Raw genomic sequence first — 41,126 nt, 5'->3', positions numbered from 1 at the left:
CCTAAGAAGAAGCAATTTCGAATAACTCAATACCTGTGAATGTCCACACAGATTTCTTGTTTAAGTTGTTAAAGAGCGTTGATGTTAATTTTTCAAACATCGCCGTTAGACGCTAGGTCGTTGGCTTGGGCTGCGTATTCTACGCTTTCCCGTGTCTGCGTCAAGTGTTTTTTCAAACTTTCTTTTCGCTGCTGATTTGAGGTTAAAACCGAAGTCTTTATGTTTCAAATCAACCTGACTTCCTAAGTGATTTACTTCGGATGACGCTTTGCTTTCGCGCTGTGCCGTGTCAGTGGATGCGCATTATAGGGAGCTAAGATTTTTGCGCAACCCCTTTTTTGAAGTTTTTTGTAATTTATGGCTCACTTGTTGGTAAATTGACCTGACTAGCTAGTTTTTAAGCATTATACTGTTAAAAAACGCCATTTCTAAGGATATTTATGACTTCCAACTTACGATCTTACCAAGGTAAGCACCCCGAATTAGCTGATAGTGTATATGTAGATAGCAGTGCTATTTTGGTTGGAGACATCAATTTAGACCATGATGCCAGTATTTGGCCACTTGTTGCAGCCAGGGGAGATGTAAATCACATTCGTATAGGTAAACGCAGTAATGTACAAGATGGAAGTGTTTTGCATGTCACCCGGAAATCACCATCAAACCCTGATGGTCATCCATTGATTATTGGCGATGATGTGACTATTGGCCACAAGGCTATGTTGCATGGTTGTCGGGTGGGTAATCGTGTTCTCATCGGTATGGGTGCCATTTTATTGGATGGTGCCATTATTGAGGATGATGTCATTGTGGGGGCGGGTACCTTGGTTCCACCTAATAAGGTACTTAAAAGTGGCTACCTGTATGTGGGCAGCCCTTGTAAACAAGCCAGAGAATTAACGGATGCTGAAAAAGCGTTCTTACCTCAATCGGCTGATAACTATGTACGCCTGAAGAATGAATACCTTGTTGAGGTTCAACAAGAAGCAAGTTATTAGCTTCTGGTATTACTTATAGATTGTTGAAAGTGTTATTTGTTCAATACTTAGAAACAGATGTTTCCTTGTATTGAACAATATTTCAGCTTTTTAATCGGCAATAATGTTGCCTTTACAATAATATAGAACCATCATCTTCAAATAACTCATCTTTTATTGCTTTTTCAGCTAACTCTTCAATATCAAACCTTATCTGTTCAAATACCGTTACTGCATTGTTCACAGTGACTAGCAATGAAGACAATTTAGTTAGGGAGGAAAAACTTATCAGGCACTGGATAACTTGTCCCTGTTGCTGTGCTGAAAATCTCACAGCGCTTTCCAACGCGGTGACATCATCACCAAAAATGAGATTTTGATTCATATGTTTTCCATCTCTATCACGTTATAAAATAAACAGGATCGGTAAAACATTATGTCATCTGCTGACGAATAGTGGTCATTATTATTTGGGGATCAGGCATGACACCGCGCCAAATACTGAAACTTTTTGCTGCCTGGCCTACGAGCATACCTAATCCATCCGCTGTTTTTATTGCGCCAACGGATTGAGCCCAATGATTAAATAGGGTCAGTTTTTTCCCATAGGTCATGTCGTAGCACATTGTATTTTTACCAATAACAGATTCTGGTAACGGTGCTAATTCTCCAGACAAGCCAGCTGAAGTTGAGTTGATGACAATATCAAATTCATCATTTAATGTATTAATGTTTTCAGCACAAACATTACCGAAGTCGTTAAATAGCAAAGCTAATTGCTTAGCTTTGCTATATGTACGATTGCATATCACCAGCTTGCTAATATTACTTTGCAGTAAAGGCAATATACACCCTCTTGCAGCACCACCAGCACCAACAAGCAATATTCGTTTACCTGCTAGAGAACCAAACTGAATTTGTAGATCATTCACTAAACCTACCCCATCGGTATTATCACCAATGATTTTTCCTGTGACAGTAAAGGAAAGCGTATTCACCGCGCCAGCTAGTTTAGCTAATTCACTGAGTTCATCACACAATGTAAAAGCTTGCTCTTTAAATGGAGCGGTAACATTCGCACCTTTTGCACCTTGCTTTATGAAGGTGCGCAAAGTGGACTCAAATTGATCGACCGGAGGTTGGATTGCTTGATAACTTATATCTTGCAAGGTTTGCTTGGCAAACTCACCATGAATATAAGGTGATTTACTTTGCGCAATAGGGTTACCCAATACGGCATACAACTCGGTCATCAATTATCTCTCTTTCTTAAAGTGCTTTGGCACTACTTAGTGTAACCACGTGGCATATCAGAAGGTGTGGTATAGCGCTCACGTAACTTATCATGACGGCTTTGAGTGCTTTGCTCTTTACCGTCTATGTACATTTTTACCACATGGCTACTGAATTCAAACGGGTCACCATTCCAAATAACAATATCAGCGGGCTTACCGACCATAATACTGCCACTGTCAATATTGAATGTATCTGCAACATTGACAGTTAATGCAGCTATTGCAGCATTGTAATCCATTCCATTGGCAACGGCATTTCCAGCACTATAACGTAAGTTATAGATGTTATGGCTGTCACCCATGTTTGACAAAATCACTTTTACGCCAGCGGCATGTAATTTACCCGCGTTGCTTAAATCATTATGCAGTGAATCAAAGCTTTCTGGTAAGTTTCGCATTGCATCAATAATCACTGGGACATTGGCTTTTGCAATTTGCTCACTAATCAAAACAGCATCTGCGGCACCAACTAGCACAAGATTTACATTAAAGCGTTGCTTCAGTTTTAATATGGCAAGTATGTCGCTGGCCCGATCAACGGAAACGATTAAAGGCTTTTCTCCAGACAATATCGACTTAACAATTTCATCCGCCGCTTCTGGCTCTGGCGCATCCTCTTTTGCTTTTTTATCTTTCGATACTTTAGCTAATGACTTTTGTCCTTTTTCTAATTGGGTTATTAATTGTTGAATGGAGGTAGCACGAGAACCTTCATGATTTGCACCTAAGCTAACAAATACACCTGTACTTGTTGCCTTAACACTATCCCAATCACCTGTTAAATCGACCAAAAACGTTTGACCAGAATGGATATCTTCACCACCACTAGAGGTCACCACATTACGCGTTATGCCACCTTTACGTGTAAATGCAATGCTACTCGCTTTAGGGTTGTAACCAAAACTAGGATCAAAGGTTATATCTGCCTTTTTATCCCATGCATCACTAGAATCTGTCACCGCGTTAACTTCAACCAGTCCGAGTATGTTCATTGAGCCAATAAAGCCTGGTGTAACAATGCCGCCTTGCGCATCGATAATATTGTCAACGTCATATGTTATGCCTGCAGTTGCAGGGACGACAGAGGTAATTACACCATCTTTAACCACAACAACGGCATTTTGTATTACCCCTTGCTCTGTTGCGGTATGCACTGTGGCATTGGTAATAGCAAATGAATCAGCTAATGCTAAACCCGATGTGCCAAGCAAAGTGCTTGCCAAAGAAAGGGCGAGTAAAGATTTGGTCATTTTTTTCATAGTATCCGCCTTATTCCTGTCCAAGTAAAAAATCGCTTTGTGCTTGATAACGAGTGTCTTGATGATCAAACACTTTGGCACCATCGATAAATACTTGTTCTGCTTTGGCGTAAACACTAAACGGATTAACGTTCCAAATAACCACATCAGCATTTTTGCCTACGCTAAGTGATCCAGTTTTATCAGCAATGCCTAAAGACTTAGCTGCGTTAACAGTGATCCAGCTAATTGCCTGCTCTTCTGTATAATTGAAACCGCTGGCATTGGCGTTATGCATAATTTTAGCGCTTTCTTGGTTAAGACGTTGAATTGTCACAGGTGAATCTGAATGCACGACTGCGCATGAGTTTTTCACAGCATCAACTATGGCCACATTTTCCAGTACCATATCGTAAGCCTCTAACTTGAATCCCCACCAGTCTGGCCACATAGCAGCACAATTACCATTTTCAGCTAGTGTATCTGCAATTTTGTAGGCTTCGATGGCATGGTGGAAGGTACCTGAGTGATAATTAAACTCTTTACCTAAATCAATCATCATCACCATTTCTTCGGCTTTATAACAATGATTGTGAATAAGAATTTCACCTTCTAACACCCCTTTTAAGGTATCTAAGGTTAAATCCCGTTTCGGCGCGACGGCATTTTTACCAGCGGCATAATCGGCTTCATATTTATCCCAAGCTCGTTTGTATTCTGTGGCTTCGATAAACGCTTGACGATAACCAGCCATATTACCCATACGCGTCATCGGCAGTTCTGAACGGCTACCATAAAGCGACTTAGGGTTTTCTCCACAAGCCATTTTTAGACCGTAGGGTGCATCAGGAAACTTCATTGCTTGCATGCTTTCAGATGGCACGTTTTTTAGGGTTACACCCCGTCCGCCAATTAAGTTGGCTGAACCTGGTAAAATTTGCATCGTCGTCACCCCGCCTGCACGGGCACGGTTAAACCCAGGGTCTTGCGGCCAAACGCTATGTTCAGCCCATACTTCCGCAGTGATTGGATTGGTCATCTCATTGCCATCATTATGAGATTCAGCATTAGGACTTGGATAAACACCTAAATGGGAGTGGACATCTATAATACCTGGGGTGACCCACTTACCCTGGGCATCAATAATAGTGGCACCATCTGCAGTGAGATTTTCCCCAACAGCATTAATTTTGCCATCAATCATTATTACATCAGCATTTTCTAACTTTTCACCGGTTCCTGTTAGCACTGTGGCATTTTTGATAATTGTTTTTGTGCTAGGTAAAACCTGATAGGTACTAGGGTAAGGATTTTTATTTATGGTTACTTTTGGATCTTGAGTTTCTGATTGGTTACAACCCACAAGGGCCGTAGTGACAGCAATCATCACTAAAGATGGCATCATCTTAGTCATTATTGTTCTCCTTTTAAATTGCCGTCAATTTAACAAGATAGGCTGACAAACAAAACATAAAAGTTAACTAAATCGTTTCAAAACATTAACCAAAACTTCAACACTAGCGTAATTGGAATAACCGAGTTTTATTAAGATATAATATAAATCAAACAAATATTCGGTATGGTTATGAATTGGCTTAAAAAAATTTTCTCAAAACATGATGCTCAACAGGATAGAGATCCTGAGCAATCCAATGCCTACGATTTGATTGGGGGAGATAAAGTGATTCGAGCTATTGCCCATGAATTTTATCAACAAATGCAACAACGACCAGAAACCCAATCTTTGCTGGCAATTCACCGATCACCTATTGCAGAATCTGAAGCTAAGCTTTATGAATTTTTAAGTGGTTGGTTAGGTGGGCCGCAACTTTACCAACAAAAGCATGGTCATCCAGCACTTCGCGCTAGGCATATGCCTTTCAGTATTGATGAGTCGATGCGTGATCAATGGCTAATCTGTATGTGCGCAGCTGTTGATAAGTGCGTAAAAAAGCCTGAACATCGACAGGCGATTATTCAGGCTATTTCAACGTTAGCTGATCATATGCGCAACCAGTAACAAAAGTCGCTTAAATCTAGGTTTATAAATTCAACTTCAACCAGTCTTGTGGTTTAAGGTAATACTCATATAATTCTGCTTCAGGAGTGCCCTCTTCAGGCGTAAACCCATACTCCCAGCGCACAAGTGGCGGCATCGACATTAAAATTGATTCGGTGCGACCACCAGTTTGTAAACCAAACAGGGTGCCACGATCATAAACAAGATTAAATTCAACATAGCGCCCACGGCGGTATAATTGAAATTGACGTTCTTCATCTTGATATTCTAAATCTTTATTGCGTTCAACAATTGGCTCGTAAGCTTCAATGAAGCCATTACCCACTGCTTGCATAAACGCAAAACTATTTTCAAACCCAGGTTCGTTTAGATCATCAAAAAACAATCCACCCACACCACGAGTTTCATTTCGGTGCGGTAAAAAGAAGTATTCATCACACCATTTTTTATACCTAGGATAAACATCTTCACCAAACGGCAGGCATAAATCATGCGCAGTTTGGTGCCAGCTTATAACATCTTCTTCAAACGGATAATAAGGTGTTAAATCGAATCCACCGCCAAACCACCAAACAGGATCTGCGCCCTCTTTGCGTGCAATAAAAAATCTGACATTGGCATGGGTTGTTGGAATGTACGGATTATTGGGGTGGATCACTAATGAAACGCCCATTGCTTCAAAGCTTCTGCCCGCTAGTTCTGGACGATGCGCGGTAGCCGATGCAGGCATTGCTACGCCCATCACATGAGAAAAGTTAACTCCTGCTTGCTCAAACACGTTGCCTTGGGTTAATACCATGCTGGTACCACCGCCGCCTTCTTCACGCTTCCATGACTCTGCACTAAAGGTAGATTTACCATCAAGAGCTTCTAATCGCTGACAAATGTTTTTTTGTAATGATAATAAAAATGTTTTTACTTGTTCTGCATTGGGTAAACCGACGGCATCTGAACCAGTTTGCATATAATTAGTTTCCGTTTCTAATAATTTGACCTGTGCGCGCATCAATAATCGTCGAGGGTTGGCGCTGTTCACCTAAAGACCCCATCACCAATGCATCAATTTTGCCCTCAAAATCACTGAGTATATGTTCGGCCAAAACAACGGGATCTTCACCCGCTAAATTTGCGCTAGTTGATACTAACGGTTTCTGCAACGCGTCGCAAAGTGCGCGAACCACGGGATGAGCTGAAACTCTCACTGCTATCGATGCAAACTCACCACATAACAGCTTCGAAACGGTAGGTTTAATTGGCATAACAAATGTAAATGGCCCTGGCCACTTAGAAAACGCAAATTGAAGTTGGGCGGATGTCAATTGAGACTCATCAATATAAGGCGTTAGTTGATCAAAATTACTTGCCACCAAAATTAAGCCTTTTTGCCATGGGCGTTGTTTTACAGCCAATAGTTTTTGAATAGCGGTATCATTGTCGGGATCACACCCCAAACCAAATACCGCTTCTGTAGGATATGCAATTACCCCACCCTCTAAAACAACGTCAACAACAGCGTCTGGCTGAACTTGCAACATGATTGTTCCTCAACACAATTAGATTATAACGAACGTTTGTATTTACACATTTTTTGCGGACACTCAACTCGATTGCCAGCAGCGCCCTTTCGCTCAACCAAAATGCCAAATCCGCAATCAGGACAGGATTCATTTATTGGTGGGTAATTGACGATATATTTACATTTAGGATAGGCATTACAGGAAAAAAACGTTTTTCCATAACGGCTAGTACGCGATTCTAACAGCCCTTTTAAGCAATGTGGGCAGGTTATCGCTTCAGCTTCATCACTGTGATCATGTTTTTCAATATGATGACACTCAGGATAATGCGTGCAGCCAATAAAGATACCAAACCGCCCTGATTTAACAGCCAATTCATGCCCACATTCAGGGCAACTTGAACCAGCAATCACTTGGGTCTCTATCGACTCGTGTTGCACTAAAGGCCGAGTATATTCACATGTCGGATAATTATTACAACCAATAAAGCTACCGTGCTTACTGTGTTTTAACGATAACTCACAGCCACACTTAGGACAGAGTTCAAACTCTTTTTCTAAAGCATGCTCATGGACAGTAAATAGTTGCTGGTCAATTTTTGACATGGTTATCTCATTGGCTGAATCTTTGTGCATTTTACCAAGCTCGATGCTGCTTGGATATCGAATAAGCATCTAATTATAGCTAGCCTTCGCACAAAACCACCTGTATATTGTATACAAAAAGGAAGTGCTATGTTAACCCGTTCATTTATTGCTTTATCTTTTCTTTATTCGAGCTTAGTTCTGCTCTCTGGTTGCAGCACGGTAAAGCAAATAGAGACAAACCCAGTCATTGCTCAACAGCTACAAACTACCTCTGTTGATCAATTTTTTACCCATGATTATCAACACACCCGAGATTCTTTCAATCAAGCCGTTAAGCTCATTCAAAATGAAAATATCCCAGAGCAACTTGATAGACAGCTCTATTTTCTGCGAGCATTCAGCTATTTCGGCCCTTTAGATACAGTGACACCAGATGATAAACAGCGACTGACTAACGCTTTAATCAAACTATCAACACTACAAGCATTTAATGACAGCCCAAGGTTACAAGAGCACTTCGCTGTAACCCTTTACCTTTATTACAATACTGACGACACAGCGTTATTGCTGAGTGAGCTGCTGCCAATACTCAATACACAATTAACACGACTCGCCAAACAACCTGCCACAGAGGCGAATGACTACGCTTTATGGGAAACCTTAAGAGCTTACGGATTACTGCTCACTGATGCCAGAAAGAATAATGAAAGCGCACTCTCGAAACAGCTTATCGATGCAAATATCAGCCAAGCGTTATTAGCCTTCGCTAGCTCACCTGAAAGCCTGCGTGCGCAACAAGATTGGCCAAGAGCAAATGCGTATTGGGCATTAGGGCAATATCGTCTCGCGCTTCCTAGTGGTGAGGATGGTAATCCAACGTCCGCTGCATTAGCCATAGATACAGCGGTCGCCAAAATAGCCAAAGCCGATGTAGACCTACGTGGCAGTATCGCGAAACACACTTACACACTAGGCTTCCACGTCAATGCTTTTGCTGGGCAGGAAAGTTGCCAACAGCGGAATGAAATTTGTCAAATACCGACACTCTCCGAGATCTTACCGATTAACTATCCTTGCTCTAATTCGTTGTTTATTCTGGCACAAGATCTTAATCAGCAAGAGTTAGCTCTGAGCTGTGAAAAGCTGACCTCGCAAGAATCAAGCTTCCACCAATTACTGCAGACCCAAAATACGCCTACAGCCAACGATGGCAACTACGCCCTTCGCGTAGTTGCATTCAAAAACTGGAGCCAATATAACGCCTACGGTCAACTACTCTTTGATATTCAAACTGATAATGGTGGTATGTACATTGAAGGAACACCATCAAAACCAGGCAACCAAGCAACATTTTTTGCTTATCGCCAGTTTTGGATTGAACCAGAATTTGCCATCTGGAATCTTAACCATGAATATGTGCATTATTTAGATGGCCACTTTGTAAAGTATGGCGGTTTTGGACACTTTCCAAGCAAAATGGTGTGGTGGTCAGAAGGCCTCGCCGAATACGTATCTAAAGGCAATGATAACCCCACAACATTCGAAGTGATTAAACGGGATATAGAGAAAGCGCCGACATTGGCAGAGATATTTGCCACCGAATACAAAGATGGCCAAGATAGAACTTACAAGTGGAGTTACATGGCAATTCGTTTTCTCGCTGAAAATTACCATGATGATTTTGTGCAGCTGAGCCACTACTTAAAAACGGACTACTTCGAAGGTTATGAGCTGTTACTGGATGAACTCAGCAAACATCAACAGCAATTTGCAGTATGGCTTAATGATCAAGCTGCCGCTTTTGAAAATGAAACCGCGCAAGCTCCTGCAAAAATAAACAAACTCGATCGCTATGGCTACCGTGATTATTTAATCCCAAGCCATTTCACTCAAAATAACAAGCATCTGCATTTTTAGATTGATGAAAAACGAAAAAGGAGGCCAAAGCCTCCTTTTTATCTCATTTCTTTATGAGTGCAACCTTCCATCAGGCTGCTCAAAGATTAAATCTTCCATTTGCTCATAGGCTGACTCATTACCGGGCACATTAAATAACACCATCAATATCACCCATTTTAAATCTTCTAATACTAAAGCGGGTTCATCTAAATCCATGACTCTGTCGATAACCATTTCACGTGTTTCGACGCTTAACACCTGAATTTGTTCTAAAAACAATAAAAATCCGCGACATTGCACATCTAGCTTCGCCATTTCTTGTTTAGTATAGATACGGAAAGAATGTTGCGCATGATTGCATAAATACGGCTGCTCGCTTTCTTGCAAGTCGGCTAAATGCTCAAGCCATGCCAAGGCCTTAATAATATCGACCTGATGAAAACCTGCGCGAGTAAGCTCTTTGGTTAATTCATCTTCATCAACCAATAGCTCTATTTCGCTATGAACATAGTTCTCAAATAAATACATGAGGATATCAAACATGGCTAACTCCTCTTTAATCTGACGTAACCACCGGGTACCACGGTAACCCACCCTTGTAACTCAAGTTCAAGCAATTGTACTAACACCAGATCTATTGGTTTTCCACTGTGCTCGACTACCGCATCAATTGTTGTAGTCTCATATCCTACACTTGTTAACAGACTAGCTAATTGCGAAGGAAATGGCAAATTACTCATTTCGTTATCTTGTATATAGTGACGCTGATGTAATTGTTCAAGGTGATATTGAGATAAACACCCTAACTCTTCTATTATATCGGCAGCATTCTCGACAAGCTTTGCACCATTTTTAATTAAATCATGACAGCCTTGATGAAATCCTGCCACGGTTGAACCTGGAACGGCAAACACTTCTCGATTTTGCTCCATGGCCAATCTTGCTGTGATCAATGAGCCACTTTTGCGCGCAGCCTCAACAACGACCGTTCCTAGACTTAATCCACTAACGATGCGATTACGCCGAGGAAAATGTCCTGCTAAAGGGCTTACGTTCGGCCAAAACTCACTTATCACACAGCCATTTTGCTGGATATTATCATATAACGCTTTATGTCGCTTAGGATAAATCACATCAACGCCACAGCCGAGTACCGCTAATGTCATACCATTATTGGCAACCACAGCTTTATGCGCAGCACCATCGATACCTGCGGCCATACCACTAGTAATACTAAACCCTTGATTAGATAACGAGATAGCTAAATTAGCTGCAGTGTCTGCACCATGCAAAGACATACTACGACTCCCCACTATTGCAATAGATGGCGGTAACAATGCATTGAGATTACCTTTGATAAACAAAACGGAAGGGGGATCATAAATTTGTTGAAGTAATGGAGGATAATGAGGATCAGATAAACAGATCAGATGATGGTTATCATCTTTTTCAAGCCAATCAAGCGCGTTATCGACTTTATCAAAATCGATAACGCAAGCTTGCAAGGTATGAGATGAAAGAGGCAAAGCACTGGGTTCAAACTGCAGTCTTTGCCTTAACTCTTCTACATCCATGTAAGCCAGTAATTGTTTAATCCGAGCGGGTCCTAGCCCAGATACAGCAGAAACAACTAGCCAATCGACCAGATTGTCAGTAATTATTCACCTTTAAGGGTTAAGTTTACTGGAGTAACCAGTTTATCTTTTACTCTTACCGGACGATCACTCATCATTATTAACCCTAGGCTAGTTTTATCAAAAACTTTAAACACCATTAAGTTACCATGATAAACATCAGGGACTTTAAACACTTTATCATCTGAAAAGTGAGCCACGACATTATCGTATGATGAACGGTCTACAGTTCGTACTGGTTGGCCGTTGTTATCTAATATAATTTCTTCACCATCACGATAAATAGCAAACACATGACCAGGTTGAACACCCGCATTTAATCCTTTGTCCAAATAAACCACTTCAAGTTTACCGGCTTCACGGTTAGCGCTAGCAGTAGCAATCACACTAGCAGGCACATCTAATGCTGCAGCAGTGGGTACGAAGAAAGCTGACATTAAGGCTTCATCTTCAACCGGAATAACCGCATAACCGACTTTAGTTTCGCGCAGGTTGCTTAATAGTTGTACTTTTGATATTTCACCATCAGTCGTCACACGGCCACTGGCAGTAAGAATAATTTCACGCCCTAGCACATCACCGGTTTCAGTATCTAAAAATTCACGACCCGGCTCATAAATTGCCACTTTCTGCCCTATTGGCATATTGGCATTTACAAACACAATGTCGTTAAGAATATGATGCTTAGACTCACTTTCGCCACTTAACACAAAAGGCTGTGCCGCTAACCACTCTTGTTCTACTACACGATTTTGTAATAAATACGGTTGAATAAGCGCTAAGTCAATTGCAGGTATCGCATCACTTTTAGGCACGATACGCCCTTCAACACCTTTCTTAATATGTTGTTTTTTGACTAAACGCGGTTGACCGTCAATGAACACTAACGTCAGTCGATCACCGGGATAAATTAAATGAGGGTTAGCAATTTGTGGATTAACCCCCCACAATGTCGGCCAGCGCCAGGGATCTTTAAGAAAATAGCCAGAAATATCCCAAAGTGTGTCGCCTTTTTTAACGACATAAGTATCGGGATGTCCCGCTTTTAAAGTTAATGTATCTGCATTTAATCCAAAGATATTCAATGTCATAAAAGCAAGTAGTAATATCCGTTTCATGGTGGTGTCCATGTTATTAAGCTCTATATTTGAGCTTTTTACTATTATTGAAGGCCCGTTAGGATTAAAATTATCCTATTTTTTACAGTCAGTATAGCTAACAAGCTAAATATTGACAGATTTGTTAAGAGTTTATCTATGCCATTATTAAATGTTTTACGTTTTCCAGATGAGCGTTTGCGCACTGTAGCCAAGCCTGTAACAGACTTCGGCCCAGAATTTCAGACACAAATTGATAACATGTTAGAAACAATGTACCACGAAAAAGGCATTGGGCTAGCTGCAACGCAAGTTGATTTTCATCAGCAACTGATTGTAATGGACTTACAAGACGAAATAGAACGCCCAACAATTTTCATTAATCCACAAATTGTCAATTCTAGTGGCGACTTTGCCAATGAGGAAGGCTGCTTATCTGTTCCTGGGGTTTATGCCAAAGTTGACCGCGCAGAAAAAGTCACGCTAAAAGCACTTGATCGCCATGGCGAAGCTTTTACTGTTGAAGCCGATGAGCTATTTGCTATTTGTATTCAACATGAAATGGATCACTTACAAGGCAAGCTTTTTGTGGATTACTTGTCGCCACTGAAACGTCAACGCATTAAAACTAAGCTTGAAAAAGAAGCTCGCTTAGCAGCTAAAGAATAGGGGCTGATTTGAAACCGTTAAATATTATTTTTGCTGGCACGCCCGATTTCGCAGCTCGCCATTTACAGGCGTTGATTGCATCAGAGCACAATGTTTGTGCTGTTTATACCCAACCAGACAGACCTGCAGGGCGTGGTAAAAAATTGACCCCTAGCCCAGTAAAACAATTAGCGGTTGAGCATAACATTGCCGTTTTCCAGCCACCATCGTTACGTAATGAGGATGCTCAAGCCGAGCTTGCTGCGCTAAATGCAGACATTATGGTTGTGGTGGCATATGGACTGATTTTGCCGAAAGTCGTACTCGATACACCTACATTAGGCTGCATAAATGTTCATGGTTCAATCTTGCCGCGTTGGCGAGGTGCTGCGCCAATTCAACGAGCATTATGGGCAGGTGATAATGAAACCGGCGTAACCATTATGCAAATGGACATAGGCTTAGATACCGGTGACATGCTGCTAAAAACTGCGTTAAAAATTGAAGACACAGATACATCTGCCAGTCTTTATGAAAAGTTAGCGCTTCAAGGCCCTGATGCCCTTATCGATGCTTTAGCGCAATTAAGCTTAGGCGCCTTAACCGCCGAAAAACAAGATGAATCCTTAGCTAATTACGCTGAGAAATTATCAAAAGAAGAAGCCAAGCTTGACTGGAATAAACCCGCTAAGCAGCTTTGGCAAGAAGTGCGCGCTTTTAACCCTTGGCCAGTCAGTTATTTCGAACATCAACAAAGCAGCATTAAAGTATGGCAAGTGCGTTACGACACGTCATTAAATACAGCGGCGCCAGGGACCATTACTCAGGCGGATAAAAATGGAATCGTCATCGCCACCGCTTCTGGCAGCTTAATAATCGACACCATGCAGTTACCCAACAAAAAACCATTAGCTGTTGCTGACATTCTTAACTCACGAGCTGACTGGTTTAGCGTTGGAACCCTATTAAGCCAAGAGGCAAATTAGCATGAATGTGCGCGCATTAGCCGCCAAAGCCATTTTTGATGTATTAGAAAAAGGCGTATCCCTATCTGTTGCCCTACCGGAACAACAGCAACATCTTGATAATGGCAAAGACAAAGCCTTGATGGCAGAGATTTGCTATGGCGTCATGCGCCAACTGCCTCAGCTTGATAAATGTATTAGTGATTGTTTAGCCAAACCGTTTAAGGGTAAGCAGCGAATCGTTTACCAGCTTTTGCTTGTGGGGTGTTACCAGCTTTACTTTACCCGTATTCCTGCACACGCTGCGATTTCAGAAACCGCTGAAGCTTGCAGACAATTAAAGTTTGATGGTTTAGTCAAAGTGGTTAATGGGGTATTACGCAATATTCAGCGTAATAATGCTCCACTGTCGACAGAAGCAGATACACTTCGTTATAACACTCCCGCCTGGTTTATTAAGCGCTTACAACAAGCGTATCCTGAACAGTGGCAACACATTATTGAGCAAAGCCACCAGCGTCCACCTATGTGGTTACGTAACAATCAATTATCACAAAGCCGCGATGCCTACATTGCCACCTTGGCTGAACAGGAAGTCTTAGCAACAAAAGGCACAAGTGCTGATGCTATTTTGCTAGAAAGTCCAAAAGATGTGCATCTACTTCCCGGTTTTATGGATGGCGCTGCTTCAGTTCAAGATGGTGCCGCACAATGGGCAGCCACCTTATTAGCCCCAGAAAACGGCGAGTTAATCCTAGATGCCTGCGCAGCACCTGGCGGCAAAACCTGTCATATCATAGAGCAAGCACCTCAAGCCCAAATTGTTGCGGTAGATTTTGACGAAAATCGTTTAGCCAGAGTGCAACAAAACCTCGACAGATTGAATTTAAAAGCGCAAGTTATTCATGGCGATGCTGCCAATATTGATACTTGGTGGCAAGGTGAAAAATTTGACCGTATTCTGTTAGATGCACCTTGTTCAGCGACCGGTGTAATCCGTCGTCACCCAGATATCAAATGGCTGCGTAAAAATAATGACATTGCTGAGCTGGCCATTTTACAACAACAGATATTTGATCACTGTTGGCAATGGTTAAAACCCGGAGGTACGTTACTTTATGCAACGTGCTCAATATTACCGGAAGAAAATAGTCAGCAAGTTAGCGCGTTTTTATCTCGTACTCCTGACGCGCAATTAGTGCCGATTAGTCAGCAACAAAATGCACAAGATATTGGCTGGCAGATTTTACCCGGCCAGGACAATATGGACGGTTTCTACTACGCTCGCTTAATAAAAGCACTGTAAGGATATTGGCAAGGATATGAAGATTATCATCTTGGGCGCTGGACAAGTAGGCGGCACGCTAGCTGAAAATTTAGTTGGCGAAAACAACGACATCACTCTTGTTGATAACGATCGAGCCAGACTTAGAATTTTACAGGATAAGTTTGATTTACGCGTTGTTGTTGGTCATGGTGCACATCCTAGCGTCTTAAAAGAAGCTGGCGCCGAAGATGCTGACATGCTGATTGCGGTAACCAACAGCGATGAATGTAACATGGCGGCTTGCCAAATTGCTTATTCACTGTTTGGTACCCCAACTAAAATTGCCCGGATCCGTTCCGAGCCATATTTAGATTTGCGCGAAAAGTTATTCATTAATTCAGAAGTAAAATCGAGTGACGCAAAACCACGCGGTGGTTTTATCATCGATGAGTTAATTGCGCCAGAACAGTTAGTAACTGCTTACATACATCGTTTGGTTGAATACCCAGGAGCGCTTCAAGTACTTGAGTTTGCTGAAGGAAAACTGAGCCTAGTGGCGGTGCGCGCTTATTACGGTGGCCCATTAGTGGGTAATGCACTTGCTACATTGCGTGAACATATGCCTAATATTGATACCCGGGTAGCGGCAATATTCCGTCAAGGTAAAGCCATCATGCCCCGTGGTACCACAATTATCGAAGCTGACGATGAAGTATTCTTTGTTGCCGATAGCCGCCACATTCGCGCTGTAATGAGTGAAATGCAAAAGCTAGATAACTCGTATCGCAACATTATGATTGCCGGCGGGGGTAATATCGGTTTTGGTTTAGCGAAACGTTTACAAAAAAATCATTCGGTAAAATTGATAGAGCATCGCCAAGAGCGCGCCGAAATGTTGTCAGAGAAACTCGAAAAAACCACCGTTTTTTGTGGTGACGCATCGGATCAAGAACTATTAAATGAAGAGCATATCGACCAAACAGATGTGTTTATTGCCGTGACCAATGATGATGAAGCCAACATCATGTCTGCTTTGTTAGCCAAACGTTTAGGTGCCAAAAAAGTCATGGTGCTTATCCAACGTGAAGCCTATGTTGATATTGTTCAAGAAGCGAATATCGATATTGCCATCTCCCCTCAGCAAGCTACCATTTCAGCTTTACTGACCCATATTCGCCAAGGTGATATTTGTAATGTGTATTCATTACGTCGTGGTGCAGCAGAAGCCATTGAAGCGATTGCCCACGGCGACGCCAATACATCTAAAGTTGTCGGTAAACAAATTGGCGACATCAAACTGCCACCGGGTACGACTATTGGTGCCATTGTACGCAAAGATGAAGTACTAATGGGGCATGACAAAACGGTTATTCAGCAAGGAGATCATGTGATTCTTTTCTTAGTAAATAAGAAGTTTATCGGCGATGTTGAAAAGCTGTTCCAACCGAGCGCTTTTTTCTTTTAGTTCGACTATAAATGATAAATCTCAAGCAACTGGTTTTTGTGATTGGCATATTTCTCGCCATCCTCACAGGCTTTATGCTTATCCCAATGGGTTTCGCGCTAGCATATGGCGAAGAAACCATTGGTGACTTTATGCTATCAGCTTTATTCACTGGGATTATCGCAACCATTTGTATCCAATCAGGGCGACCACATGACATTCGCTTAAATATTCGCGACATGTTTGTGTTAACCAGTGCCACCTGGCTAGCGGTAAGTTTTTGTGCGGCTCTACCCTTCACTCTTTATCACGGTATCACTTATACCGACGCATTTTTTGAAACCATGTCAGGTATTACAACTACAGGCTCAACCGTGTTATCAGGTTTAGATAGCATGGATCACAGCATCTTAATTTGGCGCTCTTTATTGCAATGGCTTGGCGGGATCGGTTTTATTGTCATGGCGGTGGCTGTTTTACCATTCTTAAACGTGGGTGGTATGCGTTTATTTAGAACAGAATCATCGGATTGGAGTGATAAAACCACTCCAAGAACCCAACACATGGCCAAACACCTTTTTCTTCTTTACGCTGGTCTCACATTACTGTGTACATTGGCTTATCACCTAGCGGGGATGAATTGGTTTCAAGCCATTAATCACGCTATGACCACGCTTTCAACTGGCGGATACTCTACATCTGATAGCTCAATGGCTCACTTCTCTAATGCATCGCACTGGGTTGGGGTTGTGTTTATGCTCGCAGGCGGTTTACCGCTATTGATGTTTGTCCAATCTATTCAACAACGTAATCTGTCCATTTGGAACGATCAGCAAGTAAAAGGATTTCTACTCTTTGTTGGTGTTGTATCACTAAGCATTGCTGTGTGGCTGTATTTTCACAAAGAATTAGCCTTTATTGATGCATTAAGATTATCCAGTTTTAATGTCATATCAGTAGTCACAACCACAGGATATGGCTTAACTGATTATCAAGCCTGGGGAGCGTTTGCCGGTACCGCCTTCTTATTTTTAATGCTCGTCGGTAGCTGTTCCGGCTCCACATCTGGTGGAATTAAAATTTTCAGATTTCAAATTGCCATGGCGATTATGCGTCAGCAAATCAAACATCAGTTTCACCCCAATGGTATTTTCAAAGAAACCTACAATGGCCACAAAGTGCATGATGATATTGTGCGCTCATTAGTGACCTTTTTTATGTTGTTTTTCCTGGTTATTTTAAGTTTATCAATGGTATTAGTCTTAACAGGTTTAGATACGATGACCAGCTTCACCGGTGCAATTACTGCGGTTGCGAATGTTGGCCCTGGTTTAGGCTCAATCATCGGCCCTGCAGGTAATTTTTCAAGCCTTTCAGATGTGGCAAAATGGGCATTAGCAATAGGAATGTTATTAGGCCGTTTGGAAATACTGACCGTTGCAGTTCTTTTTCACCCCCAATTTTGGCGATATTAGCAATGTCTAAGGCCTATAAATTATAGGCCATCATCTATGAGCTACTGCTTAACCAACGTCAATATATGCTCGGCATAACACTTCACATCATCCCAGTCGGTGTAATCGATAATCGCTTTAGGATCTGTTGGTCCATCGGTCATTTTCATGATTAACCGGATCATCAAACTGTCATACCAAGGCCAGGATGGGTAATCTACCTTACCGGCAATAATTTTGACATCTTGCGGTTGCCAAGGTGACAGCGATAAAAACTTTTGTAGATATTTATTGTTTTCAGGAATGCGCTTCTCAGGGTTGCGGGCAACCACATTTACGCAAAAAAAGCTGTTAGGTGCTTGGGTTAATTGCGCTTGATAGCGCTCAACAAACTCAAAAACAGACTTATGATAAGAGCCGTATAACACGCATGCGCCTAATGCAATGGCATCATATTGAGGCCAGTCAATATCGCCTTTAACATCATGGATATTAACTACATCACACCCGTTACCCGTTGCCATGATTTGTTGAGCAATGGCACGACTAATTTGCGCAGTATGACCACCTCGAGAATAATACAGTACCAATATTTTAGACATGGTTTAGCCTTATGGATTAACAAAGGGCTAGTGTGGCAAAAATATTGCTGGGATACCGATGAAATGATCACAAATTAGAATTAGCTCATATAATTAATACTGATAATTGAGATCTCTCTTCCGCACGAGTATGATTCTCATGTAGATAATCGCCCAAGGAATTCATCATGCAGCAAGAGATTGATGTCACGACCATGTTAGAAAATGCTGAAACGGCTGCAAAATGGCTAAAAGCCATCGCTAATCCTTACCGATTAATGATTTTATGTTTATTGCTGGATAAAGAACTTAGTGTGACAGAGCTAAACGAAACGGTCCCATTAAGTCAGTCAGCACTGTCACAACACTTAGCCGTATTGCGAGCAGAAGATTTGGTTAATACACGTAAGAGCTCACAGGTAGTATTTTATACCTTGAAAAACGAGCAGGTCACTGAGGTAATATCAATACTACACCGTCGTTACTGCGCTTAATATTCACGCCCTCGCCTTAAGCGCTCAGAGAGGTTTGCTGCACTAACTGCGCAGCAAACTCATCAACTTTCTGCCAATCAGTAAACTCAAATGTTCCCGTGGTATCAGTCGGGCCTTTAGTCATCCACATAATAAAGCGGATCATAAATTTATCGAAAAATCGGTATTTTGGATAATCAATTTTACCAGCAAAAACACCAAGCAACTGCGGTTGCCATTGTGACAATACTAAAAACTTTTGCATATATGGGTTGGTTTTAGGAGTGTTTTTTTCAGGTTTCCTTGCCACCACGTTAACCGTAAAAAAGCTATTTGGCTTGCCTTCAATACTCGTCTTATGGGTTGAAATAAAATCATACAATGCAGGTCTATGTTTGCCATAGCGAATGCTTGCACCAATGATAATCTGCTCTGCGTTGTTAACATCCACTTGACTAACCTGAGCAACATCTTTCAAGTTAACAGACTGTCCAGCCAGCTCAAGCTGCTGCTTTATTCGCTGACAAATCGCTAATGTTTGCCCATCAACCGTTGAATACACCATCAAACTTTGCATTAGTTTTTCCAGAATGTCGGCGTGAATAACACCAATAGAGTAAACACTTCTAAACGCCCAAATAGCATTGCCATTACGAGCACCCATTTAGCACCATCAGTAATACTTGCGTAGTTGTTAGCCACATCGCCTAACCCAGGGCCAAGGTTATTCAAACTGGCAGCTGTCGCACTAAACGCGGTAATCGCATCCATGTCCATTGCCATTAAAATGACCATACAAATAACAAACACTAAAGCATAGGCCGAAAAGAACCCCCATACCGCATCGATAATACGATCGGGTAACGCAGTACCACCAATACGAATAGAGTACATGGCTTTGGGGTGCACTAAGCGCTTAAGCTCACGCGAGCCCTGTAGCACCAGTAAGATCAGGCGAATAACCTTCATTCCACCACCTGTTGACCCAGCACAACCGCCAATGAAACTTGAAAAAATCAGTAAAATAGGCAGGAACAAGGGCCAGGAATGGAAGCTTTCGGTACCAAAACCTGCTGTGGTGGATATCGAGACAACCTGGAAAAAAGCATAATCTAAGGTTTGTTCTGGTGAATCGTAAATACCAGATGAATATAGGGTGATAAAACAAATAGCGGTTAACACTAACTGCACAGCAATTAACACTTTAAATTCGGCATCTTTAAAATAGATTTTAAAGTTAATACCTCGACGGGTAAATGCTGCAAAATGTAGACTGAAATTAACCGCTGCAATTAATAAGAACACCGCACATATAATATTAATTAATGGGCTATCGAAGTGCCCTAAGCTAGCATCTTTAGTCGAAAAACCACCAATGGCGATAGTTGAAAATGAGTGGCAAATAGCATCAAAAATGTCCATTCCTGCAAAATGAAATGCTGTTGCACATGCAATTGTTAACATTAAATAGATGTACCATAAGGCTTTAGCCGTTTCAGCAATCCTTGGAGTCATCTTACTGTCTTTTACTGGCCCAGGTACTTCAGCCTTATAAAGCTGCATACCACCAATACCTAATAGTGGCAAAATGGCTACGGCCAATACGATGATCCCCATCCCCCCCATCCACTGTAATAGATGACGATAAAAAAGTACGGCTTTAGGTAAATGGTCTAGGCCAACAATAACCGTGGCCCCTGTCGTTGTCAGCGCCGAAAATGATTCAAAAAAGCTATCAGTCCAGCTTAGATCGGGCTCTTTAGAAAAAATAAACGGTAACGCACCAATCGATCCCAGTACGGTCCAAAACAACACAACAATGAGGAATCCTTCGCGAGTACGTAAGTCGCCTTTTTCTCGACGGTTGGGGTACCAAAGCAAAAAACCTAAAAATAAGCTAACAAAAAACGCCTGAATAAACGCCGTACCACCGCCATCTTTATATAACACCGCCACCAACGCAGGAGGAAGCATGGTGATAGAGAATAACCCCATCAACAACCCCGTGATTCTTATAATTGTTTTATATTGCATTAATGGCTTCTGTTGGCTAAATGTTGTAAAGATATAAAAAAATACGATCTGCCAGGGCATTTTGGCATAAGTTCTGCGTAGCTCAAACTGTAAACTTCACTTGAAGTTCACCCTGAGTCAGGGTGGCAAGTTGTGTATTGAAATGTTCTAGCGCATCTTTGGCTAATTCAAACTTAAGTTCAACCTTGTCTGTAAATTCTTTGGTTAACATAACGCCGTCATGTTGCGCGACAATATATTCAATATCAGCTAATTGCGCGTAGCTACAACTCAGGCTAATTGGATAACGAATAAATTTAGTCACCACGCTAAGCTGTTGCATTCCTTGCTTAACACCCGAACTATAAGCTCTTACTAAACCACCTACACCTAGCTTAGTACCGCCAAAATAGCGCACCACAATCGCGCCAACCTCACCGATATTCGCCCCTTGCAAGGAAGCAAGCATAGGTCTTCCCGCACTTCCAGCGGGCTCACCATCGTCACTAGAGCCAATATTCACCATATCATTCGGCGCACCGGCTACATAGGCATAGCAGTAATGACTTGCCCCTGGGTATTCCTGCTTAATGTTAGTGAGTGTTAACTTCAAAGTATCCTGACTTGGACAATGAAACAGAAAAGAGATAAAGCGACTATGCTTTATCTCTTCTTCAATCAATAAGTTAGACTCTGGTATCGAATAACTCTCAGTCAAGACCACTCTCTCTTGTCATGTTTTCATTTCTATCAGCATGGACGATGACATTATCTTCAATACGGATCCCACCAAAGGGCCGCATTAAATCAACGGTTTGCCAATTCACTAATTGTTTTGCATTATTTGATAAGTCATTCAGTAACGAGTCGATGATATAAATACCAGGCTCTATGGTTAACACCTGATTAACCGCTAACGTTCGAGTGCAACGCAAAAATGGATGTTTTTCAGGTGCGGGGATATGTGTCCCTCTTTCGTCATGGGAATATCCACCCATATCATGTACCTGCAAGCCGAGCATATGCCCCAAACCATGAGGAAAAAACGCACTCGTTACACCAGAGTCTATTAATGTTGCCACGTCCGAATGTGCTAACTTAAAATCAATCAACAACTGTGCAATCCGTTCATGAGTCATGATATGTAAATCTGTGTACTTCACCCCAGGCTTCATTGCATCAATAATACTTAACTGCTGTTGGTTTAGTGCACTGATTAACTCAGAAAAACGGTTTTTCTCAAAGGAATAAGTCCTGGTAATATCCGCTGCATAACCATGGTAACTCGCGCCAGCATCAATCAAAAAAGACAATCGCTGTTGCGGCTTTACGTGCGCTAAGGTCATGTAATGTAAAATTGCGGCATGTTGATTGAGGGCAATAATGTTGCCATAGGGCATTTCATTCTCACCTTGACTTATTTCGGCCAAATACTGCTGCTGGATCTCAAATTCACTGGCGCCATTAAAAAATGCACCTTTCGCCGCTTTATGGCCCCTTACTGCAATTTGGTTTGAACGACGTAAACACTCAAGCTCATATTGTGTTTTATCAGCTCGATGATAATGCAGGTAATTCATTACAGCATCTGGATTGCGCGAGGAAAACTCAAGCACGTCGGCGACATCCAAATGCTCACCAATGTACGCCCACCCCGTTAAATCTTTTGGTAGAAACTCCGCAACCTTGTCAGCTTTAGTCAATAACTGAATATCAAAGTGTTCAGTCCAAAATGCTTCGGGAACATCACTGACCTTATGCCAAAAATCCACAGGACGGTAAAAAACTAATTTAGGTTTATCGCTACCATTCACAATAACCCAGCAATTAGGGTTGTCCAGAACCGGTAACCACGCTTTGAAATGTGGATTAACCTTAAATGGATAATTCATGTCATCTAAGAATTGGCGATGAGGTTGACCAGAATGGATGACCAATCCCGCTAATCCTTCACGGTGTGATATTTCCGCCACACGACGGTTTAATTCAGCAATGTGCGCATGATAAAAGCTAGCCAGCTTATCCATTTTTTAATCCCTATTCTTGAGTTGGCGAACCTTAACAGTCTACCACAAAGGAGAAAAATCTCCTCAGCAGACAAAAAATTAAACGGTCGTTTAAATTGGGTGTTGTAATTTTTGTCATTTAGTCGCACACTGTTGTGTAACTGGTCAAATGATGGCCTACACTGCTGTAAAACAAGCTTGATAACTACACAAGTCATAAAGATGTGGAAATCGCTTTAAGCAATAAGGAAGCAAGCAATGATCTACCAAAGCCCTACCATCCAGGTTGAGTTACTAGAAGACAATATTGCCAAGCTGTGCTTTGATGCACCGGGCTCGGTAAACAAGTTCGATAGAGAAACTCTAGCCTCTTTAGATGCTGCATTAGATAGCATTAAGCAACATGCTGAGATTAAAGCACTGTTACTTACCTCAGCCAAAAGCACATTTATCGTTGGTGCTGATATCACTGAGTTTTTAGAATTATTTAAGCAAGATGACGCCACATTACTCGCTTGGGTTGAACAAGCTAATGCGGTATTCAATAAGCTTGAAGATTTACCTTTTCCGACAGTATCTGCCATCAACGGTTTTGCCTTGGGCGGCGGTTGCGAAACGATTTTAGCAACAGATTTACGTGTAGCAGATACTAATGCACGTGTTGGTTTGCCAGAAACCAAACTGGGATTAATTCCTGGTTTTGGTGGCACAGTGCGTCTACCTCGCGTGATTGGTGCAGATAACGCATTAGAGTGGATCACATCGGGTAAAGAGCAGCGTCCTGATGATGCCCTTAAAGTTGGCGCAATTGATGCGGTCGTTGCACCAGAAAACTTACAATCAGCAGCGATTCAAATGATCCATGACGCGTTAGCTGGCAACTTAGATTGGCAAGCACGTCGTAAACAAAAGCAATCTCCTCTGCAGCTTGCTAAGTTAGAAGCCATGATGTCTTTCGCTACCGCTAAAGGCATGGTGTTCTCAATTGCCGGTAAACATTATCCTGCGCCAATGGCGGCTGTGAATGTTATCGAACAAGCAGCAACTCTTGATCGCACTGGTGCATTACAAGTTGAAGCGCAGGCCTTTATCAAGTTAGCTAAAACAGAAGTCGCTACAGCCCTTATCGGCATTTTCTTAAACGACCAATTCGTTAAAGGCAAAGCTAAGAAAGCGGTCAAACTAGCTAAAGATGTTAACAATGCAGCGGTACTTGGTGCTGGTATTATGGGTGGTGGTATCGCCTATCAAAGCGCAAGTAAAGGCACTCCGATTGTCATGAAAGACATCGCCCAGCCTGCACTTGAGCTTGGTTTAAACGAAGCAGCTAAATTGCTTTCAGCACAGGTTGCCCGTGGACGCTCTACGCCAGAAAAAATGGCACAAGTACTCAACAACATCACTCCATCATTAGACTATGCATCGATTAAACACAGTGATGTGGTAGTTGAAGCGGTAGTTGAACACCCAAAAGTGAAAGCGACAGTATTAGCAGAGGTTGAAGGTTACGTAGCTGAAGATGCAATTATTGCATCAAACACATCAACTATTTCAATCAACTTACTCGCCAAAAGCCTCAAGAAACCGGAACGTTTCTGCGGCATGCACTTCTTTAATCCTGTGCACAAAATGCCATTAGTTGAAGTGATCCGTGGTGAACACAGCTCAGAAGAAACCATTGCTTCGGTTGTTGCCTACGCCAGCAAAATGGGTAAAACCCCTATTGTTGTTAATGACTGTCCAGGTTTCTTTGTTAACCGCGTACTTTTCCCATATTTTGCAGGCTTTAACAGCTTACTTGCTGACGGTGCTGACTTTGCCGCAGTTGATAAAGTGATGGAAAAACAATTTGGTTGGCCAATGGGCCCTGCGTACTTACTTGATGTGGTGGGGTTAGATACTGGCCACCATGCCCAAGCAGTTATGGCTGAAGGTTTCCCAGATCGTATGGGTAAAACAGACAAAGATGCTATTGACATCATGTTTGAAAACAAACGTTTAGGTCAAAAAAATGCCAAAGGATTCTATGCTTATTCTGTTGACCGTCGCGGTAAACCGAAAAAAGATCTGGATCCAACCAGCTATGAATTACTCAAAGGCACATTTGGCGAACTAAAAGCATTTGAAGCTGATGACATCATCGCGCGTTGTATGATCCCGATGATCATTGAAACAGTGCGTTGTTTAGAAGAAGGCATTGTTGCCTCTCCAGCAGAAGCTGACATGGGCTTAGTTTACGGCTTAGGTTTCCCTCCATTCCGTGGTGGTGTATTCCGTTATTTAGACACTATGGGCATAGCAGCATTTGTTGCCCTAGCAGATAAATATGCGCATTTAGGTGGCTTGTACCAAGTGACTGATGCAATGCGCGACCTTGCAGCCAATAACGGTAGTTACTACCAAGCCTAATTAGTGGGAAAGGAATTAAATCATGAAACAAGCTGTTATCGTAGACTGCATTCGTACCCCAATGGGCCGTTCAAAGGCGGGGGTATTTAGAAATGTACGTGCAGAAACTCTGTCTGCAGAATTAATGAAAGGGTTACTTCTTCGTAACCCACAATTAGACCCAAACCTAATTGAAGACGTTATTTGGGGTTGTGTACAACAAACCTTAGAGCAAGGTTTTAACATTGCGCGTAATGCTTCATTACTTGCTGGTGTACCTAAAACGGCGGGCGCTGTTACCGTAAACCGTTTATGTGGTTCATCAATGGATGCCATTCATCAAGCCGCTCGCGCCATCATGACAGGCATGGGTGACACTTTCATTATTGGTGGTGTTGAACACATGGGTCACGTACCAATGAATCACGGTGTTGATTTTCACCCAGGCCTTGCTAATCGTGTTGCTAAAGCGTCAGGTATGATGGGCTTAACCGCTGAAATGCTGGGTAAATTACATGGCGTTACTCGTGAGCAACAAGATGCATTTGCTGTGCGTTCACACCAACGCGCTCACGCAGCAACTGTTGAAGGCCGTTTTGCCAAAGAAATTTGGGCAATGGAAGGTCATGATGCAAATGGCGCATTAATCAAAGTGTTCAACGATGAAGTGATTCGTCCTGAAACCACAATGGAATCACTTGCGGGTTTACGTCCAGTATTTGACCCGGCAAACGGTACTGTTACTGCGGGTACTTCTTCTGCACTTTCAGATGGTGCATCGGCAATGCTCGTCATGGAAGAATCAAAAGCGCGCGCTTTAGGTTTACCAATTCGTGCCCGCATTCGCTCTATGGCTGTTGCCGGTTGTGATGCTGCAATCATGGGTTATGGTCCTGTTCCTGCCACCCAAAAAGCATTAGCTCGCGCAGGCTTAACGGTTGCTGACTTAGATGTAATTGAGCTTAACGAAGCATTTGCTGCACAGTCTTTACCCTGTGTTAAAGATCTTGGTTTGCAAGATGTGGTTGAAGAAAAAATCAACCTTAATGGTGGTGCTATTGCACTAGGTCATCCACTAGGCTGTTCAGGTGCACGTATTTCTACCACCCTGATTAACTTGATGGAAGACAAAGATGCAACCTTGGGTTTAGCTACCATGTGTATTGGTTTAGGCCAAGGTATCGCAACGGTATTTGAGCGCGTTTAAACCTGATATCTGGAAGTCAGATAGAAATGTTAACTCTGTAGCTTGATGACTTGAATATGATGATAAAAACCGAATTATTATAAAATAATTCGGTTTTTTATTTTCATGAAACGGCTTATGTTCCACGTGAAACATATTTGAGGAAAGTTTAAAAAGCACGATGAACACAAATCTTGAATGGCATAGCATACAAAAAAGATCATTGAGCCATAAGTCTGAAGGTAAGTATTACGTAATCTATTCAGCCATAATGGTAATTTGAACATCTGCACCAAAAACAAACATAGTGGTTAAAAAAAATAATCATCAATCAAAAAAACGTCAGTTTACATCGACAAATTCAAATAAATTTTATTCGCTTAAAATCACATTAGCCGCAGCTAAACTTGGCAAGTTTAACTTGGCGGAGTACCATATCCACATAGTCATGTTGTCAATAGAAGTTGTAATGTCAGAACAATTAACCTCATCAGATATATTTAAGCAAGCTCAACATCAACTTGATGCTGTAGGCTTACGCTGCCCTGAACCGGTAATGATGATCCGAAAAACGGTTCGAAAAATGGCGGAAGGTGAAACACTGCTAATTATTGCCGATGACCCAGCAACCACAAGAGACATTCCCAGTTTCTGTGAGTTTATGGATCACACTCTGGTAGCCAGCGCTACGGATGCTACACCTTACCAATATTTGCTCAAAAAGGGATTGTGATGACCTCACCTAAAACTGACATAACCTTAACGGGCATAGCATATAAAACAGCAAAACGGGGCGTTATGAACTCGGTTTTTTGCGCGAATGTGACCCTAGAGCGTGGCGTAGAGAATGATATTTTTGGCCGCCCAGGTAAACGTCAAGTCACTGTGATGTCAGAAGAGCAATGGCAAATAGCCTGCCAGCAAATCAATAACGATTTAGATTGGCTTACTAGAAGAGCCAATTTATTAATAAGCGGCTATCAATTCAGTGCTGCTGATGTTGGTAAAGTCATTCAAATAGGTGATGATTTACAGTTAATCATAACGGGTGAAACGGATCCATGTAAAAAAATGGAACAGGCATATTCAGGATTAGAGCAAGCTCTGACACCGGATTGGCGTGGCGGCGTAACCTGCCGAGTGAAAAAGCCTGGCCTTATTCAACAAGATGATATTGTCACCATCATCACACTCTAACCGACCTTACAAACATTCACACCGCCCGTCATTTCCCACTATAAAGTCAACTTATTGTGCTGCGAATGTTATTTATTGTCATTAATTGAAACAGAATTTTTGTGTCGTTAAGCGCCCTTTTATGCGATAAAGGTTGCCAAGCCAGATTTGATGCTAGCAACCTTACTAAAAACACCTATCCACGGTTTGCTAGTATTCATTTTCTTATAACGATAAATAAATGGATCTTGCATGTTCACACAAAAACTCACCCCAATATATACCGCGATAGCCTTGTCGCTTGGTATCAGCGCTAACAGTTTTGCAACCGAAGAAGAAGCAACTAAATGGCAAGTAAATGCGCCAGAAAACGCCCCTCTTCAAAAAGTCGATATTAATGTTACCGATGGGACATGGATGAACGTTAACGTGTCTCCTGACGGTAAAACCATCGTATTTGATCTACTCGGTGACATTTATCAAATGCCAATATCAGGTGGCGAAGCCAAAGCTATTTCAAGCGGTATAGCATGGCAAATGCAGCCAGTATATAGCCCCGATGGAAAATACATAGCCTTCACATCTGATGAAGATGGTGGCGACAATATATGGGTAATGAATGCCGATGGTTCTAACCCACACCCTGTGACCAAAGAAACCTTCCGCCTGTTAAATAGTCCTGCATGGAGCCCTGATTCACAGTATTTAGTCGCCCGTAAACACTTCACGGCAAGCCGAAGTTTAGGTGCTGGCGAAGTATGGATGTATCACCTTGCTGGCGGTGAAGGGGTAAAATTAACTGAGCGCCCTAATGATGAAAAAGATTTAGGTGAACCAGCTTACTCGCCAGATGGCCGTTATATTTATTTCAGCCAAGACGCTACACCGGGTAAAACATTCCACTACTCAAAAGACTCTGTAAAAGGGATTTATAAGATTAAACGCTACGATACCCAAACAGGTGATATCGAAGTATTAATTGAAGGTACGGGGGGAGCAATTCGTCCAACACCAAGTCCTGACGGAACAAAACTAGCCTATATAAAGCGCGATGGCTTTCAATCTACGTTATATCTACTTGATCTTAAATCGGGTGAAACCACCAAGTTATACGATAAATTAGACCGTGATATGCAAGAGACTTGGGCTATTCATGGCGTTTACCCAACGATGTCATGGGCCCAAGATAATAAAGAAATCATCTTTTGGGCTAACGGTAAAATTAATAAACTCAATATCGCAAAACAAACCGTCAGTGATATTCCCTTTTCAGTAAAGACCCAATTAGACGTTCAACCATCTGTACGATTCACTCAAAATCTTGACCAAGATAAATTTGATGTGAAAATGTTACGCATGGCACAAGTATCACCAAATGGTGAAAAAGTCGTTTTTGAAGCGTTAGGAAAAATTTGGATACGTGATATTAATGGTGGCAAGCAGCAACGCTTAACGCGTTTAGATGACAACATTAATGAACTGTTTCCGCAGTGGTCTCGTGATGGTAAAAACATCGTGTTTACGACTTGGAATGATCAAGACCAAGGAACAGTCAGTGTTGTCAGTGCGCGAGGTGGCAAAGCCAAAGTATTAACCAGTGAGCCAGGTAAATACGTTGAAGCCACCTTCTCACCAGATGGCGATACCATTGTTTACCGCAAATCGAAAGGCGATTACATGACACCAAGAACTTGGTCGCAGGAACCAGGTTTATACAAAGTAGATATTAAAGGTAAACAAAATACTAAAATTTCTGCCAGCGGTCATCAACCCCAGTTCGGTGCGGATAATGATCGCGTGTTTTTTATGGACTATAGTGATAAACCAGAGCTTGCCTCTATCGGTTTAAATGGTTTTGAAAAACGCACTCATTACACGAGCGATCATGCGACTGAGTTCCGGGTATCTCCTGATGGTGAGCACTTAGCTTTTGCTGAGCGTTTCCGGGTATACGTAACCCCGTTTGCTAAACACGGTGAAACGATTAATATTGGTCCAAAAGCAAATAACCTCCCTGTTACTCAACTCAGTGCCCGCGCAGGTGAAAGCATCAGCTGGAACAATGATAGTAATCAATTATATTGGACCCTTGGCCCAGATTTATATCAAGCTAAAGTGGATACATCATACGCTAACTCAGATACCAAAACTGAACCCACGATCACAGCTATCGGCTTTAAAGAAAACGCAGATGTTCCACGTGGAACTGTCGCATTTGTTGGCGGAAAAGTGATTACGCTTGAAAACGACCAAGTGATTGAAAATGGCGTTGTGATTGTCAAAGATAACAAGATTATCAGTGTTGGCGATGCAACAACTGAAATACCCTCTGGTGCTGAGATAATCGATATCAAAGGCAAATCAATTATGCCTGGTTTATTTGATGCGCATGCCCATGGTGGACAAGCTGACGATGAAATCATTCCACAACAAAACTGGGCGCTATATTCAGGCCTGTCATTGGGTGTCACGTCAATCCACGATCCATCAAATGATACCACCGAGATTTTTGCTGCATCAGAGCAACAAAAAGCCGGTAATATTGTTGGTCCACGTATTTTCTCAACCGGCACAATTTTATATGGGGCAAACCTTCCAGGTTACACCTCTCATGTAGACTCATTGGATGATGCTAAATTTCATTTAGAGCGCTTGAAAAAAGTTGGTGCATTCAGTGTTAAAAGCTATAACCAACCACGTCGAAATCAACGTCAGCAAGTGATTCAGGCTGCTCGTGAGTTAGAGATGATGGTTGTGCCAGAAGGTGGTAGTTTACTGCAGCATAACTTGTCGATGATTGCCGATGGTCATACAACCGTTGAGCATTCGTTACCTGTTGCCTCTATCTATAGTGATATCAAACAATTTTGGCAACAAACTGAAGTCTCTTATACCCCAACGTTAGTTGTGGCATATGGTGGTATTTCAGGCGAGCATTACTGGTATGACAAAACAGATGTTTGGGCTCACCCACGCCTTAGCATGTACGTTCCATCAGACATTTTAGATGCGCGTTCAATGCGCCGCACAACTGCACCCGATGCCCACTATAACCATTTCAATGTGGCACGCGTTGCAAACGAACTCAACAATGTTGGCGTTAAAGCCAACATCGGCGCACATGGTCAACGAGAAGGTTTAGCGGCTCATTGGGAAATGTGGATGTTTGCACAAGGTGGCATGAGTAATATGGAAGTGCTAAAAACGGCAACCATTAATCCTGCAACAACCTTTGGTATGGATCATCAATTAGGGTCTATTAAACCAGGTAAATTAGCCGACTTAATCGTTATCGATGGTGATCCATTAGCAGATATTCGTACGACGGATAAAGTGACTTACACTATGATTAACGGCAAGCTGTTTAATGCTGAAACGATGAACGAATTAAATGGCGATAAAAAACAGCGCAAAGCTTTCTTCTTTGAGAGCAAGTAAGCTCGTTTTTTACTCACTATAAAATAAAAGGGTGTTCCACGTGGAACACCCTTTTTTATATAAACCATAAGCGTTACTTTTTATAGCAGAAACAATCTTTTGTGTGATCGTTAACCATGCCTACAGCTTGCATAAAAGCATAACAAATTGTCGGACCGACAAAATTAAAACCAAGCTTTTTAAGTGCCTTCGACATGGCCTCTGACTCAGGAGTTTGTGCAGGCAAATCCGCTGCTGTTTGAAAATGATTAATCTGCGGTTGACCATTAACGAACTCCCAGAGAAATGATGAAAAATCATTACCCTGCTCTACAAATGCTAAATAAGCTTTGGCATTACGTATAATAGAATTAATCTTCAATCTATTACGAACAATACCAGGCTCAAGCATGAGTGCCTCAACTTTCGCCTCGTCATAGGTAGCGATAATACTGGGGTCAAAGTTAGCAAATAAATCTTCATAATTATGCTGCTTTTTTAAAATGGTTATCCAAGACAAACCTGCTTGTTGACCATCTAAACATAACTTAGCAAACAACTCTTGCGAGTCATAAACCGGTCGGCCCCAAACCTCGTCATGATATCGTTGGTATATAGGATCATCACTTACCCAGCCGCATCGGATAACTTGCATGTATCGCGTCCATTAACAAAAATTGTCATACGTTAAAAAATAACCTACATCTACCTAGTTCTACAAGGTATAATCAATTCCATTTTCTATTAATAGCCTGACAGTAGTAGACATGACGACGAAACACGACGTAAAGACATTTCAGGGTTTCATCCTAACCCTACAAGAATACTGGGCGCAGCAAGGTTGCGCGATTGTTCAACCACTCGATATGGAAGTGGGCGCGGGAACATTTCATCCGCAAACATTTTTACGCTCTTTAGGCCCAGAGCCAATGAGCAGCGCCTATGTTCAACCATCACGCCGCCCAACTGATGGCCGTTATGGTGACAACCCTAATCGCTTACAACACTACTATCAATTCCAAGTAGTATTGAAGCCGTCTCCAGACAATATCCAAGAGTTATATCTAGGCTCATTAGAGGCACTAGGTATTGATACTCAAGTGCATGATATCCGTTTTGTTGAAGACAATTGGGAATCACCAACACTAGGTGCTTGGGGTCTTGGCTGGGAAATCTGGTTAAACGGTATGGAAGTGACTCAGTTTACCTACTTCCAGCAGGTTGGCGGATTAGAATGTAGCCCGGTTACGGGTGAAATCACCTACGGCCTTGAGCGCTTAGCAATGTACATTCAAGAAGTCGACAGTGTTTATGATCTCGTCTGGACAGATGGCCCTATGGGGCGAGTCACTTACGGTGACATTTTTCATCAAAATGAAGTTGAACAATCAACTTATAACTTTGAACATGCCAATGTTGAAGTGTTATTCAAACAATTTGATGACTGTGAAAAAGCCTGTCAGCATTTATTAGGTTTAGACAAACCACTACCTCTCCCTGCCTACGAGCAAGTCATGAAAGCATCGCATGCTTTTAACTTACTTGATGCACGCCACGCTATTTCAGTGACCGAGCGCCAGCGTTATATTTTACGCGTTCGTACCATGGCTAAAGGTGTAGCAGAATCTTATTATAAAGCACGTGAAGCGCTAGGCTTCCCTATGTGTAAGTAGAGGTAACCGATGAATTTTGAAAACTTACTCATTGAGATTGGTACAGAAGAACTGCCACCAAAAGCATTACGTAATTTAGCTGAATCATTTTTAGCTAACTTTAGCGATGAGCTAGCAAAAGCCGATTTACCTTTTAGCGCATCAACATGGTATGCAGCACCTCGTCGTTTAGCGATTAGCTTTACTGAGCTGGCATTATCTCAAGCTGACAAAGTGGTTGAAAAGCGTGGTCCTGCGGTTACTTCTGCATTTGATGCTGAAGGTAACCCAACTAAAGCCGCTATAGGCTGGGCACGTGGTAATGGTATTACGGTTGAGCAAGCCGAACGCTTAGTCACCGACAAAGGTGAATGGTTAGTGCATAACGCTAAAGTTGTCGGTGTTGCCACCAGCAGCTTAATTGCTGATATGACGCAGCGCGCATTAGACAAATTACCCATCCCAAAACCGATGCGCTGGGGCAGTAGCAAAACTCAATTTATTCGTCCAGTGCATACCGTAACTATGTTGTTAGGTAGTGAGGCCATTGACGGTGAAGTGCTTGGCATAAAATCAGCCCGCACTATCCGTGGCCACCGTTTTATGGGACAAGCCAGTTTCGAACTTGATCATGCTGATAACTATATCAGCATGCTTAAAGAACAAGGCAAAGTGATTGCTGATTACCACGAACGTAAAGCTCTTATTAAAGCCGATGCAGAAAAAGCGGCGAGTACTATTGGTGGCGTGGCTGATTTAGAAGATAGCTTACTTGAAGAGGTCACTTCTTTAGTTGAATGGCCGGTTGTATTAACGGCGCACTTCGAAGAGAAGTTTTTAGACGTACCAGCAGAAGCCTTGGTTTACACCATGAAAGGCGATCAAAAATACTTCCCAGTATTTGACGCTGCAGGCAAGCTAATGCCTAACTTCATCTTTGTGTCTAATATTGTATCTAAAGATCCACAGCAGATTATTTCGGGTAACGAAAAAGTGGTTCGTCCACGTTTAGCCGATGCTGAGTTTTTCTTTAACACCGATAAAAAACACACGCTTGAGTATCGTCTAGCCAGTTTAGAAACTGTTGTGTTCCAAAAGCAATTAGGTACGTTAAAGCAACGTGTTGAACGCATTTCTGCAATGGCAGGCTTTATCGCTGCGCAATTAAATGCAAATGAAACTGATGCGAGCCGTGCCGGATTATTGTCTAAAGCAGACTTAATGACCAACATGGTGATGGAGTTTACCGATACCCAAGGCACCATGGGCATGCACTATGCGCGTCTTGACGGTGAAACCGAAGCGGTTGCCATTGCTATTGAACAGCAGTATAAGCCTAAGTTTTCAGGCGATACCGTACCAACAGATGCAATATCTTGTGCCGTTGCCTTAGCTGAAAAATTTGACACCCTTGTGGGTATTTTTGGTATTGGCCAAGCCCCTAAAGGGGCTGCAGATCCTTTTGCTTTGCGTCGTGCCGCTATTGGTATTCTGCGAATCATCGTCGAAAACAACTTGCCACTTGATTTAGTTGATTTAATTGCTAAAGCGCAAGCATTGCATGGTGAAACCCTAAGTAATAACAGCACTGCTGATGATGTACTTGAGTTCTTTATGGCACGCTTCCGCAGCTGGTATCAAGATCAAGGTATTGAAGTCGATGTTATCTTAGCAGTGTTAGCTCGCCGCCCAACACGTCCTGCTGATTTTGATAGCCGAGTTAAAGCGGTATCTCACTTCCGCAGTTTAGAAGCTTCTACCGCGCTAGCAGCTGCAAATAAACGTGTATCAAACATCTTAGCTAAAGTTGAAGGCACATTGCCTGACACGATTAACTCAAGCTTACTTGTGGAAGCTGCAGAAAAAGCCTTGGCAGATAAGTTAACTCAGCTTCAACCTGAGTTAGCACCATTATTTGCCAGCGCAAATTACCAGCAAGCACTGACATTGTTAGCTGATTTACGTGAAAGCGTTGATCAGTTCTTTGAGGATGTAATGGTGATGGCTGATGATGACGCCCTAAAACAAAACCGCATAGCCTTACTTAATAGTTTACGAGAACAATTCCTGCACGTAGCAGATATTTCGGTATTGCAGTCTTAACCACTCGCTCATCAATAAAAAAGCGCCTTAGGCGCTTTTTTTATGTCGGTTAAATGGTGGCGCTTGTTATGTAATAAATACCAATAAAATTAAAACTCAATGAGCTTTTGATGTAACGAATCGAATGCTTCACGAGAAATATCAACTTGTCCGAGCAACTTAATCAACATCTGTTCCGACAATTTATTAGCCTGTAATAACATTGAACATTCACTAATCACATTGGCACGCCAAACCGCTTTTGCCGCGCCAGAATGAGGCGCAATATTCACATTGGCGAGTAACGATAAGTCATCAGCAAACGTCTCAGGGATCTGCCAATATTTAGCCAATAAAGCACTTAAGGTGAGCGATTTAGACGTCATTAACTGACTAAAAAGCACCGAGTTTGGTTGCTCCCCTGGTTCGGCCTGATAAAACGCATCAATTAACATTTTAAAAATGGCTATCTTACCCACATCATGCAAAAGCCCTAATAAAAAAGCACTGTCGCTATCTTGTTCAACTAACTCACCTGACAAAAATGCTACCTGCATTGAATGTCGCCAAATCTCGGCGCCAAATCGACGAAAGTAAATGGGCTTAATATCGATCATTTCACGGGTAAGACAAACAGTAACAAGTCGCCTTAGCTGTGCTCGCCCCAACTGTACCAAAGCTTGCTGAAGATTACTCACTTGTTTATCTGAACGCCTAAACAGCGGTGAATTACACAGCTTCAGTATTTCGATGCTTAATAACGGGTCTTGCTCAATTAGTTTAAGCACATCTTTAATATCAACATTTTCGTCAGCTAGTTTATTATCTAACTCAATTATCTTACTTGGCAGCTTCAGTACATTTTCAGCAATTTCTTTAGGCGAACTTAATGCTGTTTCAATTTGCCCCATAACTTGGCGCTCAAGATTATTAGCAATGCCATCTTGTTGCTGTTGTTGTGGAAATAGCAAAGTATAAAATAGCGCTGACACATCAATAGAGGATAATTGCTCAGCATCGTTGGGCCCATTAACACGAGGTGACGTATTCGGTTGAACCGACTTTTTTTGTATAGCAGCCTGCTTTTTTTCAGCACTAGACACGCCAGTAAACTTGGCTTGTTCTTGAGGATCACGAACATTAAACAACTTTTTAAATAATTTTATGACCACAATATAAGCCTACAAAGTAAATCTATTAACCCAAATATAACCATAGCATCCTGTAATAAAAATGGGTGCTAAATAGCACCCATTTATGATATTAACGTCAATATTACACGTCTAGGTTAGCCACGTTTAACGCGTTGGTTTCGATAAACTCACGGCGCGGTTCAACTTGATCACCCATTAAACAAGTAAAGAGTTGGTCTGCAGCAACAGCATCCTCAATCGTCACGCGTAACATACGACGAGACTCAGGATCCATGGTGGTTTCCCATAATTGCTCAGGGTTCATCTCACCCAATCCTTTATAACGCTGGATATATAAGCCACGTTTCGCTTCACTTACGGTCCAATCTAACGCTTCTAAGAAAGTATCAACTTCTTTTAAACGTTCACCACGTTGTACATAACCACCCTCTTCAATCATACCGTCTAGTGCCGCACCTAACTTAGCAATACGCTGATAGTCAGTAGAAGTGAAGAAGTCATAACCAAATAAATAGTTAGTATCAATACCGTGCTTACGGATAGTGATGTTTGGGGTATACACTTTACGCTCAGGATCTAAAATCACTTCTGATGAATAGATCACACCGCTGTTTTCTAGATCGACAAGATCTGCGATAAACGCGTTACACCAGGTATTCATCGCACCTTCATCAGCAAGCGTAGCTAATGTAATTTCTGGATGGTAAAGCATGCGGTTAGTTATATTGGTTGGGAAACGTTTTTCTAAACGACTGACAATTTTCTCAACATCACGATACTGACTCACTAAACGCTCTAACGGCTCACCACTCATTCCAGGTGCACCTTGGCTTGGGTAGACATGTGTACCATCTAGCGCTTGAGTTGTTAAGTATTCAGTTAGTGCTAACTCATCTTTTAAATACTGTTCCTGTTTGCCCTTTTTCACTTTATATAACGGTGGCTGTGCAATATACACGTAACCACGTTCAATAAGCTCAGGCATTTGACGGAAGAAGAAGGTCAACAGCAAAGTACGAATGTGCGAGCCGTCGACGTCAGCATCGGTCATGATAACGATATTATGATAACGAGTTTTATCTGGATTGTATTCATCACGGCCAATACCACAACCTAATGCGGTAATTAGCGTCGCCACTTCTTGTGATGACAACATTTTATCAAAACGCGCTTTTTCTACGTTAAGAATTTTACCTTTAAGCGGAAGAATTGCTTGGTTTTTACGATTACGCCCCTGCTTGGCTGAGCCGCCAGCAGAGTCACCTTCCACTATGTATATTTCAGAAAGACCAGGGTCTTTCTCTTGGCAATCGGCAAGCTTACCTGGTAAACCACCTAAATCTAATGCGCCTTTACGGCGGGTCATTTCACGAGCTTTACGTGCGGCTTCACGTGCACGAGCTGCATCAACAATCTTACCCACAATCAATTTAGCATCAACAGGATTTTCTAATAGGTAGTCATTTAATTGCTCACCCATTGTTTGTTCAACTGCGCTTTTCACTTCGCTAGACACCAATTTATCTTTGGTTTGCGAGCTAAATTTAGGATCAGGCACTTTAACAGAAATAACCGCAGTTAAGCCTTCGCGAGCATCATCACCTGTTGCACTTGTTTTACCTTTTTTATTGAAGCCTTCGCGCTCCATATAGTTGTTCAAGTTACGGGTTAACGCACCACGGAAACCGGCTAAGTGGGTACCACCATCACGCTGAGGAATGTTATTGGTAAAACAGAAAATACTTTCTTGATAACCGTCATTCCACTGCATTGCAACTTCAACGGTAATACCGTCTTCACGCTCTTGAGAAAAATGGAATACATCTTTATTGATTGGGGTTTTATTGCGGTTCAAGTAATTTACGAATGCACTGATACCGCCTTCATATTTGAAGAACTCATCTTTATTGTCGCGTTCATCAACAAGGCGAATGCCTACTCCTGAGTTTAAGAAAGATAGCTCACGAACACGCTTAGCTAAAATATCAAAGTGAAACTCAACATCGGTGAAGGTTAGGCTACTTGGCCAAAAACGGATTTCTGTACCGGTTTTAACGGCATCGCCAATTTCTTTGATAGGTTCGTCAGGTACACCATGAGTATAAAACTGCTCATAAACCTTACCAGCACGACGAATGGTTAACTGTAATTTTTCTGATAATGCGTTTACAACCGATACACCCACACCGTGTAAGCCGCCAGATACTTTATAAGAGTTATCATCAAACTTACCACCAGCATGCAGTACAGTCATAATAACTTCTGCAGCAGAGACGCCTTCTTCTTCATGAATAGAAACCGGAATACCGCGGCCGTCATCTTTTACTGAAACAGAACCATCTGAATGAATGGTGATAGTGATATCACTACAATGGCCGGCTAACGCTTCATCGATAGAGTTATCGACGACTTCGAATACCATGTGGTGAAGGCCTGTACCGTCATCGGTATCACCAATATACATACCAGGGCGCTTACGTACTGCATCAAGGCCTTTTAAAACCTTAATACTCGAAGAATCGTAACTATTCTCTGACATATTTCTCTCTCGTTGTTATTCAATAACCGTTACTTGCCCATGTTCCACATGAAACATCCTGTCGGGAGGGCTTGTTAACGAATCGACTATTGCTGAAGGCTCGATAGCGGTGACAAAAATTTGTGCGCCGGTTTCTGTTAATTGTTTCAACAATAGTTGCCTATGCTGTGCATCCAACTCTGACGGTAAATCGTCTACCAAATAAATACTGTTTTTATTTAGCTGTTGTTTGAGCAACTTTCCCTGTGCAATACGCAGTGCACAGACTAATAATTTTAATTGCCCCCGGGATAACGCGTCCTGCGCAGGTAAAGTACCTACCCTTAACCGTAAATCCGCTTTATGCGGGCCGCTTAAGGTATGTCCGGTGGCTAAATCTCTAGGATATTGGTTTTCAAGTAACTGCGAAAAGTCCGTTTTACTATCCCATCCTCGGGTAAAAGAAACATTGATATTAACCTGAGGTAAAAACTCACTTATTATACTCTTTAGTAGCGCATTTAACGAGTCTACATAGTGATTTCGTATATCAGTGACCTGTTCAGCATACCGCACCAATTCCTTATCCCAAAACTGTATTTGCGAATAGCTTGCTTGATTTCTAAGGAGTTGATTTCTTTGCTTTAAAATGCGCCGAGTATTGACCCAAGCTTGATAAAATTGTGGGTCAGAATGAAATGCGCCCCAATCAATAAATTGTCGCCTGGCTTTAGGACCTTCAAACAATAATGAAAAGCTTTCGGGGGTGATGACCTGTATAGGTAAGGTTTCAGCTAATACCGAAAGTTTTTTGACTTTGTCACCATTTATTTTAACTTCAATCTCACCACTGCGATGGCGTCGTAAACCAATTTTGGTTTGTGATTCATCATCTTCAAGTTGAGCAAATAACATTAAATTATCAGCATCGGTATTAATTACGCGTTGCGACAAATGACTGCGAAATGAACGCCCCATTCCCAAAAAGAAAATCGCTTCTAAAATACTGGTTTTGCCACTGCCATTTTGACCATAAATCAAGTTCAATCCACTGCCAGTACTAAGGTTAGCAGACAAAATATTACGAAATGAACTAATGGTTAAACGGCTAAGACTCATGCAGACCTGTAGATAAATAAATGGCTAGAATAAAAGACAAAACAAGGTGCCTTAAGCACCTTGTTAATGATATGAGTTAGACTACCACAATGCGCTTAAAGACGCATAGGCATCACAACATACATAGAGTCTTCTTCTAAATGATTTTCAATTAACGCACTTGAATTACCGTCTATTAAAGTAATACGTACTTCATCACTGGCGAGGTTATTTAAGACATCCAACAAATAACTCACGTTGAAACCAATTTCTAAATTATCTGAGTCGTAATCAACATCAATAATTTCTTCAGCTTCTTCTTGTTCTGGGTTATTTGCGGTAATTTTTAATAAACCCGGTTCAAGCTGAATTCGCACTCCACGGAATTTTTCGTTCGAAAGGATCGAGGCTCGAGTTAAAGCCTGTTTCAATTGGTTACGGCTAGCAATAACAATTTTATTGCCACCTTTTGGTAATACACGGCGATAATCAGGAAAACGTCCATCAACTAACTTACTGGTGAACACGGCATTGGCTGTCACAGCACGAATGGCATTATCACCTATGCTGATAGTGATATCTTGATCTTCACTGTCTAATAGGCGCGACATTTCAACCACACCTTTACGCGGTACAATTACCTGTTTTTCAGGCAATGTTTGTTCAACCTTACGATGACTTAATGCTAGACGGTGACCATCTGTAGCAATCGAGCGTAAAACATTACCCTCAGTTTCAAATAGCAAGCCATTCAGGTAGTAACGCACATCTTGGTTGGCCATCGAAAATTGAGTGGAATCGATGATCGATTTCAATACGCCCTGCTTTAAGCTAAATTCAATATCAGCTTGAAACGCTTCAACATTCGGATAATCTTCAGCAGGCAAAGTTGCCAATGAAAAACGGCTACGACCAGAAAGCAGTAACCATTTATTATCCTGTTGTTCGATATGCAGTTCAGAAGAATCCGGCAATGACTTTACGATATCTAATAGTTTTTTAGCAGGAACGGTAGTCCGCCCGGTGATAACGTCACCATGAATAGCAGCTTGACCAACAAGTTCCACTTCTAAATCTGTACCTGTTAGCTTAAGTGAGTCTTCACTAACTTCTACAAGTAAATTGGCAAGAATGGGTAAGTTGTGCCTACGTTCCACGGCACCACAAACCAATTGCAATGGCTTTAGCAGTGCATCCCTATCAATTGAAAATTTCATTGTGTCAGTATTCCCTGAATTAAGAAGAGAGCGTTCTAATTAAGTTAGCATAATCTTCTTTAATATCATGACTTTCTTCACGCAACTGCGCAATCTTACGACAGGCATGAAGCACAGTTGTAT

General features: G+C 41.9%; 37 protein-coding genes (1 of these 37 only partly in view). 16 read left to right on the top strand and 21 right to left on the bottom strand.

All coding sequences use genetic code 11. The features are described 5' to 3' along the window. Window positions 1-440 precede the first annotated feature (440 nt). Complete coding sequence (locus NE535_RS13780; protein WP_261299200.1) at window positions 441-998, top strand: gamma carbonic anhydrase family protein; 558 nt, start codon at window positions 441-443, stop codon at window positions 996-998. A 112-nt stretch (window positions 999-1,110) separates the two neighbouring features. Here NE535_RS13780 and NE535_RS13775 read toward each other — a convergent pair whose 3' ends face one another. From NE535_RS13775 to NE535_RS13760, 4 genes are read right to left on the bottom strand one after another with little or no spacing between them, the layout of a single operon-like run. Continuing rightward, window positions 1,111-1,362: a DUF1488 family protein gene (locus tag NE535_RS13775; protein ID WP_261299199.1), complete on the bottom strand. Its 252-nt coding sequence runs from the start codon at window positions 1,360-1,362 to the stop codon at window positions 1,111-1,113. 49 nt (window positions 1,363-1,411) lie between these two features. Further along, the gene (gene aroE, locus NE535_RS13770; protein WP_261299198.1) at window positions 1,412-2,230 is read right to left on the bottom strand and encodes a shikimate dehydrogenase; all 819 of its coding nucleotides are present in this window, start codon (window positions 2,228-2,230) and stop codon (window positions 1,412-1,414) included. Between the two features lie 32 nt (window positions 2,231-2,262). Next, window positions 2,263-3,531, bottom strand: coding sequence for an amidohydrolase family protein (locus tag NE535_RS13765; RefSeq protein WP_261299197.1), 1,269 nt, complete (start codon window positions 3,529-3,531; stop codon window positions 2,263-2,265). 10 nt (window positions 3,532-3,541) lie between these two features. Continuing rightward, the gene (locus tag NE535_RS13760; protein WP_261299196.1) at window positions 3,542-4,924 is read right to left on the bottom strand and encodes an amidohydrolase; all 1,383 of its coding nucleotides are present in this window, start codon (window positions 4,922-4,924) and stop codon (window positions 3,542-3,544) included. A 171-nt stretch (window positions 4,925-5,095) separates the two neighbouring features. Here NE535_RS13760 and NE535_RS13755 point away from each other — a divergent pair, with 171 nt between their 5' ends. Further along, window positions 5,096-5,530, top strand: a complete 435-nt coding sequence (locus NE535_RS13755; RefSeq protein WP_261299195.1) for a group II truncated hemoglobin — start codon at window positions 5,096-5,098, stop codon at window positions 5,528-5,530. A gap of 22 nt (window positions 5,531-5,552) precedes the next feature. On the opposite strand, the gene hemF is transcribed toward NE535_RS13755, so the two are convergent. From hemF to NE535_RS13740, 3 genes are read right to left on the bottom strand one after another with little or no spacing between them, the layout of a single operon-like run. Next, window positions 5,553-6,494 (bottom strand): oxygen-dependent coproporphyrinogen oxidase, encoded by a 942-nt coding sequence (hemF, locus tag NE535_RS13750; RefSeq protein WP_261299194.1) that lies wholly within the window; start codon window positions 6,492-6,494, stop codon window positions 5,553-5,555. Window positions 6,495-6,498: 4 nt separating this feature from the next. Continuing rightward, window positions 6,499-7,065, bottom strand: a complete 567-nt coding sequence (gene tsaC / locus NE535_RS13745; protein ID WP_261299193.1) for an L-threonylcarbamoyladenylate synthase type 1 TsaC — start codon at window positions 7,063-7,065, stop codon at window positions 6,499-6,501. A gap of 23 nt (window positions 7,066-7,088) precedes the next feature. After that, the gene (locus tag NE535_RS13740) at window positions 7,089-7,652 is read right to left on the bottom strand and encodes a DNA topoisomerase family protein (protein ID WP_261299192.1); all 564 of its coding nucleotides are present in this window, start codon (window positions 7,650-7,652) and stop codon (window positions 7,089-7,091) included. 129 nt (window positions 7,653-7,781) lie between these two features. On the opposite strand from NE535_RS13740, the gene NE535_RS13735 reads away from it, so the two are divergent. Then, window positions 7,782-9,551, top strand: a complete 1,770-nt coding sequence (locus NE535_RS13735; RefSeq protein ID WP_261299191.1) for a collagenase — start codon at window positions 7,782-7,784, stop codon at window positions 9,549-9,551. 51 nt (window positions 9,552-9,602) lie between these two features. On the opposite strand, the gene NE535_RS13730 is transcribed toward NE535_RS13735, so the two are convergent. The 3 genes from NE535_RS13730 to NE535_RS13720 all read right to left on the bottom strand — a co-directional run bounded on the left by NE535_RS13730 (window position 9,603) and on the right by NE535_RS13720 (window position 12,297). After that, complete coding sequence (locus NE535_RS13730; protein WP_261299190.1) at window positions 9,603-10,076, bottom strand: DUF494 family protein; 474 nt, start codon at window positions 10,074-10,076, stop codon at window positions 9,603-9,605. Window positions 10,077-10,078: 2 nt separating this feature from the next. Further along, complete coding sequence (dprA, locus tag NE535_RS13725; RefSeq protein WP_261299189.1) at window positions 10,079-11,107, bottom strand: DNA-processing protein DprA; 1,029 nt, start codon at window positions 11,105-11,107, stop codon at window positions 10,079-10,081. A gap of 83 nt (window positions 11,108-11,190) precedes the next feature. After that, a complete protein-coding gene (locus NE535_RS13720; protein ID WP_261299188.1) occupies window positions 11,191-12,297 on the bottom strand; it encodes a LysM peptidoglycan-binding domain-containing protein in 1,107 nt (368 codons plus the stop codon). 126 nt (window positions 12,298-12,423) lie between these two features. On the opposite strand from NE535_RS13720, the gene def reads away from it, so the two are divergent. Genes def through NE535_RS13695 form a run of 5 tightly spaced genes read left to right on the top strand, consistent with a single transcriptional unit; the run spans window position 12,424 to window position 18,063 of the window. Continuing rightward, complete coding sequence (gene def / locus NE535_RS13715; RefSeq protein WP_261299187.1) at window positions 12,424-12,933, top strand: peptide deformylase; 510 nt, start codon at window positions 12,424-12,426, stop codon at window positions 12,931-12,933. 8 nt (window positions 12,934-12,941) lie between these two features. Beyond that, complete coding sequence (gene fmt / locus NE535_RS13710) at window positions 12,942-13,898, top strand: methionyl-tRNA formyltransferase (RefSeq protein ID WP_261299186.1); 957 nt, start codon at window positions 12,942-12,944, stop codon at window positions 13,896-13,898. A gap of 1 nt (window position 13,899) precedes the next feature. Continuing rightward, window positions 13,900-15,183, top strand: coding sequence for a 16S rRNA (cytosine(967)-C(5))-methyltransferase RsmB (rsmB, locus tag NE535_RS13705; protein WP_261299185.1), 1,284 nt, complete (start codon window positions 13,900-13,902; stop codon window positions 15,181-15,183). A gap of 16 nt (window positions 15,184-15,199) precedes the next feature. Further along, the gene (gene trkA / locus NE535_RS13700) at window positions 15,200-16,609 is read left to right on the top strand and encodes a Trk system potassium transporter TrkA (protein WP_261299184.1); all 1,410 of its coding nucleotides are present in this window, start codon (window positions 15,200-15,202) and stop codon (window positions 16,607-16,609) included. Window positions 16,610-16,620: 11 nt separating this feature from the next. Further along, a complete protein-coding gene (locus NE535_RS13695; protein ID WP_261299183.1) occupies window positions 16,621-18,063 on the top strand; it encodes a TrkH family potassium uptake protein in 1,443 nt (480 codons plus the stop codon). A gap of 41 nt (window positions 18,064-18,104) precedes the next feature. Here the strand turns inward: NE535_RS13695 and hemG (NE535_RS13690) are convergent, their stop codons facing one another. After that, entirely contained in the window at window positions 18,105-18,644 is a 540-nt protein-coding gene (gene hemG, locus NE535_RS13690; protein WP_261299182.1) for a menaquinone-dependent protoporphyrinogen IX dehydrogenase, read from the bottom strand. A gap of 167 nt (window positions 18,645-18,811) precedes the next feature. Between hemG (NE535_RS13690) and NE535_RS13685 the strand changes: the two genes are divergently transcribed. Then, on the top strand, window positions 18,812-19,117 hold the full coding sequence (locus NE535_RS13685) for an ArsR/SmtB family transcription factor (RefSeq protein ID WP_261299181.1): 306 nt from the start codon (window positions 18,812-18,814) through the stop codon (window positions 19,115-19,117). A gap of 16 nt (window positions 19,118-19,133) precedes the next feature. Here the strand turns inward: NE535_RS13685 and hemG (NE535_RS13680) are convergent, their stop codons facing one another. The 4 genes from hemG (NE535_RS13680) to pepQ form a co-directional block, all read right to left on the bottom strand. After that, window positions 19,134-19,673, bottom strand: coding sequence for a menaquinone-dependent protoporphyrinogen IX dehydrogenase (gene hemG, locus NE535_RS13680; protein WP_261299180.1), 540 nt, complete (start codon window positions 19,671-19,673; stop codon window positions 19,134-19,136). Continuing rightward, on the bottom strand, window positions 19,673-21,130 hold the full coding sequence (locus tag NE535_RS13675; protein WP_261299179.1) for a TrkH family potassium uptake protein: 1,458 nt from the start codon (window positions 21,128-21,130) through the stop codon (window positions 19,673-19,675). The genes hemG (NE535_RS13680) and NE535_RS13675 overlap by 1 nt, the downstream gene beginning before the upstream one ends. 82 nt (window positions 21,131-21,212) lie before the next feature. After that, on the bottom strand, window positions 21,213-21,827 hold the full coding sequence (locus NE535_RS13670; RefSeq protein WP_261299178.1) for a YigZ family protein: 615 nt from the start codon (window positions 21,825-21,827) through the stop codon (window positions 21,213-21,215). Next, on the bottom strand, window positions 21,820-23,136 hold the full coding sequence (pepQ, locus tag NE535_RS13665; protein ID WP_261299177.1) for a Xaa-Pro dipeptidase: 1,317 nt from the start codon (window positions 23,134-23,136) through the stop codon (window positions 21,820-21,822). The genes NE535_RS13670 and pepQ overlap by 8 nt, the downstream gene beginning before the upstream one ends. Before the next feature lie 237 nt (window positions 23,137-23,373). Here pepQ and fadB point away from each other — a divergent pair, with 237 nt between their 5' ends. The 5 genes from fadB to NE535_RS13640 all read left to right on the top strand — a co-directional run bounded on the left by fadB (window position 23,374) and on the right by NE535_RS13640 (window position 31,303). Continuing rightward, a complete protein-coding gene (fadB, locus tag NE535_RS13660) occupies window positions 23,374-25,524 on the top strand; it encodes a fatty acid oxidation complex subunit alpha FadB (protein WP_261299176.1) in 2,151 nt (716 codons plus the stop codon). A gap of 22 nt (window positions 25,525-25,546) precedes the next feature. After that, window positions 25,547-26,710, top strand: coding sequence for an acetyl-CoA C-acyltransferase FadA (fadA, locus tag NE535_RS13655; protein WP_261299175.1), 1,164 nt, complete (start codon window positions 25,547-25,549; stop codon window positions 26,708-26,710). A gap of 448 nt (window positions 26,711-27,158) precedes the next feature. After that, window positions 27,159-27,422, top strand: coding sequence for a sulfurtransferase TusA (tusA, locus tag NE535_RS13650; RefSeq protein WP_261299174.1), 264 nt, complete (start codon window positions 27,159-27,161; stop codon window positions 27,420-27,422). Further along, window positions 27,422-27,886, top strand: coding sequence for an MOSC domain-containing protein (locus NE535_RS13645; protein ID WP_261299173.1), 465 nt, complete (start codon window positions 27,422-27,424; stop codon window positions 27,884-27,886). Before tusA ends, NE535_RS13645 begins: the two co-directional genes overlap by 1 nt. Before the next feature lie 231 nt (window positions 27,887-28,117). Further along, window positions 28,118-31,303, top strand: coding sequence for an amidohydrolase family protein (locus NE535_RS13640; RefSeq protein ID WP_261299172.1), 3,186 nt, complete (start codon window positions 28,118-28,120; stop codon window positions 31,301-31,303). Window positions 31,304-31,376: 73 nt separating this feature from the next. On the opposite strand, the gene NE535_RS13635 is transcribed toward NE535_RS13640, so the two are convergent. Then, window positions 31,377-31,937, bottom strand: a complete 561-nt coding sequence (locus NE535_RS13635) for a DNA-3-methyladenine glycosylase I (protein WP_261299171.1) — start codon at window positions 31,935-31,937, stop codon at window positions 31,377-31,379. Window positions 31,938-32,049: 112 nt separating this feature from the next. Between NE535_RS13635 and glyQ the strand changes: the two genes are divergently transcribed. Together glyQ and glyS are read left to right on the top strand one after the other, a co-directional pair. Continuing rightward, the gene (gene glyQ / locus NE535_RS13630; protein ID WP_261299170.1) at window positions 32,050-32,955 is read left to right on the top strand and encodes a glycine--tRNA ligase subunit alpha; all 906 of its coding nucleotides are present in this window, start codon (window positions 32,050-32,052) and stop codon (window positions 32,953-32,955) included. A 9-nt stretch (window positions 32,956-32,964) separates the two neighbouring features. Next, window positions 32,965-35,037 carry a glycine--tRNA ligase subunit beta gene (gene glyS / locus NE535_RS13625; protein WP_261299169.1) on the top strand — a complete coding sequence of 691 codons (2,073 nt, stop codon included), beginning with the start codon at window positions 32,965-32,967 and terminating at the stop codon, window positions 35,035-35,037. 89 nt (window positions 35,038-35,126) lie between these two features. On the opposite strand, the gene NE535_RS13620 is transcribed toward glyS, so the two are convergent. From NE535_RS13620 to dnaA, 5 genes are all read right to left on the bottom strand, one after another. After that, window positions 35,127-36,188: an HDOD domain-containing protein gene (locus tag NE535_RS13620; protein ID WP_261299168.1), complete on the bottom strand. Its 1,062-nt coding sequence runs from the start codon at window positions 36,186-36,188 to the stop codon at window positions 35,127-35,129. A gap of 103 nt (window positions 36,189-36,291) precedes the next feature. Next, the gene (gene gyrB / locus NE535_RS13615; protein WP_261299167.1) at window positions 36,292-38,709 is read right to left on the bottom strand and encodes a DNA topoisomerase (ATP-hydrolyzing) subunit B; all 2,418 of its coding nucleotides are present in this window, start codon (window positions 38,707-38,709) and stop codon (window positions 36,292-36,294) included. A gap of 15 nt (window positions 38,710-38,724) precedes the next feature. Then, window positions 38,725-39,807, bottom strand: coding sequence for a DNA replication/repair protein RecF (gene recF / locus NE535_RS13610; RefSeq protein ID WP_261299166.1), 1,083 nt, complete (start codon window positions 39,805-39,807; stop codon window positions 38,725-38,727). A gap of 95 nt (window positions 39,808-39,902) precedes the next feature. Further along, window positions 39,903-41,003, bottom strand: a complete 1,101-nt coding sequence (gene dnaN / locus NE535_RS13605) for a DNA polymerase III subunit beta (RefSeq protein ID WP_261299165.1) — start codon at window positions 41,001-41,003, stop codon at window positions 39,903-39,905. A 19-nt stretch (window positions 41,004-41,022) separates the two neighbouring features. Beyond that, a protein-coding gene (dnaA, locus tag NE535_RS13600; RefSeq protein ID WP_188843244.1) for a chromosomal replication initiator protein DnaA crosses the window boundary here: on the bottom strand, window positions 41,023-41,126 show its 3' portion. 1,285 nt of this gene lie beyond the right edge of the window; the window shows 104 of its 1,389 coding nt (coding positions 1,286-1,389); its start codon lies beyond the right edge, outside the window — the gene reads right to left on this strand; it ends in the stop codon at window positions 41,023-41,025.

The organism is Shewanella holmiensis (assembly GCF_025370255.1).
Lineage (GTDB): Bacteria > Pseudomonadota > Gammaproteobacteria > Enterobacterales > Shewanellaceae > Shewanella > Shewanella holmiensis.
The sequence above is the reverse complement of the archived record's forward strand: the minus strand, read 5'-3'. Positions and strand labels throughout refer to the sequence as shown.

Bases quoted from the DNA above. Each gene is read 5' to 3' on its own strand.
- NE535_RS13780 (WP_261299200.1), top strand. From the start codon at position 441: ATGACTTCCAACTTACGATCTTACCAAGGTAAGCACCCCGAATTAGCT.
- NE535_RS13775 (WP_261299199.1), bottom strand. From the start codon at position 1,362: ATGAATCAAAATCTCATTTTTGGTGATGATGTCACCGCGTTGGAAAGC.
- aroE (WP_261299198.1), bottom strand. From the start codon at position 2,230: ATGACCGAGTTGTATGCCGTATTGGGTAACCCTATTGCGCAAAGTAAA.
- NE535_RS13765 (WP_261299197.1), bottom strand. From the start codon at position 3,531: ATGAAAAAAATGACCAAATCTTTACTCGCCCTTTCTTTGGCAAGCACT.
- NE535_RS13760 (WP_261299196.1), bottom strand. From the start codon at position 4,924: ATGACTAAGATGATGCCATCTTTAGTGATGATTGCTGTCACTACGGCC.
- NE535_RS13755 (WP_261299195.1), top strand. From the start codon at position 5,096: ATGAATTGGCTTAAAAAAATTTTCTCAAAACATGATGCTCAACAGGAT.
- hemF (WP_261299194.1), bottom strand. From the start codon at position 6,494: ATGCAAACTGGTTCAGATGCCGTCGGTTTACCCAATGCAGAACAAGTA.
- tsaC (WP_261299193.1), bottom strand. From the start codon at position 7,065: ATGTTGCAAGTTCAGCCAGACGCTGTTGTTGACGTTGTTTTAGAGGGT.
- NE535_RS13740 (WP_261299192.1), bottom strand. From the start codon at position 7,652: ATGTCAAAAATTGACCAGCAACTATTTACTGTCCATGAGCATGCTTTA.
- NE535_RS13735 (WP_261299191.1), top strand. From the start codon at position 7,782: ATGTTAACCCGTTCATTTATTGCTTTATCTTTTCTTTATTCGAGCTTA.
- NE535_RS13730 (WP_261299190.1), bottom strand. From the start codon at position 10,076: ATGTTTGATATCCTCATGTATTTATTTGAGAACTATGTTCATAGCGAA.
- dprA (WP_261299189.1), bottom strand. From the start codon at position 11,107: ATGGATGTAGAAGAGTTAAGGCAAAGACTGCAGTTTGAACCCAGTGCT.
- NE535_RS13720 (WP_261299188.1), bottom strand. From the start codon at position 12,297: ATGGACACCACCATGAAACGGATATTACTACTTGCTTTTATGACATTG.
- def (WP_261299187.1), top strand. From the start codon at position 12,424: ATGCCATTATTAAATGTTTTACGTTTTCCAGATGAGCGTTTGCGCACT.
- rsmB (WP_261299185.1), top strand. From the start codon at position 13,900: ATGAATGTGCGCGCATTAGCCGCCAAAGCCATTTTTGATGTATTAGAA.
- trkA (WP_261299184.1), top strand. From the start codon at position 15,200: ATGAAGATTATCATCTTGGGCGCTGGACAAGTAGGCGGCACGCTAGCT.
- NE535_RS13695 (WP_261299183.1), top strand. From the start codon at position 16,621: ATGATAAATCTCAAGCAACTGGTTTTTGTGATTGGCATATTTCTCGCC.
- hemG (WP_261299182.1), bottom strand. From the start codon at position 18,644: ATGTCTAAAATATTGGTACTGTATTATTCTCGAGGTGGTCATACTGCG.
- NE535_RS13685 (WP_261299181.1), top strand. From the start codon at position 18,812: ATGCAGCAAGAGATTGATGTCACGACCATGTTAGAAAATGCTGAAACG.
- hemG (WP_261299180.1), bottom strand. From the start codon at position 19,673: ATGCAAAGTTTGATGGTGTATTCAACGGTTGATGGGCAAACATTAGCG.
- NE535_RS13675 (WP_261299179.1), bottom strand. From the start codon at position 21,130: ATGCAATATAAAACAATTATAAGAATCACGGGGTTGTTGATGGGGTTA.
- pepQ (WP_261299177.1), bottom strand. From the start codon at position 23,136: ATGGATAAGCTGGCTAGCTTTTATCATGCGCACATTGCTGAATTAAAC.
- fadB (WP_261299176.1), top strand. From the start codon at position 23,374: ATGATCTACCAAAGCCCTACCATCCAGGTTGAGTTACTAGAAGACAAT.
- fadA (WP_261299175.1), top strand. From the start codon at position 25,547: ATGAAACAAGCTGTTATCGTAGACTGCATTCGTACCCCAATGGGCCGT.
- tusA (WP_261299174.1), top strand. From the start codon at position 27,159: ATGTCAGAACAATTAACCTCATCAGATATATTTAAGCAAGCTCAACAT.
- NE535_RS13645 (WP_261299173.1), top strand. From the start codon at position 27,422: ATGACCTCACCTAAAACTGACATAACCTTAACGGGCATAGCATATAAA.
- NE535_RS13640 (WP_261299172.1), top strand. From the start codon at position 28,118: ATGTTCACACAAAAACTCACCCCAATATATACCGCGATAGCCTTGTCG.
- NE535_RS13635 (WP_261299171.1), bottom strand. From the start codon at position 31,937: ATGCAAGTTATCCGATGCGGCTGGGTAAGTGATGATCCTATATACCAA.
- glyQ (WP_261299170.1), top strand. From the start codon at position 32,050: ATGACGACGAAACACGACGTAAAGACATTTCAGGGTTTCATCCTAACC.
- glyS (WP_261299169.1), top strand. From the start codon at position 32,965: ATGAATTTTGAAAACTTACTCATTGAGATTGGTACAGAAGAACTGCCA.
- gyrB (WP_261299167.1), bottom strand. From the start codon at position 38,709: ATGTCAGAGAATAGTTACGATTCTTCGAGTATTAAGGTTTTAAAAGGC.
- recF (WP_261299166.1), bottom strand. From the start codon at position 39,807: ATGAGTCTTAGCCGTTTAACCATTAGTTCATTTCGTAATATTTTGTCT.
- dnaN (WP_261299165.1), bottom strand. From the start codon at position 41,003: ATGAAATTTTCAATTGATAGGGATGCACTGCTAAAGCCATTGCAATTG.